Below are 57,671 nucleotides of genomic sequence, written 5' to 3' on the forward strand. Positions count from 1 at the left end.
GAGACCGCCATGGCCGGTGCTGCGGTATGGGCCTCGCCCGAAAGCTGGTTCACTGCCCCGGGAATCGCTGCCGCMGGCAGGTTGTAGATGCCGAACAGCCCCGACGGATCGGCCCCGCCCGCCACCGCCCTGTCGATTCCGGCGGCCACGGAATAGGCGTTCAGTGGAGCCGTGACGCCGAGCGTCGTCATCGCCTTGGGCGTCAGTGTCAGGAGCACGTCATTTGCGGTGTAGCTTACCGCGCTGGAAACGCCGTCGCCGAAGGACGCGGTGACATCGGTCGTGCCGAATGTGCCGCTGCGGCCGCCGGCCGCCGAAAGCAGGATATAGGCACTGTTGAAGGTGTAGGGGCCACCCAGCGGCACGATCCGCAGCGTGCCGGCAAGCGTTGCCGAGCCGGTGACGTTGACCCGGTCGGAGACCGCGCCCTGCACTTCGGCAATGTAGGTCGAGCCGACGCCGAGCGTCAGGTTGCCGTTGACCGTGATCGTGCCGGGCGAATTGCCAGGCGCGAGCGTGCCGTAAACTGTGGTGCCGGGCACTTGGCCAGAGCCGCCGAGCGTAGCGCCCGCATTGACGGTCAAGCTGGAAGATGAGGCGATGGAGCCGTTCACCACCAGCGTTCCGACAGTCACGGATGTCGGGCCCGTATAAGTGCTGGTGCCCGAAATCGTCGTCGTACCCGCGAAGTTCTGCTTGAGGCTGCCCGCGCCGGAGATCGCCCCGGCAAAGACCGCTCCGGTGTTGTCCTCGGTCGTCAGGGTCTGGCCGCTGGCGATGATGACCTGCGCGCCGGTAACACCCGACAGGAAGCCGATCGTCTCGCTCTGTGCAACATCGAGGGTCGCGCCGCTGGCGATCTCGACACGCCCGGCGTCACTGATCGCCTGGCCGCCGGTGATGGTCAGGGTGCCAGCATTGATGAAGGTCGTTCCGGTATAGGTATTGGCGCCCGAAAGTGTGAGCGTGCCGCCGCCGGCCTTGACCAGGCTCCCGGCGGAGGAGCCGTTCGAGATGACGCCCTGCAGCGTCGTCGTCGCGCCGCTGGCCACGTCGATGCCGCCGGAACCGGTGATGCTGAACGTCCGCGCCGCCGCCAGCGTGGTGGTGGCCGTGACCGCCAGCGTGCCGCCGTTCGAGAGCACCAGGTCGTTGGCGGCGTTGCCAAGATTGTTGCTGGCTCCGATCGAGAGCGTGCCGCCGCTGATGGCGATATTGCCGGTGAAGTCGTTCGCGGCGGACAATACGAGGGTGCCCGCGCCGGTCTTGTTGAGCGCCGTGGAAACGCCGCCGCTAATCAGGCCAGTGCCGCCGATAGAGCTGCCATAGGTCACCGTCCCGCTCGAGACGCCGATATTCGCCGTCACGCCGCTGAGGTAGATCGCAGCGCCGCTGACGCTGCCGGCTGCGCCGGGCGACCCGCTGAAACTGCTCGGGCCCTGTCCGACGCCCTGAGTGCCACCAGTCCCCCCGGTGACCGAGACGCCCGAAATCGAGGAATCGAGGATGGTCAGCGAGCCGCCGGTGGCGACATAGATCGCGCCCCCGCGTGCCGCGCCGCCCGCGCCGCCGGAGCCGCCATCCGAGCCTGGGCCTTGCGAGCCGTTGTTGTTGGTAACGCCATCGCCGCCCTGTGCGCCATTGCCGCCATTCGCATTGCCTGCACCGCCATTGTTGTTCGGCGTATAGGCCGTGCTGCTGGTTGTGCCGGAGCCGCCGCCGCCGCCGCCGCCATCGCCGAATGATGCCCCCGCAGTGCCCGCGGTCCMTTGCATGCTGGCATGGCCGCCGGTGCCGCCGAGGCCGCCCGCGCCGCCGCCGCCGGTGGCGCCGCCATTATTGGCTGCGCCACCGGCGCCGCCATTGCCGCCATTGACTGGATCTGCCGCCGCGTTCTGTGCCACGCCGCCATTGCCGCCCGCACCGCCGGTCGCCGCATTGCCGCTGAAGCTGACTTCGGCGATCGTGACGATGGCGCCGCTGCCGACCAGAAGGCCTCCGCCCGCACCGAGGCCGCCGCCCCCGCCGCCGCCCGAGCCATACGCGAGCCCGCCGCTGTAATAGCCGTTATACCCGTTCTCGCCTTTGCCGCCGCGCGCGGCGGTGTTGGTGATCGCGAGATTGGAGATGTTGACGGTCGGCGCATTGGCGCCATTGACCTGAATGCCTTGAAAGGCCGCCGCACCATCGATCGCCTGGTTGTTGCCGGTAATGTTCACCGTGACATTGGCGTTGCTCGCCTGCAGCTGGGCGAGCGAACTCGTCAGCGTAAAGCCATTGGTGATGTTGATCGTGGTCGTGGAGCCGGCGCCCGCCGCGGCCACGGCCGCCACGGCCGCGTTCCAGTCGCTCTGGTTCGCGACATCGATCGCCAATGCCGGCGTTGCCGCCAGGGCTCCGAGCATGGCGAGCGCCGATACGCTGGCCAACCAGGCCCGCCGTATGCCGGAATGGTGGTGTTCGCGGCCCGTAGACATGCCCGAGTTCGCGCTTACTGCAGGCGCCTGGCGCGCAGTCGATGCCCAGAAATTCATGCTGCGCCCCCCAAAGGCACCGTCCAACGCGATTCGTCCGCTGGCCCCGTCGTCACCGAGCAAAGGACCAAAAAACGAATGGTGAATAGCCATTGTTGACGAGAACTATCCGCGGGAATACGGAAGCTGAGCGCAGATACAAATCAGCAACACTTACCGTGAATGCTGACGTTTCGGCATCTTCACTGCACTTGTCTCAATGAGGCGGCGTTGCGTCGGAACCGATCCGTTTCGCTATCTTGGAGCGGCCGCCGTCTGCAACAACGACTGCTTGCTCGTCATCGCTCTGATCCACCACCCACGGGCGGACTGAAACAGCGCGCCGGGCCACCACGGCAGTGTCGATTATTCCGCGTGGGGTGACGGTCCCGCAGCTCTTCGACAAGGGAGCCAGGATGTTTCCGACACTGAAACGCTGTTCCCATCCGCCGCCGCGCGCTCGCCGCGCCGAACGGATCGCCGTTCAGGCCTTGGCTGCGTCGGTCGCGAGGTAGTCAAACACGACCTCGCCGAGGCCCAGCGTCAGGTCGGCAATGTAGTGGCTCGCCGAGACCACTTCGTGAACGGGCAACCGCGCCACGTCACACATCGCATGCTCGAAGAGCTGTAGCGCGGCCGGGCCGGACCAGGCCCCTTTCAACGTCACGTCCTCCATGTAGTAGCGCACCAGCTCGCAGATGCGCGGCGAACCGTCGACATGAGGGATGATCTTGATCATGAAGGCGGGCCTGGCCATGGCCTTGGCAAGCGGCGCCAGATCGAGTTCGCGATGCTTGTAGCCCATGGTGGCGGTCGCGCAGAGGACCGAGCCGTAATGCAGGGTGCCGACGAGCGTCTCCTGTTGATGCGTCAGCTTCGGCGTCGCGAGTTTCTTCGGGAAGCCCCAGATCTCGCGCCCGCCGGCGATGGGTGAATTGTCGTCGAGATACATGGCGTGGACATAGCCGCCTTCCTGGACCTCGCCCGACGCGGTGGTGAAGCGCACCGGGATGACCTGACCCGTCTCGGTATAGTCGCCGAAGCCGGTCGAATCCGGCATGCGGATGAACTCATAGGCCACGGTATCGCCGATGACCTCCAGCGGCTCGGGCACGAACGCGCGCAGCCGCTCGATATCCGTCCGGTAGTTGATGACGACGAATTCGCGATTGTAGAATTTGTAGGGCGGCTTCGGGTAGGCGGGATTGTTCAGTGGCATCGCGAAAGCATTGGCGCGCACATCGGCGATCTTCATGACGCTGTGTCCTCGTTGCTCGTTGCCTGAAGCCTGCTGCGACATGCTCGCAAGCCACTAACTGCGCTTTCGCATCGCCAGTTCAGCCAGATCGAAGGTGGCGACGCCATCGGGCGTCTCCGCGGGCCGAAGCACTTCGGGATAGCTCAGGGTGAAGCACGCGTCTTCGTAGCCCGATGCCCAATGCTCTTCCATGGTCGCGCGCGAAAACTCGTAGTCCTTGGAGGAGCCCTCATAGCTCTTGGAGCGGTAGATCAGGTGGACGATGTTGTGGATCTTGTCGTCGGCCTCGGCGATCAACGCGAGAACGTCAGGATCGGCGTTGGCCAATGCCGTTTTCGGAACGTATTCGATCAGATGCCGCAGCGCGCGTCGCAGGCTCTGGTTCTTCCGGAACTGGTCGGTCGCTGCACGTGTGCGGCTTGAGAAGCGGATATCCTTCAAGCGCGAATCCTGGCTGGCCAGATCCTTGGGAAACTCGCCCTTCGCGCTCCACAGGTCGACCTGAAATGCGAGCGTGTCCTGGCGAGGCCGGCTGTCCAGGACCCATTGCAGCGGAGTGTTGGAAACAAGTCCGCCATCCCAGTAGCTCTCGCCATCGATCTCCACCGCCGGGAAGCCCGGCGGCAAGGCCCCGCTGGCCATGACATGCTCGGCCGCGATGACATGGGTCGCCGTGTCGAAATAGGCGAAATTGCCCGTTCTCACATTCACGGCTCCTACGCTGAAGCGTATCGGGCCGGCATTGATGCGATCGAAATCGACGAGCCGCTCCAGCGTCGCCTTGAGCGGGCTGACATCGTAGAAGCTCTCTGCAGCAGCACCGCTATCCGAGGACAGGAAGGGCGGGATCGGGCGCGGGCTGAAGAAGTCCGGCGCGCCGCCCATCAGCGTGGCGAAGGCGCGCGTCTGGTTGAGCCAGCCGTGAGCGAGATCGCCATTCCAGGGCATCGCTCCCAGCATGGACGAGAGCAAGGCGGGGAAACCCGGCAGAGGTGCAGTGATCGCCTCCCAGAAGGCGCGCAGCGCATCCACGCGCTTCCCCGGCGGATTACCGGCGATCAGGGCGGAATTGATCGCGCCGATCGAGATGCCCGCCACCCAATCAGGGTGCAGCTCGGCTTCGGCCAGGGCCTGGTAAACTCCGGCCTGATACGACCCGAGCGCTCCTCCTCCTTGCAGAAGCAGCGCGATACGCTCGAACGGTGGGCGTTTGGGCATACGGCGTACCTTGTTCATGGGGCGCAATGGCCAGGCATCTTGCATTGAACCGCTCTGCGATTGGTTCAGATTTTCATGCGGGTTGATGCGATTCAAGAGCTGCTGATCGGGGCKAACGGGCCTCGGCAGTTCTCCCGGCTGGGGACAGCACCAGTCCGATKGGATCGGGCTTTTCGCTCGCTCAGGACAGCTCCTTCACGCCGGCTGGCGTTTCGATCAGCGCACGATAGCGCAGATCATCGCCTGGTATGATGACAGGCGGACGGTCGATCCCGAGCGTCTCACAGAGCGTCGAGAGGGTGGCCGCGTCACGGTGTGCGAGCGTGAATGAGCGCAGCCGTGCACCCAGATCCGCAATCGCAGCCATCGCGCGCGGCTTGCCCCGCCTGTCGATGAGGGAAGGGGCTGCTCCGCCAAGGGGCAGGGCGCCGCCATCCGGGATCGCGAAGTCAAAGGAGGGGGCGGACCATGGCAGCGAGACCTTTCGCCCAAAGATGTCTTCGCGGCCTTGAAGGACAAGGTCGATGGTGTCGGTTCGCGCGACCCAGCCGCGCAGGCGGCGCCCCGCATCCCAATCGCCTTTGACGGCGATGCGATCGTCGAGGCCGAACCAGCGTGCGCGGCCAGGCCCTTGCGCATCCGGGTCGAGCGCGACGATTTCCAGATAGACGGTCCCGCCGAGCTGCAGCAGGTGATTATAGGTGCCCATATAGCCATGGCGCTGCCCGAAAGGGACATCGAGATCGAGGCAGGATCGAACATGGGCGACGCCTTCGACCAGCGTCGGCGCAATCACGGTGAGATGGTCGAGCGTCAGCATGTCCTGGCCAGCGGGCAAGGGGGTAGGGTTTCGTTCACGATTGTTCGGAACGCGGTCAAGTCCGGAAACCGGGAATGCCGGCTGACGATGTATTTGGGGTGGTTCCCGCTCATGGATTCGAACCACAATTCCCTGAGCCAAAATCAGGTGTCCTGCCGTTAGACGAAGCGGGATCGTCTAACCCTGTTGTCGCCCGGCACTATGCGCGGAGAAATACACCAAGCGTCCTCGGTCCGGTCTGAATACAAAGTGTTGCATGGCTCGCGGCTGCACATCAACGGCAATTGGCGTTGCGATGCTGACCTCGGCCAGCGAAGGGATCGAGAGAGTGAGGAGACGCCATGTCTGCCGATCTGCGGATCGAGAAATTCGTCGCGCTTTGGCCGGTTTCGCCATTCCGGCAGGACGCTCAACACGCCTGGCAGATCACCCAGAGGGCCGCGGAACTGGTCGGAGCGGCGCTCAGCGCTCTTAATGACGATTACAGGCGTGAAGGCGATATCGCGGTGCACCGGACCGCGACCATCGAGAGCGGGGCTGTCCTGAAGGGGCCCGCGATCATCGGGCCGGGCTGCTTCCTGGCCGCCGGCGCCTATCTGCGTGGCGGCGTGTTCCTGGACGAGGGCTGCATCATCGGGCCCGGATGCGAGCTCAAGTCGAGCTTCCTGTTCCAGGGGGCCACGCTCGCGCATTTCAACTTCGTCGGCGACTCGATCCTGGGTGCGGACGTCAATCTCGAAGCGGGTGCGATCATCGCGAACCACCGTAACGAATGGGAGACGAAGGCTATTCGCTTCGTCTTTGGCGGAGGGGTCGTCGAGCCCGGCGTCGAGAAGTTCGGGGCGCTCGTCGGGGACCACGTGCGGGTCGGCGCGAACGCGGTCATCGCGCCCGGCGCGATCATCGGCCGGGGGACCAAAATCCCCCGGTTGACGCTTGTCGATCAGGCTCCCGGCCTCTGAGGGAGGGGCGGTCAAAGCCGGACGCTTGAGCCGCCGCCTTGTGCCTCTCGACCGAGCGGCGCTGGGCCGCGCGGCGCAAAGGTCGCTTACGCCGCCCCGCTTTCGGCTGCGGGAAGCGCGGTCGGGTGTTGCGTTCCGTTGAGCAAGGCATGCACCGGATCATCGCCTGCGAAGCCGGCCTGGGCCAGTATCGCATCGACGATCGGCTTTTGCGCGCCATAGCTGAGGAGCTGGCTGCTGAGGTCCGCGATCGGGCCGCCATGTCCGGCCGATCCTGCGCCGCCAGCGCCCATGGCGCCGAGCAGGCCGCCCGCACTGAAGATCTTGATGTCGGAGATCTTCTCGATCGGCTTCATCACCTGCGCGAGAGCTTCGGGAATGACGGCGATGCGCTGCTTCGTCAGCTCGAAATCGACCATCTGCGGCGAGAGCGAATTGCGGGCTTCGTTGAGCGCACGCTCGCGCTTCGCCTCCGCCTCGCCGAGTTCGATGATGCCGCCCGCACGAACCTTGGCGGCCTCGGCCTCGGCCTGTGCCTTGGTCAGCATGGCCGCAGCGAGATTCTCGGCGGCTTCCCGTTCGGCCTCGGCCTTCACCGTAATACCGGTCGCGGCCTGCTCGGCGTCCTTGCGCGCGTCGATGACGGCGATCTTCTTGGCGCGTTCGGCGACTTCGACGGCGCGCGCGGTCGCGACCTGCTCCTCGGCGGTGACGGCTGCGGCCTTGGCTTCCTCCGCCTTTGCCTTGGCCTGCGACTCGGCTTCGCTCTTCTGTGCGACGGCGATGGCGGCGTCGATCCTGGCTGTCTCGGTGATGCGCGTCGCTTCGGCCGCGCTTTCGGCGATGCCGCGCTCGGCCGTGATGCGGGCGGTCTCCTTGGCCTGGCGCGCCTCTGCCTCGTTCTTGGCGACGCCACGTTCGGTCTCGAGCCGGGCCGTCTCCTCGGCCAGGCGTGCGGCCTGCTCCGCACGGGCCTGTTCCGCGCGCGTCTCTGCCGTCTTGTTGACGATGTCGCGCTGCTGGTTGAGTTCGGCGTCGCGTTGCTCGCGCTCGATCGTCAGGCGCTGCAGCGTTGCCTCACGGTCCTTCGTCGCGATGGCCACCTCGTTCTCGCGCACGATCTCGTTGCGTTCGCGGCGCCGCTCCTCGGTGACGCGGGTCAGCGCGGTCAAACCCTCGGCGTCGAAAGTGTTGTTGGGGTTGAAATGCTTGATGTCGGTCTGGTCGAGCCGCGTGAGCGAGACGGATTCAAGCTCGAGGCCGTTGGATTGCAGGTCGGCCGCGACGGCATCCTGCACCGCCTTCACGAAGTCAGAGCGCTTTTCCTGCAGGTCCTTCAGGCTCATGGTCGCGGCAACCGAGCGCAGCCCGTCGACGAACTTGGCTTCCACGAGGGTCTTCAGCAGGTCGGCATTGTTGGTGCGGTCGCCCAGCGTCTGCGCCGCCAGGGAGATATTGTCCGCATCCGGTTTCACCCGCACGTAGAACTCCGCGGTGATGTCGGCGCGCATGCGATCGGCCGTGATCAGCGACTCGCCTTCGCTGCGGTGAACTTCAAGGCGCAACGTGCTGAGCTGCACCCAGGAATAGGAATGGAAGATCGGCAGGATCACGGACCCGCCGTCGAGGACGACCCGCTTGCCGCCTAGGCCGGTACGGACATAGGCCTTGTCCCGGGTCGAGCGCGTATAGAGCGCCGCCATGACCACGCCGATGCCGATGATGAGCACAATCGCCGTTCCGGCAATCGTGAGGACGGAAACATAGTCCATGAACGTATTTCCCCTTATCCAGCTTCAGGTCTGCGCGCCGAGCTCATCGGGCGCAGGAATGGCCTCGAACAACCCATTGGAACCATCGACCACCAGAACGCTCGCCCCTTGCGGGATGAGGTGGCCCGCGGCGGCTTTCGCCCGAAGGACGTGGATGTTGCCGTGCAGGTCCCTGACACGGACCCGCCCCGGCTTGCCCTGGTCGAGCGGGCCGAGCGTCACCGTGCCGGTCAGCCCGATCAGGTCGGACTGGCTGATGGCGTTGGATTCATCGCCCGGGATAATCCGCGCCGTCCAACGCGACAGCGCACGTGTCGTCGGCAGCGCCACCATCACGGCGAGCAGGCTGGCAAACAGTGTCGGCAGCGGCGAAAGGAGCGCCTGGGCCACGCCCTGAATGGCGAATCCGGCGATGGCGAACGAGGCCAGCCAGATCATGATCAGCACGAGCAGCGGCACGCCGCCCCGGTTGAGCCAGGACATCCAGGCATCGAGCGGGCCGTGCTCGCTATGGACGCCGTGATGGGAGAGCCCGTCATTCACCAGCGACGAGATCGACATCCCCACGACCATCGCGAGGATCTCGATGGCGACGATGCCGACGAGGATCAGCGCAGCGATCGTGAAGGGATAGAGGCCCGGCGCAGTCAGTGCGCTCATGAACCGCTGTGCCCTTTATAGCGGGCCAGCCGCTCCTGGATTGCCCTCTCTCGTTGCAGGCGGGCCAGTTCCTCGACCTCGGAGACGCCTATCTCCGGCCGCCCGGAGACACCGGTGACGCGCTCGATCGCGTTCAGCGATTGGGCCAGTCGGTTGTCATTGCGGACCGAGGCACTCACGCCCTGGCTCGCATCCTCCGCGCCTTTGCTCTTCTTCAGGGCGGCGAGCCGGGCAACGGCATCCTGCCGGGCGGAGTTGACAGCCTGGAGGGCCTTGCCCGCCTCCTCGATCTTGCCGGCAGCCTCGGTCAGCGCCGTCTCCAGCGCCGAGCGCTGTGCCTCCAGGTCGATCTGCAGGCCGATGACGGGTGTGACCAGATCCTCGCGCCCGCTGGCCAGGCCGACTTCGATCTTCCCTGCGAGATCCTCGATCTCGTCGTTGATCTCGGCGATCTTCGCCTTGAGGCGGTGCTCTTCGGCGCGTGCCTTGCCGGCGCCCGCCCGCGCATCCTCCGCGACCGCGTCGATCTCCCTGATCGACTGCTCGACGGTGACGATGGCGTTGGCGCCTTCAAGGGCATCGACGGTGCCGTGGGCGGCGCCTGCGATGATACGCCCGATGCGCGATAAAATTCCTTCGGTGGCCATGACGGTCTCCTTCGGTGTGATGGCAGCAGCGATGCCGACGAGGATGAGAGACTCGTCATCCCGCAGCACCAGCCGTGCTTCGGCGTGATCCGACCAACCCGGTACGTAGCCGGCAACAGAATAGGGAATGAGCCTGCGCCCCTCGATGGTGGAGAGGCTCAGATGTGTGGGGGTCTTGATGGCATAGAGCCGCCCATCCAGCGGCAGGTCGGCGACGACGGTTCCACTGGTTCGGCCGGCGTGATCCCGCAGGCCGAGCGTCACCAGCCGCGCCGGTAACCGCGTCTGTTCGCGGATGGTGGCGTAAGCCTGCTCGTGCAAGGCGACGAGATTCGCACTGGCGCCGCGATCCCGTTCGATCTCGTCGAGAATGCGCATCATCTCGGCATAATCCGCGAGCGTTGCGCGGATCGCGCGCATGTCGTCCGGCGAGGGGTCCAGGACGTAGCTCATGGTCGACTGATAGCGCGAAACCATGCCGAGGATATAAAGCACTTCCTTTGTGCTTTCAAGGGACGCCTACGTAACGTCAGCTATGACCTGCCGTTGGTGCGCCGGTCATGAATACGGCCGGGCGCCGATGCGGAACAGGTGCTCGCCCGGAAGAGGGAAAATGCGGGCGCAGATGCGCCGGGGATGCCGCCAAGAGCACCCTGATATCGCCAGCAGCGCGGGCGCGAGGCACCTCTTTCGCAATACATACAGAGAGACCTTCAGGACTCGGTGCTCAACAAGAGTATGGCGCGTCGCGCCGCAGGATACTCTGTTGGCACCGGTGTCTGGCGACGTGCGCCGATTGCTGCCCTGTGCCATGAATTGCAGGCCGCGGTGAGGGCGGCGGGGCCACGCTAACCCGGAAGCCAGGATGACCAGGATTCTTCATCGCTCCCTGAATGGGCGGCTACCGCGAGCGGTTGCGGGGCAGGGCATCACGATCACGGATGCCGAGGGGCGCAGCTATATCGACGGTTCCGGTGGGGCCGCCGTCTCCTGCCTCGGCCATGGCCACCCGGAGGTGCTTGCGGCGATGCGCGCCCAGATGGACCGCATCAGCTATGCCCACACCTCCTTCTTCACCACCGATGTCGCGGAAGAGCTTGCGGAGCGCCTGATCGACCTGGCGCCAGCAGGGCTGGACTACGTCTATCTCGTCTCGGGCGGTTCGGAGGCGGTCGAAGCGGCGCTCAAGATGGCGCGGCAATATTTCGTCGAAATCGGCCAGCCGCAGCGCCGCCATTTCATCGCCCGCCGGCAGAGCTATCACGGCAATACGCTCGGCGCGCTCGCGGCCGGCGGCAATGCCTGGCGGCGGGCGCAGTTCCAGCCGATCCTGCCACAGAGCCACCATGTCTCGCCCTGCTATGCCTATCGTGACCTCAGGCCAGGCGAGACGTCCGAAGCCTATGCCGAACGGCTCGCCGACGAACTGGAGGCGAAGATCCTCGAACTCGGCGCCGAAGAGGTGATCGCCTTCGTAGCTGAGCCGGTGGTCGGCGCAACGCTGGGAGCTGTCGGGCCGGTCGCGGACTATTTCGCGCGGGTGCGCCGCGTCTGCGACAAATACGGCGTGCTGCTGATCCTCGACGAGGTGATGTGCGGCATGGGCCGCACCGGCACGATGTTCGCCTGCGAGCAGGACGGCATCTCGCCCGACCTCGCCACCATCGCCAAGGGGCTGGGGGGTGGCTATCAGCCGATCGGCGCCGTGCTGCTGTCGCAGCGGATCTATGACGCCTTCGCCCAGGGCTCAGGGCTGTTCCAGCATGGTCATACCTATATCTGCCACCCGCTCGCGGCGGCGGCGGCGAACAAGGTCGTCGAGATCATCTCGCAGCCGGAAATGATGGGACATGTCCGCCTGATGGGCGAGCGCCTGCAGGCTGGGCTCGACGCACGGCTCGGCCAGCACGCCCATGTCGGCGACATCCGCGGGCGCGGTCTGTTCCGCGGCATCGAGATCGTTGCGGACAAGGAAACCAAGGCCCCCTTCGATCCGGCCCTGAAGCTGCATGCCCGGATCAAGAAGGAGGCGATGGCGCGCGGCCTGATGAGCTATCCGATGGGTGGCACAGTGGACGGGCGGCTCGGCGACCATGTGCTGCTTGCACCGCCCTACATCATCCAGCCTGACGAGATCGACCTTATCGTCGAGCGGATCGGCGCGGCGATCGAGGCAGCGGTGCGCAGCTGACTGGCCCGATGCTTCAGCCTTTCCGTGTTTGCATCGGTMCCAAAAACCGGAACTTTTTCGGGCCAGTGATTTTGAGAACCGGCATCCTCCGGCGCTGCCTTCAACGAGATTGACAATGACGAACTCGCCTTGCCCACCGATCACTGACGCCGGCTGGCCGGACCAGATTGCCGAGATGCGAACCGGTTTTGCCGGCGCGCTCAATGTCTACCGAACGATGGCCCATCATCCGGAGCTGCTGAAGGCCTGGGCTGCGCTACGYCAGCATGTGGTGAGGGACAGCGCGCTCGGCGCCGTGCGTTCGGAGCTGGTTATCCTGCGCGCCGCGCACCGGATGGGCTCGCCCTATGAATGGGCCCATCATGTCAGCCGGTCCCGGGTTTTGGGGATGAGCGATGCGCGTATCGCCGCGATGCGCGGGATGCCGGAGGGCGAGGACGGGCTGGTCGCCCGCGCTGTCGACGCGCTCTTCGATCAGCGCCGCCTGCCGGCCGAACTCGAGGCCGAGCTTGCGGAGGCATTCGGGCGCAAGGCGGTCTTCGACCTGATCGCGACCGTCGGATTCTATTCCGTGCTCGGCTATATCCTGATGACCTACGACACGCCGATCGACGGGCCGGTCGCAACGGAAATGGCGGAACGGCCCTTGTCCGGCGCGTAGCAGGACTAGACCGGCCTTTGCGCGCGCCTCGATCAGGCGTGAGCTTTCGTCCAATGCGCAGCCGTCGCATCGAGGGTGGCCGCGATCACGGCGCCGACGCCGCGGTCGTTCAGGCGGTAGAAGATCCGCCGGCCGACGCGGCGCGTCGACACGATCCTTTGAAGCCGCAGGCGGGTCAGCTGCTGGGAGACCATGGCCTGGCTCAGGGACAGGGCGGTTTCGAGTTCCGCGACCGAGCGTTCCTGCTCTGCAAGCAGATAGAGCAGCTGCAGCCGGTTCTTGTGAGCCAGGACCTTGAACAGCTCGCTGGCCTGCAAGGCCCTGGCTTCCAGCGTCGCGGCTGGTTCCGGGAGGGAGGTCGCTCTGTCGTCCGGCATGGCACCCAATGGTCGCGCGATCAGGAAGTTCGCTATATCCATTGGAATATAACCGACCGGGCAGGTCGTTGTCCACGCAGATCTTCCAGGCCATCGCTGGGAAGGACGATTTGCGCGCAACCGTTACTTCATGACTCTAACGAAGAAGCCAAGACATCGCATTGTATTTCCGTCTGAATAACGGGGAGGGCGGAGAGCTGTCTCCTTGGCCGGCACGCCCCAAACGGATCGAGGCCCGCGGCATGCCGCAGGCCTCGACGGTCACGTCCGAATCCTGTCGGTTACCGGAACAGCGCCAGCGACTTGGACAGGGTGATCCAGACACCCCAGGCAATCGGGATGCCGACGACGGCCCAGGCGAGCAGCGCCGTGCCGTCGAGCCCGCCCTTGCCGATGCCGAAGGAGCCGTAATGCAGGCTGGCGCTGGCATTGGCCGACTTGGCCTGGAGGGCGGCGACTTCCGCGTCCTTCATGAACCAATTCGTCGCAACGGGGCGCACGAGCAGGTTGCAGATGAAGCCCAGCACCAGCATGCCGKCCAGGATATACATCGTCCGGTCATAGACCTGCGCACGGGGCACGCCCGCATTGATCTGCGCCTCGCGGATGTAGTTCACGACCACCGGGCCGACGATGCCGGCGGTCGACCAGGCCGTCAGCAGGCGCCCGTGGATCGCGCCGACGAACTGGGTTCCGAACATGTCGGCGAGATAGGCCGGTACCGTCGCGAAGCCGCCGCCATACATCGACAGGATGATGCAGAAGAAGGCGACGAACAGCGCCAGCGAGCCGGCATGCGCCGCCCAGGGCGAGAGCCCGTAGAGCAGCATGCCGAGGCCGAAGAAGGTGGCATAGGTCAGCTTGCGCCCGAGCTTGTCCGACAGCGAGGCCCAGAAGAAGCGGCCGACGATGTTGAACAGCGAGAGCAGGCCGACAAAGGCCGCGGCGATCGTCGCGATCTGCTTCTTCTGCTCGGCATCGAGCGCGGCAAAGCCGATCTCGGGCTTGCCCATCAGCGATCCCGCGAAAATCTCCTGCAGCATGGGTGACGCCATGCCGAGCACGCCGATGCCGGCGGAGACGTTGAGGCAGAGCACCGCCCAGATCAGCCAGAACTGCCGCGTCTTGTGCGCGTCCTTGAGATGGACATGGCCGGACGTGATCATCGCGTTCTGCGTTGCCGGCGGCGTCCAGCCTTCCGGGCGCCAGCCGGCGGGCGGAATGCGGTAGCCGAAGGCACCTGCCATCATGAAGGCGAAGTAGATCACGGCCATCACGACGAAGGTTTGCCAGACACCGACGGAGGTGGGCGTCTTGAAATAGTTCATCAGGATGTCAGCCAGTGGCGAGCCGATCATCGCGCCGCCGCCGAAACCCATGATCGCCATGCCGGTCGCCATGCCGCGCCGGTCCGGGAACCACTTCACCAGCGTCGAAACCGGAGAGATGTAGCCAAGGCCAAGTCCGATGCCGCCGATCACGCCCGAGCCCAGCCACATCAGCCAGAGCTGGTGGGTGTAGACGCCAAGGGCCGAGATCAGCAGTCCGCCACACCAGCACAGCGCCGAGACGAAGGCAGCCTTGCGCGGGCCCGAGCGTTCGAGCCAGCCACCCCAGATCGCTGCCGAAGAGCCGAGCAGCACGAAGAACAGCGTGTACATCCAGCCGAGATCGGCGACCTTCCAGTCGCAGCTCGTCGTGAACAGCGAGCCGATCAGCCCGACATCCGCCGCGCAGGCGACGGGCTTGGTGATGCCGATCGCTTGGCTGAGCGGCAGCCAGAACACGCTGAAACCATAGGCCATGCCGATGCATAGATGGATGCAGAGCGCCGCAGGCGGCACCAGCCAGCGATTGAACCCCGCAGTCGCGATGATCCGCTCCCGGTCCAGCAGGCCGGGCGACAGTGCGACTTGCCCCAGATCTTGTGCGATGCTCATCCCAGTCATTCTCCCCGAGCGTTTGGCGTCCTGGCCGGTTTCCGCACCGGCTTCTTCCGACACCGGCCTTCCCTCGAAGGGCCGGTGGCATTCCGTGAACAGCAGAGATGTCAGCGTCCGGCGGGCGCGCCCTTGATCCTGGGCAGCGCCTTGCGCAGCAGCGGTGGCAATCCGGACGGGTTTGCAGCGAAGGCTGCGATGAAGTCGTCGCGCATGCGCCGGCTCCAGAACTGGTTGATATGGTCGGCGATCGCGGGCACGGCCTGCTCGTCCGGGTAGGATTGGAAGAACTCGGCGATCTGGCCGCCCATGTGCGCGAGCTTGGCGCCTTTACCTGCCAGCACCGCTTCGGCATGCGAGGAGGGCGTATTGCCTATCGTGCTCATGACGTGTGGGCCTCCCGCTCATGCGCGAGCGTGCCAGTGAAAAGCATGGCAGCATCGCTGCGCGCGATGCTGACCAGGGTGAGGCCGAGGCGCTTGGCCCGCTCGATCGCCAGGGATGTCGGGGCCGAAACCGAAACCAGCGTTCCGGCTCCGAAGATCGCGGCCTTCTCGACCATCTCGAATGAGGCGCGACTGGTGACGAGGACGAAGCCGTCATCGGTGCCATGGCCGGCACGAAGCCGGGCGCCGATCAGCTTGTCCAGCGCATTGTGACGGCCGACATCCTCGCGTGCAGCCAGGATCTTGCCCTCGCCGTCGCACCAGGCCGCGGCATGGACGGCGCGCGTCAGGCGATGCAGGGGCTGGTGGCCTTCCAATGCGGCGAGCGAAGCCCGGATGGCGGCAGGCGTCACCGCGGAGCGGCTGCGGGACAGCCGCTCCGCGACCGGCAGCTCGGCCAGGGTTTCGACGCCGCACAAGCCGCAGGATGTGCGGCCCGAGAGATTGCGACGCCGGGCCAGATGCTCGCGGAAACGGCCGGGCGCCAGATCGACCGAGACCACGATGCCGTCTTCCCGCGGCGTGACCCGGATCTCGCGGATCTCCTCAACCCCGGTGATGATGCCTTCGGTCAGGCTGAAGCCGACGACGAAATCCTCCAGGTCGGCCGGGCTCGCCATCATCACCGCATAGGGCAGGGTGCCATAGACGACGTTCACCGGCGTCTCGACCGGGACCTCGGCGATCGCGAACGGCTGCGGGCCTGAGTCGAACCGCAGCGGTTCGACCTGGACGGCGCAGGAGGCCGGGGACTGGGCGGGCGAACTATTCTGCGGCATCCGGCAACCTGCCCGCGATCAGCCTGAGCGAAACGTCTTCCTCCCGGTTCCGCTCCTGCCATTGCGAATAGTAATTGGTGCGCCGAACCTCGACGGCCGTGACCTTGTATTCCGGGCAGTTCGTCGCCCAGTCCGAATAATCGGTGGTGATGACGTTGGCGCCGGTCGAGGCATGGTGGAAGGTCGTGTAGACCACGCCCGGTTGCATGCGTTCCGAGACCTCGGCCCGCAATGCGATATCGCCCGAGCGGCTGGCAAGCGAGATCAGATCGCCCGTCTGGATGCCGCGGTTCTCCGCGTCGAATGGGTGAATTTCGAGCACATCCTCATCGTGCCAGATCGAATTCTCGGTCCGGCGCGTCTGAGCCCCGACATTGTACTGCGAGAGAATGCGGCCGGTCGTCAGGATCAGTGGGAAGCGCGGGCCGGTGCGCTCCTGCGTCGGCACGTATTCCGTGATCATGAACTTGCCCTTGCCGCGCACGAAGCGGTCGACATGCATCAGTGGCGTGCCGTTCGGGGCTTTCTCGTTGCAGGGCCATTGCACCGAGCCTTGCTTGTCGAGCTTGTCATAGCTCACCCCGGCGAAGCTTGGCGTCAGTCGCGCGATCTCGTCCATGATCTCGCTGGGATGGGCGTAGGCCATGTCATAGCCGAGCGCATTGGCGAGATCGATCGTGACCTGCCATTCCGACTTGCCCGAGAGCGGCGCCATGACCTGGCGGACGCGGTTGATCCGGCGTTCGGCATTGGTGAAGGTGCCGTCCTTCTCCAGGAAGGACGAGCCCGGCAGGAAGACATGGGCGTATTTCGCCGTCTCATTCAGGAAGAGATCCTGGATGACGACGCATTCCATCGCAGCGAGACCCGCCGTGACGTGCTGGGTGTTGGGATCGGACTGCGCAATGTCCTCGCCCTGGACATAGAGCCCCTTGAACGTGCCCCCGACCGCCTCGTCGAGCATGTTGGGAATGCGCAGGCCCGGCTCGGTCTCGAGCGGCACGCCCCACATCATCTCGAAGATCTGGCGGGTCGCATCGTCGGAGACATGGCGATAGCCGGAGAACTCATGCGGGAACGACCCCATGTCGCAGGAGCCCTGGACATTGTTCTGGCCGCGCAGCGGATTGATGCCGACGCCCTCGCGGCCGATATTGCCGGTGGCCATCGCGAGGTTCGCCATCGCCATGACGGTGGTCGAGCCCTGGCTGTGCTCGGTGACGCCGAGCCCGTAATAGATCGCACCATTGCCGCCGGTCGCGAAGAGGCGCGCGGCGGCGCGGACCTCGGTCGCCGGCACGCCGGTGAATTCCTCGCTCGCCTCGGGCGAGTTGCGCTCTTCGGCGATGAAGCGGGCCCAGATCTCGAAATCGGTGAGGTCGCAGCGCTCGCGGACATAATCCTCGTCGATCAGCCCCTCGGTGACCACGACATGGGCAATCGCATTGATCAGCGCGACATTGGTGCCGGGCCTGAGCTGGAGGTGATGCTCGGCCTTGATGTGCGGCGACTTCACGAGGTCGATCCGGCGCGGATCGGCGACGATCAGCTTGGCGCCCTCGCGCAGGCGCTTCTTCATCCGCGAGGCGAAAACCGGGTGACCGTCGGTCGGGTTTGCACCGATGACCATGATGACATCCGCCTTGGCCACCGACTTGAAGTCCTGGGTACCGGCGGAGGTGCCAAATGTCGTCTTCAGACCGTAGCCGGTCGGCGAGTGGCAGACGCGGGCGCAGGTATCGACATTGTTGTTGCGGAACGCGGCGCGCACCAGCTTCTGGACGAGGAAGACCTCTTCATTGGTGCAGCGGGACGAGGTGATCGCACCAACCGATTCCCGCCCGTAGCTGGCCTGAATCCGCTTGAACTCGGACGCCGCGTAGCCGATCGCCTCCTTCCAGGACACCTCGCGCCAGGGATCGGTGATCTTCTCGCGGATCATCGGCTGGGTGATGCGGTCCTTGTGGTTCGCATAGCCCCAGGCGAAGCGGCCCTTGACGCAGGAATGTCCCTCGTTCGCCTTGCCGTCCTTGTAGGGAACCATCCGCACGACGCGGTCGCCCTGCATCTCGGCCTTGAACGAGCAGCCGACGCCGCAATAGGCGCAGGTCGTGACCTTGGAATGCTCCGGCTGGCCCATCGCGATGACGGAGTTTTCCATCAGGGTCGCGGTCGGGCAGGCCTGGACGCAGGCGCCGCAGGAGACGCATTCGGAGCCGAGGAAGTCGGTTGGGCCGGCCGCGACGCGCGACTCGAAGCCGCGTCCGGTGATCGTCAGTGCGAATGTGCCCTGCACCTCTTCGCAGGCGCGGACGCAGCGGTTGCAGACGATGCATTTCGACGGGTCATAGGTGAAATAGGGGTTCGAAGCGTCCTTGCCGAGGAACAGCGCGTTGGCCGCGCCGTCCTGCTTCGCGAAGACGTGGTTCTCACCCTCATAGCCATAGCGCACCTCGCGCAGGCCGACGGCGCCGGCCATGTCCTGCAATTCGCAGTCGCCATTGGCCGAACAGGTCAGGCAGTCCAGCGGATGATCGGAGATGTAGAGCTCCATCACGCCCTTGCGCAGCGTCGAGAGTTGCTCGCTCTGCGTCCTGACCACCATGCCGTCCTCGGCCGGTGTGGTGCAGGAGGCCGGAGTGCCGCGCCGCCCCTCGATCTCGACGAGGCAGAGCCGGCACGAGCCGAAGGGTTCGAGCGTATCGGTGGCGCAGAGCTTCGGGATCTTGGTGCCGAGGCTCATTGCCGCCGCCATGACGGAGGTGCCGGCCGGCACCGTGACGCTCTGCCCGTCGACCGTCAGCGTGACCAGCTTCTCCGCCACGCGGATCGGCGTCCCGAAATCGATCTCCTTGATCAGGCTCATCAGATGCTCCTCATTCGGCGGCCATCGGCAGCGGTGGCCGGTCGAAATCCTCGGAAAAATGGTTCAGCGCGCTCAGCACCGGCATGGGGGTCAGGCCGCCCATCGCGCAGAGCGAGGCGTCGGTCATCAGGCGCGAAAGATCGCGCAGCACGGCGATGTTCTTCGGGCGCTCGTGGCCTGCGATGATGCGGTCCATCACCTCGACGCCGCGCGTCGCGCCAATGCGGCAGGGCGTGCACTTGCCGCAGCTTTCCTTGGCGCAGAACGCGAAGGCGAAGCGCGCCTGCTTGGCCATGTCGACCGTGTCGTCGAACACGACGATGCCGCCATGGCCAAGCATCGCCCGGCTGGCCGCCAGCGCCTCGTAATCCATCGGCGTGTCGAGTTGGCTCGCAGTCAGATAGGCGCCGAGCGGACCGCCAACCTGGACGGCGCGGATCGGCCGGCCGCTCAGTGTGCCGCCACCAAAGCCCTCGATGATCTCCCGCAGCGAGATGCCGAAGGCGAGTTCGATCAGCCCGCCACGTCTGACATTGCCGCCGAGTTGCACCGGCAGCGTGCCGCGCGAGCGACCCATGCCGAAATCAGCATAGGCCTGGGCGCCATGGGCCAGGATCCAGGGCACGGCCGCGAAGGACAGCACGTTGTTGACGATCGTCGGCTTGCCGAACAGGCCTTGCAGCGCAGGCAGGGGCGGCTTGGCCCGGACGATCGCCCGCTTTCCTTCCAGGCTTTCGAGCAGCGACGTCTCCTCGCCGCAGATATAGGCGCCGGCCCCGAGCCGGGCCTCGAGGTGGAAAGCATGTCCGGAACCGAGGACCGAGTCGCCGAGCAGGCCGGCATGCTCCGCCTTCAGAATGGCGCGGCAGAGTGTGCGATAGGCATGCGGATATTCCGAGCGCAGATAGATGTAGCCACGCGTCGCGCCGACGGCGATTGCCGCGATCACCATGCCCTCGATCAGGAGGAAGGGGTCGCCCTCGATGAGCATGCGATCGGCAAATGTGCCGGAATCGCCCTCATCGGCATTGCAGACGATATATTTCTGATCGGCCCTGGCGTCCTGGACGGTCTTCCATTTGATCCCGGTCGGGAACCCGGCGCCGCCCCGGCCGCGCAGGCCCGACGCGCGAACCGTCTCGACGATCTCGGCCGGCTGAAGCGCGAGCGCCGACTGCAATCCGGCCAGGCCGCCATGGGCGCGATATTCCGGCAGGGAGAGCGGATCGGTGACGCCGACACGCTCGAAGGTCAGGCGTTGCTGGCGCTTCATCCAGTCGAGTTCGGCGACCGGGCCAAGCCGCAGCGTATGCGCATCGCCATGCATGAAGCCTGCATCGAACAGGCCGGCTACCCCTGCCGCGGTGACCGGGCCATAGGCGACGCGGCCCTCGCTGGTTTCAACCTCGACCATCGGTTCCAGCCAGAGCAGGCCGCGCGAACCATTGCGGACGAGTTCGATCTCGATGCCGCGCTCCGCGGCTTCTCGCAGGATCGCCTGCGCGACCGCTTCGGCGCCGACCGACAGGGCGGCCGCATCGATCGGCACGAAGACGCGGATGCCGGGGGGCGGGCTGTTGGTGAACTCCTGGCTCATCGCTGCCCCCTCGAGCCGGGCTGCGTCTCGCAAAGCGCAAGCAGGCGCGCTGCGTCGACGCGCCCGATCAGTTCGCCATCCACCAGGGCCGAGGGCCCGAGTGCGCAATTGCCGAGGCAATAGACGGTCTCGACCGCGACGGGGCTGTCGGGAGACGCGTGATCGACCGCGATGCCGCCCGCCTGGGCAAGATGCGCGACGAGGTCTTCGCAGCCGAGCGCCTGGCAGGCCTCGGCCCGGCACAGCTTGACGACGCGGCGCGGCGGCGGCTCGGACCGGAAGTCGTGATAGAAGCTGATCGTGCCATGAACCTCGGCCCGCGACAGATTCAACGCTTCCGAGATCAGCGGAACGGCCTCGGCGTCGATATAGCCGAACTCCTCCTGCAGCGCGTGCAGGATGGGCAGGGTTGCGCCTTCCAAATGAACGAGCCCGCCGACGATTCGACGTGCTTCGTCCCGGTCCCATGCCGGAAACTCAGCCATATTTCCTCCAAGCGGGCCGTTGAACCGGCCGTCATGCTTGTGGTCAGGGTGGCCAAGGCTGGAACGATTTCAAATCGTTTGTTCCAACTACGTGATAGTTTCTAGCTATCAAAAAGCAGCGTTCCCGGGATGCTTGCCGCATCTCCTTGCGTGCCAATCCATAGAACGCGGCCAAACGATTATAGTTCCCTCCGGGAGGAGCTGGATCTGCCGTCTTAGATAGAACTCAGCTATCTCACGATGGGCAGGCGAGGCAGGCCGGCCTCGCTGATCGGGCGCGACATCATCAGCAGGTTTCGCGCCAAGGGCGCGAAGGGCTGGCGGTCCGCCACGATCAGCCCGATGGTGCGCTTGGCGTCCGGCTCCACGAGCGGCAGGGCCTTGGTTCCGAGCGGTACCCCGAAGAACTCGAGCAGCTGCAGCGAGACGATGCTCGAGACGCCCTGGATCCCGGCATGAGAGCACAGGTTGAAGATCGAGTTGGTTTCGATTGCCGGCCGAGGCGAATGTCCGACGGAGCGAAAGATGCCGTCGATGATCCGTCGGTTCTGCATGTCGGAGGTCAGCAGGCAAAGCTTGAGCTCCGCGGCTTCCGCCCAGGTGATGGTGTCCTGCCGCGCGATCTCGCCATCCTCGCGCGTCAGCAGCACATAGGATTCCAGGTAGATCGGCTTCGAGATCACGCGGTCGAGAGGTTCATTGTCGAGATAGGTCAGGCCGACATCGAGCTCGAAATTGTCGATTCGGCTCTGGATCTCGGCCGAGGTCAGCGACAGCACGGTCAGGGAGACCGCCGGGTAGCGCTCCGAGAACGGCGCGGTGATATGGGCGATCATCGGCAGGGCTGTCGGAATGGCGCCGAGCCGGATACGGCCGCTCACGCCCTGCCTGAGCTCGGCGATCGATTCCTTCAGCAGGTCGGCCTCCGCCAGGATGCGGCGGGCATGGGCGAGGACGACCTCGCCCTCCTTGGTCAATCCCTGAAACCGGCGCCCCCGCTCGACGATGAGCACGCCGAGTTCCTCCTCCAGCTGGCCGATGGCGGTGGACAGGGTGGGTTGGGAGACGTGGCAGGCCTCGGCTGCGCGTCGAAAATGCTTCTCGCGGGCAAGGGCGTCCAGGTAGACAAGCTGACGAATGATCATTGCAGCTAGGCTAGCGCGGCGGTCGTTCGGTTCAATCTGAAAATGTGCCGATCTGCCCGCGAAAGCGCTCAGACCTTCCGGAACTCCATGCGGTAGATCACCGCTTCGCCGGTTGCGGGATCGTGGCCGGGCGCTCCGCTGATCACGAGGCTGTCCCCGGCCAGGGTGTAGGGCCGGATCAGGTCGATCTGCCAGGTCGGGTTCCAGGCAGCGTCGACATGGTGGGTGACCTTGTCGTCCTCCAGCGTATAGGCCGCCGCATAGGCAAGCATCGAATCGAACAGACCGATCTTTTCCTCGGGCGATGGCGCAGACCCGACGGGCTTCTCCCTGTTCCGGTCAAGCACGAGCGCCATCATTCGACCGTCGGGCTGATAGGAAATGTAGCCGACCGGATCAGACCCCATGGCGTCGGTCACGACCCCGGTCGCGACAGCCTCGCGCGTCCAGGAGATCATTTTCCAGGTGCCCAGCAGAGCTTCGGCGTCGGCCATGCCAGTCTCCAACGACGCTTTCGCGAGTTGGTAGCCATCTTGCTCGGGGCATTCGATAAAGCAAATGGGGCTTAGGCGTGCTGCGCTGCGACGGGGCGCTCGATGCTTTTTCATTCCGGCGACGGAACAATGTCCACTCGCCGACGTTCCCTGTTCCGGTGTGATGCGCGGGGACGCTATGGGTAAGGCCGAACAATCTGCAATGGGCGATGAGCGTTATCGCATCCTGGTCGAGGCCGTCACGGATTATGCGATCTACATGCTCGACCCGGCAGGCGCGATCGGCAGCTGGAACCGCGGGGCCGAACGCTTCAAGGGCTACACGGCGCTGGAGGTGCTTGGCACCAATTTCTCGCGTTTCTACACCGATGCCGATCGCGCGAGGGGACTGCCCGCGTTCGCGCTGGGCACGGCGGCGCGCGAGGGCCGCTTCGAAAGCGAGGGCTGGCGCGTCCGCAAGGACGGCACGACCTTCTGGGCCAGCGTCGTCATCGATGCGATCTATGGAACGGACGGCGAACTCCTCGGCTTCGCCAAGATCACGCGCGATCTGTCCGAGCGGAGAGAAGCCGAAAATGCCCTGCGTCGAAGCGAGGAGCGCTTCCGGCTCCTGGTGCAGGGCGTCACCGACTACGCCATCTATATGCTCAATCGCGACGGCATCGTCAGCAACTGGAATCAGGGTGCCGAGCGGATCAAGGGCTATGCGCCAGACGAGATCATCGGGCAGCATTTCTCCCGTTTCTATACGGCCGAGGATCGCGAGAGGGGCGAGCCCCAGCGCGCGCTCGACACGGCCATCCGCGAGGGCAAGTTCGAGAAGGAGGGTTGGCGCCTCCGGAAGGACGGAACGCCGTTCTGGGCAAGCGTGGTCATCGATGCGATTAAGGGGGACAATGGCGAGGTCATCGGCTTCGCCAAGGTCACCCGGGACATGACCGAACGGCGACGCCATGAGCAGGCGCTGGAGGAGGCGCGGCAATCGCTGCTTCAAAGCCAGAAGACCGAGGCCATCGGCCAGCTCACCGGCGGCGTTGCGCATGACTTCAATAATCTGCTGGCCGCCATCCTCGGCAGCCTGGAGCTCATCCGCAAACAGGCCTCGAGCGAGAAGGTCGCCGCTCTCGCCGATAACGCGATCGAGGGCGCGCGCCGGGGCATTTCCCTGACACAGCGCATGCTGTCCTTCGCGCGCCGCCAGGAACTTTCTCCCACGACGGTCGACCTGCCGAAGCTGGTCTCGGGCATGTCGGAGTTGCTCCAGCGCTCGCTCGGTCCGCTCGTCAGTATTGAAACGCGGTTTCCGCTGGCGCTGGATGCGGCGCGCGTCGATCCGCATCAGCTCGAACTGGCGCTGCTGAACCTGACCATGAATGCGCGGGACGCCATGCCAGGTGGCGGGACGATCATCATTGCGGCGCGCGCTGAGGATATTGCGGCGGCCGGGCGCTCGAACCTGGCGCCAGGGCGCTATCTCTGCCTGTCGGTGAGCGATGTCGGAGAGGGAATGGACGAGCAGACGTTGGCACGCGCGACCGAGCCGTTCTTCACGACCAAGGGGGTCGGCAAGGGCACCGGGCTCGGGCTCTCCATGGTCCATGGCATGGCCGAACAGTCCGGGGGGGGATTCGTCCTCAAGAGCCGGTCCGGAGAGGGGACGACGGCCGAAATCTGGCTTCCCGTCGCAGAGCGATTGCCGACGCAGGAGGTCTCGCCCGATGCCCGATCGTATCCGGCGGATGACAAGCCCCAGCGCTCATTGCGGGTGCTCGCCGTCGATGACGACGCACTCATCCTGATGAACACGGCGGCCTTGCTCGAGGATCTTGGACACAGCGTGATCGAGGCGGCCTCGGCCAGGGAGGCGCTCGAGGTGCTCGACGGCGGCGCAAAGATCGATCTCGTCATCACCGACCACGCGATGCCCCGGATGACGGGCGCCCAGCTCGCCGAAATCATCAGGGCGAAATGGCCGGACCTGCCGATCATCCTGGCAACCGGCTATGCGGAGCTGCCAACCGAGCAGGGACAGAAACTGCCCCGGCTCTCAAAGCCGTTCTGGCAGGTCGATCTCCAGCGTGCCGTCGACGCGGCAACAAGCTGAATTCGGCACGCAGATCCGACTGCGCCGCGGCCCAATACTAGCCGGCGAGTGCTGCCGTCGTGGTTGCCACATCCTGGCAATCGGAGTTCGTGGCGGCAACTTCCAGCGCGGCGATGAAAAGCGCGCCCTTGTCCGTCACATGCGTGATCAGCACCTCGACTGATCGCCCGTCATTGCAGACCAGTCTCAGGCGGTCGGCAAAGACCAACGGATCCCAGGCATCCAGATCGCCGATCAGCTCACCGGACAGGAGGCCGTCCGGCTGGGTCACCATGCGGTATTCCAGCGGAAGCTGTGCTCCGCTCTTGAGTACGATTTTTCCTGCAACTGGCATCGCTGCTCCTGTTCCGGGACGGGCGAAACTTCGGCGCGGTCCCTGAGATAATTTTCTCAAGAGTACCGCGCCTCGCCCGTCGATACGATAAAAAACCAATTGGTGCAGTGGCTTATAGCGAGGCGTGCGCACCGCCTGCTCATTTCGAGCCGATGGCGCAATGGGAACAAATGAGTAAGTGGCGCATTCTGATGAGAGTGATGCTTTTGCGTCGATTGAGTGATCCGGGCAGCGCAGGGTCGGACAATGAGCGAGACAACGATCAAGGGAACAAGCCTCAGCCGCGGCGAKCGACTTCAGGTCATGCTCGACGAGGACGAGCTGCGGGTGATCGATGACTTCCGGTTCAATAATCGCATGCCGACGCGTGCCGCGGCCGTGCGGGAGCTGCTCAGGCGAGGGCTGGAGGCCGTCGGTTACACGCTCGTGCCGGGCGCAAAATCCAGCTCCTACGGCGTGATGAATGGCGGGGACGGCGAAGGCGAGGCCCAGGCCGGATCAGAATGAGGGCGCCTCTTCGTGCCTGCGCACGGACGGCATCGTGAGGCGCAGAATCTTTTCGGACCGATGGAACCTGACGGGGGGCATCGCAGTTGAGTGTCGCCAGTCGATTGTCGGTGTCGAAATCCTTCGTCTCCCCGGCGGACTGCCGGCGTGTCTATCTCCCCGTTTTTCCTTCCACTCTGCTCAGTCTGGCGGCCCCGCGATGATCCTCTCAGTGTCAGTTCATGCCGAATGCCGCTAGGAACGCTTGCACGCTCGAGACATCACGCAGCGCAATGAGCAGGGACCTGACTGTGACCACAGACGTGGAGCGCGACCGCCGCCTGATCCAGAGCGTGCTCGCGATATCCGACGATTGCATCAAGGTTCTCGACCTCGACGGCAAGCTGACCTTCATGAGCGAAGGCGGCATACGGGTCATGGAGGTCGCCGATTTTGGGCCGATCGAGGGGTGCGCCTGGACCGATTTCTGGGAGGGCACGGATCGGGCAGAGGCGATCGCCGCTGTTGCAGCGGCCAGGGCCGGCGGCACCGGCCAATTCGAGGGCTTCGCCAGGACGATGGCGGGCACGCCCAAATGGTGGGATGTCCGCGTCACGCCTGTCCCGGGTCCCGACGGCAAGCCGGAGCGGCTGCTGGCGATTTCCCGCGACATTACGGCGCAAAAATCGGTCGAAGAGGCGCTGGTCGCGACCGAAGAGCGCTATCGCACCCTGTTCGACAGCATAGATGAGGGGTTCTGCATCATCGAGTTCTTCGATGGGCCGCATGGCGCGCTGAGCGACTACATTCATATCGAGGCCAACCCCGCCTACGCGATTCATGCCGGCATTCCCGATGTCGTCGGAAAGAAGCTCCGCGACATGGTGCAGGACGAGGCCGATGGCTGGGTCGAGCTCTATGGCGGCGTGCTGCGCACCGGCCAGCCGATCCGCTTCGAACGTGAGCTCGTCGCCACCGGCCGCTATCTCGAGCTCTCGGCCTTTCGCATCGAGCCGGCCAGCGCGAAGCAGGTCGCGGTGCTCTTCCAGGACATCACGGGCCGCAAAAAGGCCGAGGCCGCTTTGCAGGAGAGCGAAAGCCGCTTCCGGACTCTGTCGCAATCCATGCCGAACCATGTCTGGACCGCGACGCCGGACGGAATGCTCGATTGGTTCAACGAACAGGTCTATTCCTATTCTGGAACCGAGGCAGGCGCGCTCGACGACGAGCGCTGGACAGCGATCGTTCATCCCGACGATCTCGCGAGTGCCGCCGCAGCCTGGGAAAATGCCCGGCGTGACGGGATTCGCTACGAGACCGAATTCAGGCTGAGGCGCCATGACGGGGCCTTCCGCTGGCACATCGCCCGTGCCGTCCCGATCCTCGATGAGAACGGCGCGGTGGCACGCTGGATCGGCACCAATACCGATATAGACGATCAGAAGACGGCTGAGGCGGCGCTCTCGGACCTCGCCACGACCTTGGAAGATCGCGTTGAGCTCCGCACGGCCGAGCTCGCCAGGGCGCAGGATGCCCTGCGCCACAGCCAGAAGATGGAGGCGATCGGCAACCTGACCGGCGGCGTTGCGCATGATTTCAACAACCTGCTGCAGGTCATCAGCGGGAACCTGCAGCTGCTCTCGCGCGATATCACCGGCAATGAGAGGGCCGAGAAGCGGGCCGCGAACGCCATGGCAGGCGTGGCGCGCGGCTCAAAGCTCGCCGCTCAACTGCTGGCCTTCGGCCGCCGGCAGGCGCTGGAGCCCAAGGTCGTCAGCGTAGGCCGGCTGATCCGCGGCATGGACGATCTGCTTCGCCGCACATTGGGCGAAGCCGTCGAAGTGGAAACGATGATCGCCGGCGGGCTCTGGAACACATTGGTCGATCCGACCAATGTGGAGAATGCGCTCCTCAATCTCGCGATCAATTCGCGTGATGCGATGGACGGCCAGGGCCGCCTCACCATCGAGGCCGGCAACGCCTTTCTCGACGACGCCTATGCACGCGCGCATTCCGATGTCTCGGCGGGCCAGTATGTCATGGTGGCGGTGACCGATACGGGCTCGGGCATGAGCCCTGAGGTCATGGAGCGGGTCTTCGAGCCGTTCTTCTCGACCAAACCCGAAGGCAAGGGCACAGGCCTCGGCCTCTCCATGGTCTACGGCTTCGTCAAACAGTCCGGCGGCCATGTGAAGATCTACAGCGAGGCCGGCCACGGCACGACGATCCGGCTCTATCTGCCACGCTCGACCCAGGTCGAGGATATGCCGGTCGAGAGCGAAACCGGCCCGGTCAGCGGCGGCAGCGAGACCATCCTGGTCGTCGAGGACGACGAGGCCGTTCGCGACACGGTGATCGCACTGCTGGGCGAACTCGGTTACCGCGTCCTGAAGGCACATGACGCGCAAAGCGCGCTTGCGGTCATCGAGAGCGGCATACCCATCGACCTGCTCTTCACCGATGTCGTGATGCCGGGAGTATTGAAGAGCCCGGAACTGGCGCGCAAGGCCAAGGAGAGGCTGCCGGAACTCGGCGTGCTCTTCACCTCGGGCTACACGGAAAACTCCATCGTGCATGGCGGGCGGCTCGATGAAGGCGTCAACCTGCTGTCGAAGCCCTACACGCGCGAGGCTCTGGCCAGGAAGATCAGGCAGGTCCTGTCGCATGGCGGCAGGAAACCGTCTGGCGACACGCCGGAGCCGGCAGTCAGCCCGGCACCGCTCGCTGCATCCGAGCCCGCGCGGAAACTCACGGTCCTCGTTTGCGAGGATGACGCCATCATTCGCATGGATACCGCCGATCTGGTCCGCGAGCTCGGCTATGTCGCGATCGAGGCCGATAGCGGGCGCGAGGCAATCGATATCGCGTCGCGGGAGGAGATCGACATCCTGCTGACCGATGTCGGCCTGCCCGACATTTCGGGCATCGAGCTCTCCCGGAGCTTGCGTGAACTCAAGCCGGCGATCGCCATTGTCTTCGCGACGGGGCGGGACCAGGTCGAGGGTCTTGATGCAGAGCCGCGCACCGAGTTGCTCAAGAAGCCCTATGGTCTGGACCTGCTCGGGCGGGTGTTGGGACGCGTCACAGGCTAGGCATTATCCTATGGTATGGGGCCGGAATGGCCGCTATGCCCATGGCTTTGGAGAAATGTCTGAGCCGCATATCCGGGCGTGGACGGCCAATCGTGACCGGTCTTTTGACATAGACGCGTCGTCACGATTGTGTTTCCGCTCATTTTTTCCGGGCGGGGTTTGATGCGTCAAGATTTCTCTGAAGATATCGCCGCGATCTCGTCCATTGCCGCGGTACCGAGCATTCTGGAAGTGGTGTGCCGGACGACGGGCATGGGCTTTGCCGCCGTCGCGCGGGTGACCGAGGACCGCTGGGTCGCCTGTGGCGTTCGCGACGAAATCGCGTTCGGCCTGCAGCCCGGCGGCGAGCTAAAGATCGAGACCACGATCTGCAATGAAATCCGCGACCATCGCGAGATGGTCGTCATCGACCATGTCGACGCGGACCCCGTCTATTGCCGGCATCATACGCCTGCGACCTATGGCCTGCAGAGCTATATCTCGATGCCGATCATCCTGCCTGATGGAATATTCTTCGGCACGCTCTGCGCGATCGACCCGCGGCCGCATGTCGTCAGCACGCCCGCCATTACCGGCATGTTCAAGCTCTTCGCTGAGCTGATCGCCTTCCACCTCGACGCCCACCAGAAACTCGCTGACAGCGCGGCCAGACTGGTCGGCGAATTGCAGAACACCGAGATCCGCGAGCAGTTCATCGCCGTGCTCGGCCATGACCTGCGCAATCCGCTTGCCTCCATCCATTCCGGCCTTCGCATGGTGCTGAAGAGCGATGACATGGCGAAGGTGCGCACGCTGGCGACGATGATGCAGAGCAGCGTTGGCCGGATGTCGCGCCTGATCGACGACGTTCTCGATTTCGCACGCGGGCGACTGGGCGGCGGGTTCATTCTCGAGCGCGGTGCCGAGACGAACCTGAAGCCTGCGCTAGAGCAGGTGATCGGCGAACTCCAGACCGCATATCCCGATCGCGAGATCGCGGCGGCGCTGCGGTTCGACGGCGTCATCGACTGCGACCCGGCGCGCATCGCCCAGATGGCGTCGAACCTCATCGCCAACGCATTGAGGCACGGCGCCGAGGACGGCCCCGTGATCGTGGACGCTCATCGGTCTCCCGACTATTTCGAGCTGTCGGTCTCGAATTCCGGAGAGCCAATCCCGCCTGAGATCATGGCCGAGCTCTTCAAACCCTTCGTGCGCGCCTCCGCCAGATCCCACCAGCAGGGCCTCGGTCTTGGCCTCTATATCTGCGCGCAGATCGCCAAGGCGCATGCAGGCACGCTGGATGTCATCTCGACATCCGAGGGCACGCGGTTCAGATTCAGGATGCCGCTCACCCTCTGAGCGACCCGGGTTTCGATCGGCGCCTATCGCCTCCGGGATGCCCGCCGGTGATGCGCGACAGAAATTGCCCCTTGCCCCGAAAAAGGAGTTCGCGCCCGCGATGGAGCGGCCGGCATGATCCGCCCCTCACTGGGGTGTGGACACATCGACGCCGGGCCATATTCGGATTGAGGCCGGTTTGCCGAAAGCGCACCATGGCGTGATCAGTCAAATGGTTTGAACGGGGCTACGGAATGGAAATCTCCTTCAGGGGCAAGAAGGTCGTCGTCGCAGGCGGCAGCCGCGGCATCGGGCGATCCATCGCGCTCTCTTTCGCGGCGGCAGGCGCCGATGTGGCGATCTGCGCTCGCAATCCCGAGGGGCTCAGCGCCGTCGAAGCCGAGTTGAAGCGGCATGGCGGGGCGGTTTTCAGCATGGCATGCGATCTCGGCGAGGGCTCTGCGGCCGCGAGCTTTGTGGCTGACGCTGCTCGCGCGCTCGGCGGCATCGACATCCTGATCAACAACGCGTCGGGCTTCGGCTCGAAGGATGACGAGAGCGGCTGGCTTGCCAGCATCAATGTCGACCTGATGGCGACCGTGCGCGCCACCCAGACGGCGATACCGTTCCTGGAGGAAGCGGGCGGCGGCGCCATCATCAACATCTCGTCGATTTCCGGCCTGACGGCGGTGCCGCGTTCGCTGCCCTACGCTGCCATCAAGGCGGCCGTGGTCAACTACACCATGGGGCAGGGGCGGGCGCTCGCACCGAAGCGCATCCGGGTCAACGCCATCGCGCCGGGCTCGATCGCGTTTCCGGGCGGCTCGTGGGAAAATCGCAAGACGACCGATCCGCAGCTCTACGAGCGCACGCTCGGCAGCATTCCCTGGGGGCGCTTCGGGGCGCCGGGAGAGGTCGCCAATGTCGCCCTGTTCCTGGCGAGCGACATGGCAAGCTGGGTGACCGGGCAAACGATCGTCGTCGATGGCGGGCAGTTGCTGACCTGACACAGCGGTGAAGACCTGGGCCTGACGAAGCTGCATGAGGCGCAGCCGGCAACCCGCATTGCCGCCGGATCATGTCTGCTTTCGGAAACAGAACAGGCTCGGCTCGGTGTCGTCACTCTTCCGGTCGCGAGGTCGGGATGAGACCAGGCCAGTAGAGCGCGTCGCTGGTCGGTCGCGCACCGAAAATGGCCTGGCCGACCCGAACGACGTCGGCGCCTTCCTCGATGGCGCACTCGAAGTCACCCGACATACCCATCGACAACTGCACAAGGCCGGGATCGATGCTGACGGCGCGGTCCCGCAGGGTCCGCAGCAGCCGGAAACAGGCGCGCACGCGCTCGGAATCCGCACTGAAGATTGCCAGCGTCATGAGGCCGCGCGGCTTCAGGCGAGGGTACTCGGACAGACATTCGACGAACGACACAAGATCGTCGGGATGCAGGCCGTACTTGCTGGCCTCGCCGGACGTGTTCACCTGAACGAAGACGTCGAGGTCGCGCCCCTCGGCCTCCAGCCGGCGGTTGAGCTCATCGGCCAGCCGGACGCTGTCGAGGGCATGGAACTCCGTGGCGAAGCGGGCGAGATACTTGACCTTGTTCGTCTGGAGGTGACCGATGATGCTCCAGCGGATCGGCAGGTCGCCAAGCACCGACCGCTTGTCCCGGGCCTCCTGAAGCTTGTTCTCCCCAAAGCTGGAGATGCCTGCAGCAAAGGCGAGCCGCAGGATATGGGCGGGAACCGTCTTGGTGACCGGCAGCAGATGCACATCGACTGGATTTCGCCCGCAGCCCTGGCACGCTGACGCGATGCGCTCCTGAACGGCTTTCAGGTTCATCGCAAATGCTTCGGCAGGGTCATGACCGAAGCGGGCGATATCCTCGGCCGAAAGGGCGCCCGTCGATGGTGCATTCATGTCGAAGCAAGCTCCAGATGAGACCGCCGGGCAAGTCTTGCGAAGACCTTGCCGAGGGCGGCAACCCGACGATCCCGCCTTGATGCAGGTCCGTTATACCCAGATGAAGTGTAGTCCTGGCACATGCGACTGTTGATCTGCGGCGGATCGCTTCGTCGGTATTTATCTTGAAAATGGCCTGCTGCACCCATCCACTTGCAGAGGATAAGGCCGGCCATTTGCGGTGAGCCGGACTGCCCCGGTCTACGCGCTCTTCACAGTCCGGAATGCGCTCGAGAGCTGCTTGACTGCGACCTCAAGCTCGGCCGGAGTGTAGGCCGCGAAGCCCATCAGAAAGCCAGCCTCGCCATTGCCAGAAGCATGAAGGGCCGACAGACCCAGAAGCTCGACGCCAACGCGCTGCGCGGCGTCGATGGCCGCACGCTCTGAAAGGTCGCCGGTCAGCGCGCACGGCATCTGGAGTCCACCGATCGGAACCCGAGGCTCGACGAAAGCCGAAAGCTCCGTCCGCACGAGGCTTGCCAGGATTTCGAGCCGCTCGGCGTAGACATTACGCATGGCGCGAACATGCGCTCCGAAATGTCCTCCCTCCATAAAACGGGCGAGTGTCAATTGCGCGATCGAGGCGGTGTGGCCGTCCAGGAGCGTGCGCGCAATCGTCATTGGCTTGACCAGCTGCGGGGGCAGCACGACATAGCCGACCCGCAAGCCTGGAAAGAGCGATTTCGTGAATGTGCCGATATAGACGGTCCGGTCATGCTGATCGAGACCCTGAACGCAGGCCATTGGTTTGCCGGCGTAGTGAAACTCGCTGTCGTAGTCGTCCTCGATGATCCAGGCCTGATGCTTCGCTGCCCATTCGATCAGGGAGAGACGCCGGTCGAGCGCAAGTGTCGCGCCCGTCGGAAACTGATGGGACGGCGTCAGGAAGACGGCCTTGGCCTTGCGCGGATCGTCACGCAGTTGCTCGACCAGAATTCCCTGATCGTCGACGCGGATAGGCGCAGATTCCAGACCGGCTGCATCGAAGGCCTTGCGTGCCCCGTAATAGGCTGGATCCTCGATAAAGATGCGGTCTCCAGGATCCAGCAGCATATTGGCGCAGAGCGCCACTGCCTGTTGTGAGCTTGTCAGGACCAGCACGCGGTCGGGATGAGCGCGGGCGCCTCTCTCCAGGTTGACATAGTCTGCAATAGCGCGTCGAAGCGGCTCCGCGCCCTGGGGATCTCCGTGAAGAAGCGCCCGCGTGCCGGTCTCCTTCAGCACCTGCCGCTCCAGGCGTTGCCAGAGCGCGAGCGGAAAGCTGCGCGTCTCGGGTACGCCCGGGGCAAACGGCCGGGGAGATAGCTGCTCGCGAACGCCGCCACCGCGGAAGATGGCCGCTCCGCGTTCGCTGAGGTTCGAAGCCGGGCTACGCCGCAGTGCGCCGCGATGAGAGAGCCTGAGGCCAGGAGTGAACTCGGTCATCTCAGCCACGAAACTGCCGCTGCCCACCCGCCGGTCGATGAAGCCCTCGGCATGGAGCTGGGCATAGGCGGCCTCGATCGTGTCGCGGGAGAGACCGAGCGATTTGGCGAGCGCCCGCGAGGCCGGCAGCGGCTTGCCGGGACCCAGCGCACCATCGAGGATCATCTGCCGCAAAGCCCGTTGAATACGCGCGTGAAGCGGCAGTTCCGCATGGGCGGGATGGGCAAGCCATGCCTTCACCGATTCCAACTGAGAATGCTTGAACAATTGGTCTGACTTGCTCGAAGAAAGTGGAGGGGATGAACAGACCATTGATCCGCTAGGAGTCAAGCCGCCTCGCTGGCCCGGGCCAGGCGGGTTTTCAGGATAACGACCACGATCATGCCGCCTGTCTCGTCACCACCATCGCTCACTCCAAGTGATCTCGCGCCTCCGATCGTCGCGGGACTGATCTCTGTCATCGTCAACTATGGGGGAACCTTCATTCTGGTCTTTCAGGCCGCAAAGGTTGCGGGGCTCAGCCCGGAGCTGACGGCATCCTGGGTCTGGTCTGTTTCCATCGGCGTGGGGCTGACGGGGATCTATCTGAGCTGGCACTTTCGCGAGCCGATCATCACGGCCTGGTCGACGCCGGCGGCGGCGTTCCTCGTCACGGCACTCGCCACGACCCMTTATGCCGAGGCGGTCGGTGCTTACCTGATCTCGGCGGCCGCATTCGTCGCCCTCGGGCTGTCGGGCTATTTCGAGAAGGTCGTCAGGCTGATCCCGCCGGGCATCGCATCAGGCTTGCTCGCCGGTATCCTGCTGCAGTTCGGCATCGGCGCGTTTGGCGGTGCGAGCGTCGATCCTCTGCTGGTTGGGCTTCTGATCATCGCCTATCTCGTGCTGAAGCGCTTCATCCCTCGCTATGCTATCGTTGGCATTCTGGTGCTCGGCCTCGCCTTCTTGACTGTGCAGGGACGTGTCGATCTCGCGGGGCTTCAGTTCAAGCTTGCGGCTCCGGTGTTCACTGCGCCGGACATTTCGCTCAATGCGCTCTTGAGCGTCGCGTTGCCGCTGTTCCTGATCACGTTGACCGGGCAGTACATGCCGGGGATGCTCGTCCTGCGCAATGACGGCTTCAGGACCAGCGCCAATCCGATCGTGACCGTGACAGGTCTCGGTTCGCTGATCATGGCGCCGTTCGGTTCCCACGCCTTCAACATCGCAGCGATCACCGCGGCGATCTGCACGGGCAAGGAAGCGCATGAGGATCCGTCCAAACGGTGGATCGCAGGAATCGCCGCAGGCGTTTTCTATGTGCTTGTCGGCGTCTTCGGCGTGGCTCTGGCGGCGGTCTTCATGGCATTCCCAGCGACCTTCATCACGACGCTCGCAGGGCTGGCGCTAATGGGCACGATTGGCGGCAGTCTCGCCAGCGCTATGGCCGACCAGAGGTCGCGTGAGGCGGCGTTGATCACGTTCCTTGCCTCATCGGCCAAGATCAGCCTGCTCGGCATCGGCGGGGCGTTCTGGGGGCTGGTGATCGGGCTCGTCGCCTATGTGATCCTGCATGGMCGTTTGCCGCGCCGTGAGTCTGTCGAGGGCGCTCGTCCGTCGGCAGTCGGCAGAGGCGGGGCAGAGTGAGGGCATGCGGACTTCGCCTTCGTCAATGTCGGCCGACCCGAAACGTGATCCTTCTCGTGCAATCCCACGCCTCAGCTTTCGAGCAGAAACCGAACCATCTCACGCGAATTATCGGGCCGCCGCGTCAGCTGCCCAGACGATCGCCACACCACCAAGCATGTCCACTACCATGGACAATCCKGTGTTCGGCAATCGTCTGACTTTTGCCGCTTCCGAACAGGCACCGCGTGACGGGCTTGCCGTTTACGACCGCATCGGTCGGCTTCTGACGAGCGATGCCTTACGCCAATATGCGCACCTTCGGCTCACGAGCCCATTGCCGGGTCCGGGGGGCTCCAGGAGGATTTCGGCCTTGTCGCCGAGCCTGACCATCGACTGTCCTGAGGTCCAGTCAGACACGCCAGCCACGTTCGTCGCTGCGGCGGGCGGAGACGGGAAGAGGCCCGGCAAGATCGGGCTGGAGGCGACACTCGAAACAACGGCGCTCCCCACAGATTTGCCGACGCGGAGATCAGATTTCCGCGTAGCGTCGCTGTGGTCACTCCGTGAATTCCGCGGTGCGTGTGCTCCCGGGCCCGGTCGCAAGGGCTGCGAAACGCTCCTCCGTGAACAGTTCCTCGATCGTCTGGAGCGTCTTGGTGTAGTGCGCGACGAGCAGGGCACAGGCCTCTTGCGGGGTGCCGTTGAGCACCGCCTTCATCAGCGCCTCGTGCTCGCTCTGCCCATTGCGCGGCATCCTGCCAAAGGCGTGCGAGATCGAGATATAGCGCGAGGCATGGTCGGCCAGGATCTCGCAGAACTCGAGCAGCCAGGGCGACCCGCAATTCGCCAGCAGCGCCCGGTGGAAATTGCGATGGGCGTCCTCCCAAGCGGCGCGCTCCGCAGGGAGATCCGAGCGATAGCGCGAGAGCCGGTKGAGGGCGAGCACGATGCCTTCCTCCCAGCGCTCGTCACGATGGCTGATCGCTTCCTCGAGCGCCCTGGTTTCGAGCCAGCAGCGCGTGCGGACGAGGACCCGCCAATCGTCGAGGGCAATCGTCGGCACCGAGAAGCCACGCTGCTCGTGCCGCTCGACGAGGCGCTCCGATGACAGCCGCGACAGGGCCTCGCGGACCGCATTGCTGCCGACGCCATAGGTCGAGGCAATCCCCTCGATGCGCAGCTTCTCACCCGGCCTGAATTCGCCCTGGATGATGTCGCTGCGCAGTTTCTGGTAGACCGTCGTCGACAGCGTGGTCTTCTCGGCAGCTTTTGCCATGGTCGTGTCTGTCCTGCTGCCGCTCACCGGGGTGCCCTGGAAGAGATGGTGTTACTCGAACGCTGCCAGAAGACGAACCTGTACTGCATCCAGGACACGACGCCGAACATGAAAAGCCCGAGCAGGCTGAGATAGATGATCAGCGAGAAGACGCGCGGGGTGTCGAGCTGCGATGCGGCGACCCGGATCAGCTCGCCGAAGCCCTGGCCGCCGCCGAGGAATTCGCCGGCGATCGCGCCMGAGACCACGCTGATCGCCGCGATCTTCAGGCCGGTGAAGAACTGCGGCAGGCCGGTCGGGATCTTCAGCTTGACCAGTGTCTGGAGGCGCGAGGCGCCGATGCTCTTGAACAGCATGCGCGCATTTTCGTCGGCCGCATGCAGCCCGGCCGCGGTGCCGACGATGATCGGAAACACCGAGATGAAGGCTGCGAGCGCGACCTTCGACATGATGCCGAACCCGAGCCAGGCGACGAAGAGCGGAGCGAAGGCGAGCTTGGGCATGGTGTCGACCGCGACGATGTAAGGCATCACCGCGCGCTCGCCGAAGCTCGTTTCCCCGACCACGACGCCGAGCGTGACACCGATCGCCAGCGCCACGACGAAGCCCACGAGGACCTCGCTTGCCGTGACCCAGAAGGCTGGCAGCATATAGTCCCCGGCCATCAGGTTGCGCCCGACGAAGCCGATATCGCGCAGCGTATCGCCGGGGGTAGGCAGGATCAGCGGCGAGACGATCTCGGCGGCGGTGATGCCCTGCCAGAGCCCGAGGAAGAGCACGAGCAGCCCAAGCATCGAGGCCCAGCGCGGGGCCTTGGAAATCCACGAAACCTTTTCGATCCAGACCGTGTCGGCGGGCAGGGCGGCTGCCAACGGCTTCTCCGCGACATGGCTCACAGGAATGCTCCCTTGTCGAGAAGGCCGCGGATCACACCGACATACTCGCCGAAGAGCGGCAGCGTGGTCATGTCGAGCGTCCTCGGCCGCGGCAGGGCGATGGGGATGCTGCGCACGATCCGCCCGGGGCGCGACGACATCACATGCACGATGTCGGAGAGGATGACGGCCTCGGCGATGGAATGGGTCACCAGGAAGGCCGAGGCGTTGCGCTCGCGGCAGATGCGCTGCAGCTCCATGTTCATGAAATCACGGGTGATCTCGTCGAGTGCGCTGAACGGCTCGTCGAGCAGCAGCACATTCGGCTCCGAGATCAGCATCCGGCAGATCGCGGCGCGCTGCGCCATGCCGCCCGAGAGCTGCGAGGGGTAGGTGTCCTCGAACCCTTTCAGCCCGACCAGTTCGAGCAGGACGCGAGCACGCGCCGCGGCCGTCTCGGCTGCAGCGCGCCCTTCGCGGACTTCGACCGGCAGCAGGATGTTCTGGAGCGTCGTCCGCCACGGAAACAGCGTCGCCTGCTGGAACATCATCCCGATATCGGCACGGGCGCCCAGCACCGGTGTCCCCGCGAGCATCACCCGGCCCTTCGAAGGCGGTGTCAGGCCCGCCATGATCTTGAGCAGCGTCGACTTCCCGCAGCCGCTCGAGCCGATGACCGAATGGAACTCACCTTCCCGGAGAACCAGATCGACGTTCTCCAGCGCCACCACGCGCTCGCCGTAGGATTTCGAAACCTGCGCGAGTTCGTAGACCGGCCGAGGTCGCGCCTCGGCCGATACAGTCGCCGCCACCGTCATCGCGGAGCGTTCCAGGCCGTGACGAGATCGTTGGAATAGGCCTTGGTCAGGTCGGCCAGCGGCTTCTTGAGATCGCCCGAGGCAACGAGCGTCTGTTGCCACATCTCCCAGGCGGCGGGGTGGTTGTAGCCAAAACCCTTGGCGGGATCGATCGGACTGGTCAGCTTGTAATAGACGTCGAGCAGAGCCTCGGCGAAGGGCATGTTTTCCAGCTGTTGCGGATTGCCCATGCGGGCATGTTTCAGGGTCGCGGCCCGGTTGGCCGGGTCGATCCCGAATTTGGTGCCCCTGACCAGCGCGCGGCCGAAGCGCTCCAGCATGCTGCGGTTCTCGTCGAGATATTTCCGCGTCACCACATAGCCGTTGCCGAAGAAGGACTGGAACGGCGGAGGTGTCAGCGAGCGCAGCTTGACACCGCGCAGTGTCAGCGTGGCCGCGCCCGCGGTGTCGGAGGCATAGGCGTCGATCGCCTTCTGCATGAAGCCGGCGACAGCCATGCCGCCCTCGCCAACCGTGATGAACTTGTAGTCCTGGCCTTCCTTCATGCCCTCGGCGTCGAAGATCGAGCGCACGAACGCGACCTCCGCCCCGTCTGCCGTGCCGACGCCGATGACCTTGCCCTTCAGGTCGGTGGGCTTCTGGAACGGCGAAGCCTCCGGCACGACGAGGTTGAACTGGCTGCGGGTGAAGTAATTGTAGATGTAGACCAGATCCTGGCCCCGTTCGCGCGCCGCCATCAGCGGCCCCGGACCGGGATGGGCGAGCTGCGCCTGGCCCGCAAGGAGCGCCTGGATGGCCTGGGCCGAACCATTGACGCTGCGCGGCTGGATCTTGAGCTTCTCCTCGGCGAAATAACCTTCGCCGATCGCGGCATAGAGGGCGAAATAACCCAGCCCGCCCGGGCTCGGATAGACGATCGTGAGCTCATCCTGCGCCTGCGCATGAACACGCGACGCTGCGAGCGCAAGCGGCAGGCCCGCCGCCGCTGCCATGAACTGCCTACGTTTCATCCCGCTCCCCTTGCGTTTTTCTGATACGGATTAGCGAACGATGCATTATCGATCAAACGTGTCAAATAAATTCAGATTATCTGGCGTGTGATAAAAATATGCAGATTTATCTGGACAGGATCGAGCCGGCCCATATGCTGTCCCGATCGTGACCCAGCGCATGGCTTCCCAGATGACGACACTCGCAGACTTCGCCGTTCCGGCGCCGACCCTCCAGTCACTGCCGATCGAGGGCTCCTCGGCGCGCTTCCCGATCCGGCGGATCTACTGCGTCGGTCGCAACTATGTCGCCCATGTCAGGGAGATGGGCGGCGACGAGACCCGCGATTTCCCGCTGATCTTCCAGAAGCCGGCCGATGCAATCGTCCAGAACGGCGGCGTCGTTCCCTATCCGCCGATGACGGACGATTTTCACTTCGAGCTCGAGCTCATGGTGGCGATGAAGTCCGGCGGCTACAACATCCCTCAGGACGAAGCGCTCGAGCATGTCTTCGGCTACGGCATCTGCCTCGACATGACCCGCCGCAAGCTGCTCGACACGCCAGACGGCCCGCGGATCCCGTGGGAACTTAAGAAATCATTCGATCACTCGGCGCCCTGCGGCCCGATCTACCCGGTCGAACAGGTCGGCCACCCGTCGACGGGCAAAATCCGCCTCGAGGTCGACGGTGTCGCACGCCAGGATTCCGACCTGTCCTTGATGATCTGGCGCACGCCCGAGATCATTGCGACACTCTCGAAATATTACTCGCTCGAGCCCGGCGATGTGATCATGACCGGTACGCCGCATGGCGTCGGCGCGGTCCTTCCCGGTAATGTTCTCGTCGGCAGCATCGAGCGCCTCGGCGCGCTCACCGTCACGATCGGCGCGTCGCCGCTGGCGGGCTGACAGATTGCGCCTGGGCGGAACAAGCGCTGGCCCGACCGTGTTTATCGCGAAGCTTCCTGCGGAGGTTTTGCCATGCAGCTATCGGCCAAGGACAGATTGATTGCGGCCCTCGTGGCCCAGCTTCATGCCGAACGCGAGACGAGGGATGCGCTCGCCTTTGTGATAGCGAATGGCCAGCGCGACCGGGATGTCCTCACCGCCATCCTCACGGATCCGGTGCCGGCCTTCACGCAGGCTGACTTGGCCTACGCCGAAGAACTCGTGCGCCGCCATCATAACCGCCGGGAAGCGGCTTGATGCAGGAAGCGCTGGGCAAGCAGTAACGCCATGGTCGCCGGCAAGCCATCCCGCGCCCCTGGTCGGCTGCGGATCGTCAATCCCGGAGATCTGACGATCCGCAGGGGCCGGCGCGGCAGGGGCTTTGCCTATCTCGACGCCACTGACGAGCCCGTCCGGGACGCGGCCTTGCTTGAGCGGATCCGCTCACTTGCAATTCCGCCCGCCTATCGCGAGGTGCGCATCGCGGCCGATCCACGGGCCCATCTCCAGGCGGTCGGGCGGGACGAGGCCGGGCGGCTGCAATATCTCTATCATCCCGAATGGGAGCGGGTCCGCGAACGCCGCAAGTTGAAGCGATTGCGGCTGCTGATCGACGCGCTGCCCCGTTTGCGCAAGGCGGTCGCCGATGATCTCAAGGCGCGTGCGCTCTGCCGCAGGAAAACGCTGGCTTGCGCAGTCGCCATCATCGACCGCTGCCATCTGCGCGTTGGCGGCGAGGCCTATGCGAGGAGCAATAGCAGCCATGGTGCCTCGACGCTCCTCAAGCGCCATGTCGCGTTGACGGCCTCGCGGATCGACCTGCTGTTTCGCGGCAAGGGCGGAAAGCAGATCGCATGCTCGCGGCAGGATGGCCCGCTCGCCCGAGCACTTGCCCGGATTGCGCAGTTGCCCGGCCGGCGACTGCTGCAATACCGGGACGAGGACGGCAAGGTGACGCCGGTCCATGCCGGCGACATCAACGCCTATCTCCGCGAGATCTCCGGCCTCGCCATCAGTGCCAAGGATTTGAGGATGCTGGCGGGGAACGCTGCGGCCGCCGAACTGCTGCTGGCCAGCCAAATCATGATCGGCGATGGCAGCGAGAAGCGTCAGCTCGCCGAGATCATGCGCGCCGTCTCGGAGCAACTGGCGAACACGCCTGCCGTGACGCGCAAGAGCTATGTCCACGCCATCGTGGTGAAGGCCTATGCCAACGGGAAGCTCGCGGCCTCCTTCGAGAAGGCGCGCGCCAGGGGCGGCTGTTCCCGGATCGAGCGGGCGCTCGCCTCGCTGGCTGGGTGAGGTGAATCGCCGCCTCATGATCAGGTCGAAACCGATCCTGCCATAGGGCTTCGGCCATCTGGCTCAGGACGGCTGCCCTATTCCCGATCTTTTGCGTTGCGAACAAAACGCGAAAAATGATCGAATATGAGACATGTTCGCTCTCGATTCGCTGGCGCCACCAAGCTATCTCGACAGGCTCAACCCCGCGCAACGCCGCGCGGTGGAGCACGGCGTCGGCACGCAGCCGGGTCCCTTGCTGGTGATCGCGGGGGCGGGATCCGGCAAGACCAACACGCTCGCGCATCGTGTCGCGCATCTGATCCTGAACGGTGCGGACCCGCGCCGCATGATGATGCTGACCTTCTCCCGACGCGCTGCAGCCGAGATGGCGAGGCGGGTGGAGCGCATCGCGCGCGACGTGCTGGGAGAGGGGGCTGCCGTCATGACCGACGCGCTGACCTGGGCCGGGACCTTTCACAGCGTGGGAGCAAGGCTGCTCCGGGATTACGCGCCGGAGCTTGGGCTCGATCCGCATTTCACGATCCATGACCGCGAGGACAGCGCCGACCTGATGAACCTCGCTCGTCACGAGCTTGGCTACTCGAAAACGGAAGGGCGCTTTCCCAAGAAGGGCACCTGCCTTGCGATCTATTCGCGCTGCGTCAATGCCGAAGAGCCGGTTGAGGCCGTGCTGGGTGCTTCCTTTCCCTGGTGCGCATCATGGGCAGGGGAGCTGAAGCAGCTCTTTTCAGCCTATGTCGAGGCCAAGCAGGCCCAGAACGTCCTTGATTACGACGATCTTCTGCTGTGCTGGGCCCAGGCCGCAAGCGAGCCCAGCCTTGCCGCGGAGATGGGCGGACGTTTCGACCATGTCTTCGTCGACGAGTATCAGGATACCAACAAGCTTCAGGCCTCGATCCTGCTGGCGCTCAAGCCCGATGGCCAGGGGCTCACCGTCGTCGGCGATGACGCGCAATCGATCTACTCGTTCCGCGCCGCCGAGATCCGCAATATCCTCGATTTCCCCCAGGCCTTCAGCCCACCGGCTGAGGTCGTCACGCTGGATCAGAACTATCGTTCGAACCAGCCCATTCTGGCCGCCGCGAATGGGGTGATCGAGCTCGCCCGCGAGCGCTTCACCAAGAACCTCTGGACCGACCGCCAGTCGGGCGGCAAGCCCCAACTCGTCAATGTTCGCGACGAAGCCGACCAGGCGCGCTTCGTCGCGACGCGCGTGCGGGAGAACAGGGAGGCGGGGCACACGCTCAAGCAGCAGGCGGTGCTCTTTCGCGCCTCGCATCACAGCGGCCCGCTGGAGGTCGAGCTGACACGGCGCAATATTCCTTACAAGAAGTTCGGCGGGCTGAAATTCCTCGATGCCGCCCATGTCAAAGACATGCTGGCGATGCTGCGCTTCGTCGAGAATCCGCGCGACAGGGTCGCCGGGTTCCGCTTGCTGCAGCTGCTTCCGGGCGTGGGGCCGACCTCCGCGCAACGCGTGCTCGATCAGGCCGGCACGGCAGATGATTTCGCAGCAGGCCTCGCGGAGCTGTCGGCGCCCGCGCGTACGGGCGACGCCTGGCCGGATTTCGTTGCGACATTCCGGGCGCTGCGCTCAGGGATAGGCTGGCCGGCAGACCTCGAACGGGCCCGTCTCTGGTACGACCCTCACCTGGAGCGCATTCACGAGGATTTCACCACGCGTCGAGCCGATCTGGTTCAGCTGGAGCAGATCGCCTCCGGCTATCCATCCCGCGAGCGCTTCCTCACCGAGCTCACCCTCAATCCGCCCGACGCAACGAGCGATGAAGCGGGTCCGCCATCGCTGGACGAGGATTTTCTMATCCTCTCGACCATCCACTCCGCCAAGGGACAGGAATGGAAGTCGGTCTTTGTGCTGAACACGGTGGACGGCTGTCTTCCCAGTGACCTTGCCGTCGGGGAGACCGCCGAGATCGAGGAGGAGCGCAGGCTGCTCTATGTCGCGATGACGCGCGCCAGGGACGACCTGCATCTGGTCGTGCCGCAGCGCTTCTTCACTCATGGCCAGGCCGCGCGAGGCGATCGGCATGTCTACGCGGCACGCACGCGGTTCATCCCGCATGCCCTGCTGCACCTGTTCGAGCAGGCGACCTGGCCCATCGAGCAGGCTCAGGCCGCCATGCAACACCGCAGCGGCGTGAGAATTGACGTATCGGCACGGCTCAAGGGCATGTGGCGCTGAAGCATCGGCCCGGAGGATTGCGGTTTTCGGGTAAGCCGATGCGACCGCACAGGGCGCGATCGGCCTGCGCCGGTGGCGCCGGCCCGCATCTTGCTTGTTCCCCTTAAGCTCTCGGTAACCCAGAAACCCCAGCCTTAATGGCTGGCCTGACTCGATTTCACTCGGAGTGCCTCCATGGATGCCTTCACGATGGTGATTGTCGCCTGCATTTCCGGCGAAGCGACCTGCACCGCCGCCCGGATCAGCGAACTGGGTTTCACCACGGTGCAGGCCTGCGAGGCCCGCATCGACGACATCGCGCGCGCGATGACGTTGGAGTTCGGAAAACGACCGGAATTCAAGGGCCGGCAGGTCACCTACGACGTCTCCTGCATGGACAGGGAACAGCTCTGGCACAAGCTTGGGGTGACCCAGGCCGAGACCTGATTGCGGCCGTTCGCGGCGGAGGCGGCCTCTCGCGGGACACCAACGTCCGGATGCCGATCGGTGGAACAAACCGGAATCGAGCCCGTTCCTGAACACAGAACCCTCAGCGAAGGAGATCTGTGATGATGAAGAAACTTGCTCTCGCCGCGACCCTGATTCTCGTGCCCGTCGCGTCATTCGCCCAGAATCCGCAGGGCGCGCAGGGTGGTGCAGCTGCCGGCGCGGCGACAGGCGCCGTGGGCGGGGCGATCGTCGGCGGTCCGGTCGGTGCTGTTGTCGGCGGCGTGGGTGGCGCTGTCGTAGGCGGCATCGTCGGCGACAACACCCCCCGCTTCAAGACCTATGTGGTCGAGCAGCGTGTGCCGTCCTACACCTATGCCGAGCCGCTCGCGGTCGGCACCGTGCTCCCGAATGAGGGCGTGACCTATCGCGAAGTGCCGCGCGAGTATGGCGCGACCCAGTACCGCTATACGGTCGTGAATAACCGCACTGTGCTGGTCGAGCCCGGCACCCGCAGGATCGTTCAGATCATCGAGTGATCAGCACAATCGTCCAACCGTTCGGCCCGCCAGCGGCTTCCGTTGGCGGGCCGTTTGCTGCCTGGCGAACGCGTGGCCTTGTCCGCGATGTCCGGCCCTGGCTCGGTCCTGACTCCTATGCATCATCGAACCGAAAGATCGTCGCAGCACCGGCTTCGTCGCGCAGGCCCTTGTAAGTCGCATGGCGAAGCTTGCCGTCATCGGTCCAGCCGCGGAATTCGATCTCGGCAACCAGCAGGGGCGAAACCCAGCGCGCGGCTGTCCGCTGGATGGCCAGGGGTGGTCGCGGAACGAGTCTCGCGTMGAGCCGCGCCTTCAAGGCGGCGCCGGACAGCTCGGTGAAGCCGCTGCCAACCCCGCCGACATAGACCAGGCCGTCGGCCTTTTCCGCAGCGAGCAGCAACCTGCCGATTCCTCCAAAGCCGATCGAAGGCTCATATCCGATGATGACGAAGCGCTCCGACTGGATGCACCTGATCTTGAGCCAGTCACCATCGCGGCCGGAGCGATAGGGTGCATCAAGGCGTTTTGCGATGATGCCTTCGAGGCCGAGCTTGCAGGCGAGGGTGTAGAACGCCTCTCCGTCGGCAATCACGTCCTCACTGAGCAGGATACCGGGAGACGCGCGGTCGATTGCATCGGCCAGGACCTCGCGTCGCTGCGAGAGCGGCAGATGCCGCAGATCCTGTCCATTGAGGTACAGAAGATCGAAGGCAAACAGGACCGCGAGTTCGGCGCTGCCCTTGCCGTCTCGCCCGCCGAGCGCTTGCTCCAAGGCCGCGAGATCCGATTTTCCGCTCCGGTCGAGGATGACGGCCTCGCCATCGAGGATAGCACTGTCGACGACGATCTGTTTCGCCGCCGCCACGATCGCGGGAAAGCGGGCCGTCCAATCCCGGCCGTCTCGCGTAAGCAGGCGCACCTCGCGCGAAGGCTCGATATGGACGGCAAGCCGGTAGCCGTCCCATGCCACCTCGAAAGACCAATTGGCCCCCTTGGGCGGCTTTGCCGCCTCACTGGCAAGGCATGGCTCGACATGCTGCGGCATGGGATCGTCATCTTGCGTGCTGTCGTCAGGGAGACGGGCCTCCACTGGTATGGCAACGGGCGACACGACCGTGCCCTTCAACGCCTCCGAACCGGGGCCGGACCGCGACATCTGGCGCGCGCGCATGACGGGTTCTCCTCCACCGCAGACAAACGCCGGGCAGCGGGCACTCGTTCCGGCGACGTGGAACTTCGTGCCGCCTCAGCAGTTAGGATATGGTGGTGATATGGGAGTGCTGACATGGGTTCGTTACCCCGCGCTTTTCATCCCAAGCGGAAACCCGGACGACCTTCCGATCGACGGCCGCGGAGTGGTCGCCCCCGGCCGGCTGCCATCATGCCGACCGAGCTGTCACGCGAGATCTGTGAGGACGAGGACGGCAAGCATTATGCGGTCATCGTCTGGCGGCTTTATCCCGGTCTGCGCAGCATCACCTACACGCTCGATAGCGGCGCGCTCGTGAACTTTGTCGATGAGCGCAAGTTCGAGGTCGCCAGAACCGGTCTGATCATCACGCGGCTGGAGTGAATTCGACCAAGTGTTGCCGCATCCGGCAAATGACATTGCCGGAAGCGCTCCAAGGTTTAGGTTGCTCCCTACAGGGAGGTGCTTTGCATGTCCGATACCCTTTCTAGATCAGAACCAGTGACGGTGACACTCCGCACGCACGAAGACTATCGTGATGCTTGTGAGCGCGTTGGCCAGTTGGAAGGCATCAGGCCGAGCACCGCCCGAGATCGTCAGCTCGCTGCGCTTAGAACGGCCATCCACGCCTACGAGCCGCGGCAGACGCCCTTGCGGACATCGCCATGACCACGTGAGGCCTGGTTGAGGTTCCCGCGCTTGGCAGGGCAATGCGACCAGCCCGTCAACGAAACGGAAGACGAGACAGAGCCGTTGCGACGCTCCGGCCGGGCAAGCCCTGTTCAGGTGCTCGGGTGCCTGGGGCGCATAAGGGCAGAACCATCTCACGATAACGTGTTCCCTGTAGCCGCCAGTCGACGCCGTTTCTGTCGTGAACGAATGCAGCCGCGCGCCGACGTCCATCACGGTTCCGGTGCTTCTTTGGTCGCGTGGTGCGGTGCAAACTGGAACCATCATGGACGCCCGCTCGTTGCTCGCTCGCGTCCGCTGAAATGCTATGGGGGAATGTCATGGCGCCGCGCGCTGTCTGGAAAGGCGTTCTGAAGATCGCCGAGGTGAGCTGCCCGGTTTCGCTCTACACGGCAGCCTCGACCGCCGAGCGGATCTCGTTTCACACCTTGAACCGCAAGACCGGCAACCGCGTCCATCGTCAGTACATCGACGAGGTCTCCGGCAAGCCGGTCGAGACCGAGGATCAGGTCAAGGGCTACGACAAGGGCAACGGCGATTACGTCCTGCTCGAACCGGAAGAGATCGCCGCCGCGATCCCGGAAAGCGACAAGACCCTCACGGTCGAGACGTTCCTGCGGTGCGACGAGATCGACGAGATCTTCTTCGACAAGCCCTACTATGTCGCGCCTGCCTCACCCGTGGCGTCCGAAGCCTTCGCGCTGATCCGCGAGGGAATGAAGGACCAGAAGTCGGCCGCGCTGGCCCGAACGGTCATCTTCCGCCGGATGCGATCGATCCTGATCCGTCCTCAGGACGAGGGCTTGGTGGCGACGACGTTGAACTTCGACTACGAGGTCCGCTCGGCCGAGGACGCCTTCAGCGAGATCCCGGGCATCAAGATCGACGGTGAGATGCTCGACCTGGCCGAGCACATCATCAAGACGAAGGCTGGCAGGTTCGATCCCAAGCAATTCGACGATCGCTATGAAGCCGCGCTGGCCGAACTCGTCCAGGCCAAGATCGAAGGCCGCAAGATCAAGCCACAGAAGCGGCCCGAGCCCTCGAAGGTCGTCAGCCTGATGGAGGCATTGCGTCAAAGTGCCAAGGCTGGCGGCGGCGAAAAGCCCGCCGCGGCGAAGCAAGCCCCGCGCAAGAAGGCGAGTTGATTATTTGCGCCGCGGTTCCAGGCTGCGCTTGAGCGCGTCCATGATGTTGACGACATTGCCTTCCGAGGCCGGACGCGGCGATGTCCTCGTCGGTTTGCGGCCCTTCTCCTTGGCCTTGATGACACCAAGCAGCTCCTCCTGGACCGGATCCTTGGCAAGCTCCGGCGACCAGTCCTTGGTGCGGGTCGCGATGAGCTTGTCCATCAGGGGACGCAGGTCAGAGTCCGGTGCGGCCTCGCCGATCCCGGCGAAATAATCTTTCTCGGGCCGGACCTCATCGCCATAGCGCAAGGTCCACAAGACGATGCCGTTATCGCGGGCGTCCAGCAGCACGGCCCGTTCGCGCCGATAGAGGACGAGCCGCGAGATTCCGACCGTCTTCGTACGCTTCATCGCTTCGCGGATGACGGAGAATGCCTCTTCCCCGACCTTTGCATCGGGCACGAGGTAATGAGGCGTGTCATACCAGATCCAGCCGACCGATGATCTTGGAGCGAAGGTCTGGATGTCGATGGTTCGGGTGCTCTCCAGTGCCACGGAGTCGAGTTCATCGTCTTCCAACATGACATAGTCGTCATCGCCCCTTCGATAGCCCTTGACCTCGTCCTCGTCGCTGACGGGTTTGCCGGTGACCGCATCGACGAAGCGACTTCGTATCCGGTTTCCGGTCTTGCGGTTGAGCGTATGGAAGCGGACCTTCTCGTTGTCCGATCGGGCCGGCATCATCGCGACTGGACAGGTCACGAGGGACAGCTTGAGATAGCCCTTCCAGAACGTCCGCGGCGCCATGGTCACATCTCCCGACACACGCGGTGAACGCGGTGGCGTGGCTGATCGTTCCCCGGCGCCGCTTTCGGCAACCCGTCAGGCAGCCGTGGCGCGCCTGCCCAGCTTCTTGATCGCGTCGGAGAGCGAGCCTGCCGCGTCGTCATAGCCTTCCCAAGCCTTGGTCGTCTTCAGCAGGCCCGGCACGGTCCGCACGGTAAAACGCTTGGGGTCGAGATCGGCTTTGACCTGCGGCCAAGTCAGCGGCATCGAGACCTGAGCGCCCGGCCGTGCCCGCGGCGACAGGGGGGCGACCGCCGTCGCCATGCGGTCATTTCGCAGATAGTCGAGGAAGATGCGGCCATTTCTGAGACGCTTGGCCATATTGACCACGTAGCGTGAGGGCTGTTCGGCGGCGAGTTCCGCGCAGATATGGCGAGCGAAATCTTTCGCCGCAGGCCACTCGATCTTGTTGCGCTTTCCAGCCGCCAAGGGCGTGACGACATGCAGTCCCTTGCCGCCTGTGGTCTTGCAGAAACTGGCCAGTCCAAGCGCATCCAGCCGTTCGCGCATCTGGCTTGCGGCCTCGATCACCTMACCGAATGTCACGCCGGGCCCTGGATCGAGATCGAAGACCAGGCGGCCCGGCGTCTCCGGATCTCCGGGCGCGCAGTTCCACGGGTGAAGCTCGATGCCGCCGATCTGGGCCGCCGCCGCCAACGCCTCGATCCGATCGATCTGGAGATAGGGCTTCTTGTCGCCAAAGACCCGGACGAGTTCGAACAGGTTCGAGGTTCCCATGCCGGCGTGGCGCTGGAAGAACATCTCGCCCGTAATTCCATCGGGCGCGCGCACAAGCGAACAGGGCCGGCCCTTGATATGGGGCATCATCCAGTCGCCGACCGCCGCGAAATATTCGGCCAGTTCCTGCTTGGAGACAGGCCGGTCATCCCCCGCATTCGGCCACAAGATCTTCTCGGGGTGGCTGATACCGACCCCCATGACAGTGGCCCTCTCGCCCCGACGGCGCGAGGATACCTGTTTCGGCTGCGGCGTCTCGGTGCCTTTCGGATCGGCGGGGAGGTCGGTTTCCACCTCGTCGGCGGGCTTGTCTTCGCGCAAGCCCTTGAAGGCGGCCTGACGAGCCATGCCATCCCCGGTCCAGCCGGCAAACTCGATCTCCGCGACAAGTTCGGGCTTCAACCAGGTGACCCCGGGCTCGCGCTTTGGAGAGCCGGCCCCTTTGAAGGGCGAGGCTGTCGCGGCCGCCGCCTTCAGCTTTGGCAACAGCGCCTGCACCTTGGCGGCGCTGTAGCCCGTACCCACCCGTCCGATATAGACAAGATCCGACCCTCGATTGACGCCGACCAGAAGCGACTTGAATTTGCCGGCCGTCGTGGACCATCCGCCGATCACGACCTCGTGCCCGGCGCGGCATTTGGCCTTCGTCCAGCTGTTGCTGCGCCCTGACACATAGGGCGCATCGACCGCCTTCGAGACGATGCCTTCCAGGGAGAGTTGGCAGGCCGATTTCAGGATGGCGTCGCCGCCGGTCTCGAAATGTTCGACATAGCGCAGGATGACGCCGTCGCCGTGGTCGTCGAGAGTCTCCTTCAGACGCTCCTTGCGCTGCAGGAGTGGCAGCTCGCGGAGATCGGCCCCGACGCTGAACAGCATGTCGAAGGCGAAGAAGATCAGATCCTCCGTCCTGCCCTCCGAAATGGCGGCCTGGAGGGCGGCAAAATCCGGCGTGCCATGCTTGTCGAGCGCGACGATCTCGCCATCGATGATGGCATCGGGCAGGCTCTCTCCCGCCTTGGCGATCGTTTCAAAACGGGAGGTCCAATCGAGCCCCTTCCGCGTCTTGAGCGTGACGGTCCCACCCTGGACCCGCATCTGGATGCGATAGCCATCGAACTTGATCTCATGCACCCACCCGCCACCATTGGCGGGACGCTCGACACTTCGGCATAGCTGCGGCGCGATGAACGGTGGCATGGGGGCCGGGCGAGATCTCTTGGGAGATCCGGATCGTTCCGGGCTTCGTCTGCGCTGCGCGGCCAGACCCTTCCGGCTGTCCCATTCGGCGTCAGCGGCGAGGGCGTCCTTCGCGAGGAGGAATGGCTTGGGCGAACGCCCCTTGCCGGCCGCGATCGCGTCCATGCTGCGGCCGGAGGCAACGGACGTGTCGGCCTTCAAGACCGCATCACCGTCGCCATCCACGGAATGCGCGTCCCGGTGCTTKATCAGCAGCCAGTTGGTGCGCTTGCCGCCATCCCGGTCATGACGCATCCGAACGAGGACAAAGCTGCCCTCGAGGCGCTCGCCGTCCAGAACGAACTTGAGTTCGCCCTTTTCCAGTTGGCGCTCCGGGCTGATCTTGCCCTCCGGCTGCCAGTAGCCGCGATCCCAGAGCAGAACCGTCCCCCCACCATATTGCCCCTTGGGTATGGTCCCTTCGAAATCTCCATAGGGCAGGGGGTGGTCTTCCACCTCGACTGCGAGGCGCTTGTCGCCAGGATCAAGCGAGGGGCCCTTGGTCACCGCCCAGGACTTGAAGACCCCGTCCAGTTCCAGGCGCAGATCATAATGAAGCCTGGTCGCATCATGCTTCTGGATGACGAAGCGCAGGCGGTTCGATTTCGAAACCGCAGCGTCTCCGTCAGGCTCCCTGGTCTTCTCGAAATCGCGCTTCTGACGATACGCCTTGAGCTTTTCCAAGTGACACTCCGCGTTCGCGGCTGAGCTTGCACGCAAGATGCACGTCCTGGCGGCACTCCGTGCAAAGACATCACAGGAACAGGCGCGGGAAATGATTGTTCCGAAACTTCGAGACCTGCGACGTCAGGGGGCGCGTGAGGTCCAGCTGAAGCGCTATCGTGCGCGCCCCGAACCATGAACAAGCCATCCTGATCGTCAATTAACACCGGCACCTTAGGATGATCCGGAATGGATGTGAGGATCTGGAATGCAGTCGAGTTCTGTGAAGCGTGAGCCAGGCGACCTGTCCATCGTCGTTCCCGCCCAATCCGGACGGTCAGTACGCGTATCGGGTGGCGATATCATCCGCATCGTCGATCCGAAGGGGCAGCAGGTCGCCGATCTCTGGGCCTTCGTCACCTCGCCCCGACTCGACTGGCTGAGCACGGCCCAGACCCGAGACATCAACGAGCGATTGTTTCCCAAGGTCGGAGAGAGCTTCTACAGCGACCGCGGCGTTCCGTTTCTGACATTGGTCGAGGACGGGTCCCCCGGTCCGCACGACATGCTGTTTCCTGCCTGCAACCGTGAACTCTACGAGCGGGCCGGGCTGCACGATCACCCAAACTGCAGGGACAACCTGCTCTTGGCACTTCAGGAAGAGGGCGTTGCGCTACCTTTCGTACCCGATCCGGTCGACCTGTTCCAAAACTCGCCTCCGCAACCAGACGGTCGGCTTGAGGTTCTCCCGTCGATCAACCCGCCTGGCGGGTATGTCGTCGTTCGAGCCGAGTGCGATCTTCTCCTGGTCGTTACGGCGTGTTCGGTCGATTTCCATCCGACAAACGGCGAGTGCTGTACAGAAATCGAGATCGAAGTCGTTCGCAGCTCACGCACTTCGTGATGGGGTGACCAGATCGCCATGCACTGGCCAGCGGGCTCATTTGACGCAATGATCGAGCGCGGGCTGGTGAATGATCCTGCCAGCCGCGCAATCAAACGCGCACTATGGGCCAAACATAAAGGCCCTGGCTCCATGGGAGGAGAATTCCATGCTCGTCGGCGTGCCCTGCGAAATCAAGGACAATGAAGCGCGTACCGGGCTCGTCCCGTCATCCGTCCGGGAGTTGGTCCATCATGGTCACCAGGTCATGGTCCAGTCGGGCGCAGGTCTTGGTGCCGGCATCACCGATGAGGACTACGTCGCGGTCGGCGCCAAGATAGTCGACGGGCCGGAGATAATATTCGCAGAAGCCGAGATGGTGGTGAAGGTCAAGGAACCCCTGGCCCAGGAGCGAAAGCGTCTGCGGCCCGGACAGATCCTGTTCACCTATCTGCACCTTGCTCCCGATCCTGCGCAGACCCGCGATCTCATTCAATCCAAGGCGATCTGTATCGCCTACGAGACAGTCACTTCACCCTCCGGCAGCCTGCCGCTTCTGGCGCCGATGTCCGAAGTGGCGGGCAGACTCGCACCTCAGGTCGGCGCACATGCCCTGGAGAAGGCCCAAGGGGGACGCGGCATCTTGCTGGGCGGTGTGCCGGGAGTCCCGGCAGCGTCCGTCGTGATTCTCGGCGGAGGCGTGTCGGGCACGCATGCGGCGACCATCGCCATTGGCATGGGAGCGCAGGTGACGGTCGTGGACCGGTCGGCGGAGCCGCTGAAGCGCCTGGCCACCCAGTTCGGCAATGCGATCACCACCGTCTTTTCCACGCAGGCGGCGATTGAAGAGCTCGTCAGGCAAGCGGACCTGGTGATTGGTGCGGTGCTGATCCCTGGCGCGTCGGCGCCCAAGCTGGTCAGCCACGATATGATCCGCACCATGAAGAAGGGCGCCGTCGTCGTGGACGTGGCCATCGATCAGGGCGGCTGTTTCGCGACCTCAAAGGCCACCACGCACTCCGACCCGACCTATATCGTCGATGGGGTCGTGCATTACTGCGTGGCCAACATGCCTGGCGCAGTCGCGCGCACCTCCACCTTCGCGCTCAACAATGCGACATTGCCCTTCGTGCTGGCCATCGCCAATCACGGCTGGCGCGAGGCTTTGAAGCAGGATCCGCACTTGCGCCAAGGTCTCAACATATGCGTCGGGCAGGTCACCTGCGAGCCCGTGGCAAGGGCTCAAGGCCTGCCATTCGTCGAGCCCCTCGCGGTCATTGATCGCGCATGAATGCAAGCAAGGTTCCGGTCTAAAGCATCGGCCCGAAAAGTGGATTGCGGTTTTCGGGGCAAAGCCGATGCAAAGACAAAGGGTTAGATCATCGGACTGGATACGATCTCCGGTCCGATGATCTAGCAGGGCAACGCTCGCCTCGGCGCGACAATGCTTGTCGGGAATCTTGGCCCTGGCGCGCGGATTGTCGGTTCAACGCGCCTTCGGCTTAGCCGGACACGCCAGGAACCATTTGGCGCGGTCATCCCCACATGGATGACCTCAGATCGGGAACGATCTCTGGCTGCAATCCGATCGTCGCGTAAGTCTCCGGCAGATTATTGGGAACATCGCGGCATCTCGCCACTTATGGAGGAAAGGCCGCAGGAGCCGGACGACAATGGCTGACGCGCATGGATTTCGCAGGCCTGTCGTGGAGCCCAGCAAGCCGCGGCTCCTGCATGTTCTGGGCCCCGGGCTGATCACTGGCGCATCTGATGACGATCCAAGCGGGATCGCGACCTATTCCCAGACCGGGGCGCAGTTCGGCTATATGACGACCTGGACGCTCGTCTTTTCCTATCCTTTGATGAGTGCCATTCAAATCATCAGTGCCCGGCTGGGACGCACCACAGGACATGGGATCGCAGGAAATCTGCGTCGGCATTATCCCGATTGGCTGGTCTATGGCGGCGTAACCCTGCTTCTTGTTGCAAACATCATCAATATTGGAGCGGACATCGGTGCGATGGCAGATGCCTTGCGCCTGCTCGTGGCTGGTCCGCAGCTCGTCTATGTCATTATATTTGGAATTGCTTGCATCCTTATGCAGGTTCTACTGGAATACAAACGTTATGTCAGTGTGTTGAAATGGCTGACGATCGCCCTTTTCGCTTATGTCGGAACCCTGTTTTTTGTAAAGATCGATTGGTTGGAATTGGGGCGGAGTCTTATACTTCCAAGCATATCTTTAAGGGCTGATTATTTGACTGCAATCGTCGCGATACTGGGCACGACGATCAGCCCTTATCTGTTCTTTTGGCAGGCCTCCCAGGAGGTCGAGGATATCATGGCGAATCCGAAGCGCGAACCGCTCAAGGAGGCGCCCCGGCAAGCCGATGACGCCAAGGCGCGCATACGGCTCGATACTTTTGTGGGTATGGGATTTTCGAATGTCATCGCGCTGGCAATCATGGTCACGGCCGCAGCCACGCTGCATGCCAATGGCGTGACGGACATTGAAAGCTCTTCGCAAGCTGCGGAAGCATTGAAACCCGTCGCTGGCGTCTTTGCCGAAGGACTTTTCGCGCTTGGCATTGTTGGGACCGGCCTGTTGGCCGTCCCCGTTCTCGGCGGATCAGCAGCCTATGCCGTCGGCGAAACGCTGCGCTGGCCGACGGGGCTCGATCGCAAGCCGAAGCATGCGAAGGCGTTCTACGTCACAATTGCGGTGGCAACCCTTTGCGGAGTGGCGTTGAATCTGACGCCGATCAATCCGATCAAGGCGCTCTACTGGAGCGCCGTCATCAACGGCATCGTGGCCGTTCCGATCATGGTGCTGATGATGGTGATGGCAACCCAGCCACGGGTGATGGGCGTACAAACGATCGGCCGTGGACTGACCTTCTTTGGTTGGCTTTCGACCGCTGTGATGGCCGTCACCGCCATTGGAATGGTGGCTACCAGCCTCCTGTAGCACGGCGTGCACAGGGCGAAACGCGCGGACAACACGTCTGCAATCGCGGCAGCGGCCTGGCACACTGGCGGTAAGGAGCGTTGGGCATCTCTCCAAGGCTCCCTCTGCCGGCTTCGGCATATCGCTTCAAACCGCAGCGCCGCCGGGGGGCGCCCTGTGGACGACGCAGTCATCGACATCTGGGTGGGAAACCACGGCGAGGTTTCAGTGTCGCATCGGCTCAGCCTGGACTGGTTGAACTTCCTGTTGGCGGATTTGCGTGGGGGCCTTGGGCCCTATGTCAACGTGTTCCTCCTGACGGATGTCGGGTGGGATCAAGCGACGATCGGGGCGCTCCTGACCGTAAGCGGGCTGATCGGCATTGCCTTTCACGCCCCGATCGGCGCCTTGATCGATGCCACGCGGGCCAAGCGGGCCCTCATAGTCGGCGGGGCCTGGGCCCTGGCGACGCTGGGCGCTGCCATTGCGACGGTCCCGACACTCGCCGTTGTCTTCGTCGCGGACGTCAGCATGGCGCTGCTGGGGGCCGTCTTTGCACCGACGATTGCGGCGATCACGGTGGGAATGTTCGGGCCGCGCGGCATTGCCCGGCAACTTGGGCGCAATGCCGCGTATGACCGCATCGGCAATGTGTTCATTGCTGCACTTGCTGCGCTGATCGGCACCCATTTCGGGCAACGCGGCGTCTTCTACATGCTTCCGCTGTTCGCAGGATTGGCGACGATTGCCGCGCTTTCGATTCCCGCGAGCGCGATCGACCATCAATTGGCCCGCGGTCTCGAAGGACCGAGCCGCGACCGGGGCGGTCCCTATGCATGGCGACGGCTGTTTGCCGAGCGGCCCTTTGCGGTGCTCGCGATCGGAGCTGCATTGTTCCATTTCGCCAATGCGCCGATGCTGGCCCTTGCGAGCCAGAAGCTTGCCTTGGAGGCCAAGGGCTTCGAGACGGCCGTGACGTCCGCGGCGATCATCGTTGCCCAACTGGCGACGATCCCGATGGCTTTCCTTGTCATGCGGGCCAATCTCATCGGTGGGAAGTGGCTGCTGACGCTGGCATTCGCCGCTGTGCCTCTGCGCGGCATCCTGTTCGCGCTTGTCGATGACCCCTACTGGATGATCGGCTTCCAACTTCTCGACGGAGTCGGCGCAGGGCTGTTCKACGTGTTGCTCCCGCTTATTCTTTATGGTGCCGTCCGTGGCAGCGGTCGTTACAATATGGCTCGCGGGATCATCGGCACGATTCAGGGCATTGGCGGTGCGTCGAGCTATGTGTTTGCCGGCAGTCTCGTGGTCTGGGCCGGATACAGCGTTGCCTTTGCCGTGCTGTCCGCAGTGGGGCTGGTCGCGCTTATCCTGATGGTGATGGCAATGCCGGAAACGGTCCCCCGGATCCAGGCCGGGCAGGCTGCCGGCGGTCAAGGCGTCCGAACTTTTCCGCCCGACCGGAGTTGCTAGCTCGCCGTCCCGGCAGGCGTCAGCGGCGTTTGGAGAAATCGGATGCGGATTGCGCAAGTTGCACCGCTGGCCGAGTCGGTTCCGCCGAGACTGTATGGCGGGACGGAGCGGGTCGCGTCCTGGCTCACCGAAGAGCTTGTTCGGCAAGGACATCAGGTCACTCTGTTCGCATCGGCCGATTCAACGACGTCCGCCGAGCTTGTCGCTTGCGCACCGCAGGGCTTGCGACTTGCGGGCATTCGCGATCACACCGCGAGCCATCTTGCGATGCTTGCGAAGGTCCGGGCGCGTGCGGCTTCCTTCGACATTATTCATTTCCATCTCGATCTGCTGCAGCATGCCTTGTTCACGGATCTCGCGCACAAATGCGTGACGACGCTGCATGGCCGCTTGGACCTGCCCGATTTTCTCCCGGTCTATGAGGCCTTCCCCCAGATGCCGCTGATATCGATTTCCGATTGCCAACGGAAACCGATGCCGGCAACTGCGAATTGGCTGGCGACCGTCCATCACGGATTGGGTCCGGGCCTTTGCCCGTTCGACGCGCGGGGAGGGGCGTATCTGGCCTTCCTCGGGCGCATCACGCCGGAGAAGCGACCGGATCGGGCGATCGAGATCGCCAAGCGTGCCGGCATGCCGCTCAAGATCGCGGCGAAGGTCGATCCGGTTGATGAGGAGTATTTCAGGACCCGAATCTTGCCGCTGCTCGATCATCCCTCAATCGAGTTCATCGGGGAAATCGACGAGGCGCAGAAATCTGCGTTCCTCGGCGGAGCCTGTGCCCTTCTGTTTCCGATCGATTGGCCAGAGCCGTTCGGGCTTGTGATGATCGAAGCGATGGCGGCGGGAACGCCGGTTATCGCTTGGCGCAACGGTTCCGTGCCTGAAGTCGTAAGGGATGGCGTATCCGGGATCCTCGTCGACTCCATCGCTGAAGCCGTTGCCGCTGCAAAGCATAGCGTTGCCATGGATCGCTTCCAGGTCCGGCGGTATTTCGAAGGCCATTTCACCGCCGCCCGGATGGCGACCGACTATCTCGACGCCTTCGATCACCTGCTGCGTTCGCCAGGGCACACCCGAAGGGCCGCAGAATAGACGCAGAACCATGACCCAATCCGCACGAACCTGCCTGATCTCCAGCGAAGAGGAGCAGTGGGATGAATGAGCACAGCGTCGCCGCAGGCGAGCGCCAGATCCCGCCTCTGCAGGAACAACTGGCCGAGCACGCCCTCGATGCCCACCCGTCGCTCGTAGAGCGCCCATTGCGCACACTGAAGGCGGGCGATGCGTTCGCTGTTCTCGACAGCTATGGCGACCTGGGCATCAC

General features: G+C 64.3%; 49 protein-coding genes and 1 tRNA gene (1 of these 50 running past the window's edge). 23 read left to right on the top strand and 27 right to left on the bottom strand.

Annotated elements, in window-relative coordinates:
* The 5 genes from AC1DIO_RS24775 to AC1DIO_RS24795 all read right to left on the bottom strand — a co-directional run.
* The coding region (locus AC1DIO_RS24775) for a beta strand repeat-containing protein (RefSeq protein WP_476854250.1) at positions 1-2,477 on the bottom strand (2,477 nt) is incomplete at its 3' end.
* Between the two features lie 520 nt (positions 2,478-2,997).
* A complete protein-coding gene (locus tag AC1DIO_RS24780; RefSeq protein ID WP_476776575.1) occupies positions 2,998-3,768 on the bottom strand; it encodes an acetoacetate decarboxylase in 771 nt (256 codons plus the stop codon).
* Between the two features lie 57 nt (positions 3,769-3,825).
* Positions 3,826-4,989 (bottom strand): patatin-like phospholipase family protein, encoded by a 1,164-nt coding sequence (locus tag AC1DIO_RS24785; protein ID WP_476776576.1) that lies wholly within the window; start codon positions 4,987-4,989, stop codon positions 3,826-3,828.
* Positions 4,990-5,170: 181 nt separating this feature from the next.
* The gene (locus AC1DIO_RS24790; protein ID WP_476776577.1) at positions 5,171-5,827 is read right to left on the bottom strand and encodes a VOC family protein; all 657 of its coding nucleotides are present in this window, start codon (positions 5,825-5,827) and stop codon (positions 5,171-5,173) included.
* 81 nt (positions 5,828-5,908) lie between these two features.
* A tRNA-Gln gene (locus tag AC1DIO_RS24795) sits at positions 5,909-5,982 on the bottom strand.
* Between the two features lie 168 nt (positions 5,983-6,150).
* On the opposite strand from AC1DIO_RS24795, the gene AC1DIO_RS24800 reads away from it, so the two are divergent.
* The gene (locus AC1DIO_RS24800; protein ID WP_476769893.1) at positions 6,151-6,771 is read left to right on the top strand and encodes an LbetaH domain-containing protein; all 621 of its coding nucleotides are present in this window, start codon (positions 6,151-6,153) and stop codon (positions 6,769-6,771) included.
* An 86-nt stretch (positions 6,772-6,857) separates the two neighbouring features.
* Here AC1DIO_RS24800 and AC1DIO_RS24805 read toward each other — a convergent pair whose 3' ends face one another.
* From AC1DIO_RS24805 to AC1DIO_RS24815, 3 genes are read right to left on the bottom strand one after another with little or no spacing between them, the layout of a single operon-like run.
* A complete protein-coding gene (locus AC1DIO_RS24805) occupies positions 6,858-8,543 on the bottom strand; it encodes a flotillin family protein (RefSeq protein WP_476854251.1) in 1,686 nt (561 codons plus the stop codon).
* A 24-nt stretch (positions 8,544-8,567) separates the two neighbouring features.
* Complete coding sequence (locus AC1DIO_RS24810) at positions 8,568-9,203, bottom strand: OB-fold-containig protein (protein ID WP_476776579.1); 636 nt, start codon at positions 9,201-9,203, stop codon at positions 8,568-8,570.
* On the bottom strand, positions 9,200-10,345 hold the full coding sequence (locus AC1DIO_RS24815) for a PspA/IM30 family protein (protein WP_476776580.1): 1,146 nt from the start codon (positions 10,343-10,345) through the stop codon (positions 9,200-9,202). Before AC1DIO_RS24815 ends, AC1DIO_RS24810 begins: the two co-directional genes overlap by 4 nt.
* A gap of 370 nt (positions 10,346-10,715) precedes the next feature.
* Here AC1DIO_RS24815 and AC1DIO_RS24820 point away from each other — a divergent pair, with 370 nt between their 5' ends.
* Together AC1DIO_RS24820 and AC1DIO_RS24825 are read left to right on the top strand one after the other, a co-directional pair.
* The gene (locus AC1DIO_RS24820) at positions 10,716-12,041 is read left to right on the top strand and encodes an aspartate aminotransferase family protein (RefSeq protein ID WP_476776581.1); all 1,326 of its coding nucleotides are present in this window, start codon (positions 10,716-10,718) and stop codon (positions 12,039-12,041) included.
* 115 nt (positions 12,042-12,156) lie between these two features.
* Positions 12,157-12,702, top strand: coding sequence for a carboxymuconolactone decarboxylase family protein (locus AC1DIO_RS24825; RefSeq protein WP_441491047.1), 546 nt, complete (start codon positions 12,157-12,159; stop codon positions 12,700-12,702).
* 32 nt (positions 12,703-12,734) lie between these two features.
* Here the strand turns inward: AC1DIO_RS24825 and AC1DIO_RS24830 are convergent, their stop codons facing one another.
* From AC1DIO_RS24830 to AC1DIO_RS24870, 9 genes are all read right to left on the bottom strand, one after another.
* The gene (locus tag AC1DIO_RS24830) at positions 12,735-13,121 is read right to left on the bottom strand and encodes an ArsR/SmtB family transcription factor (protein WP_476776582.1); all 387 of its coding nucleotides are present in this window, start codon (positions 13,119-13,121) and stop codon (positions 12,735-12,737) included.
* 239 nt (positions 13,122-13,360) lie between these two features.
* Positions 13,361-15,019 carry an OFA family MFS transporter gene (locus AC1DIO_RS24835; protein ID WP_476854252.1) on the bottom strand — a complete coding sequence of 553 codons (1,659 nt, stop codon included), beginning with the start codon at positions 15,017-15,019 and terminating at the stop codon, positions 13,361-13,363.
* 110 nt (positions 15,020-15,129) lie between these two features.
* On the bottom strand, positions 15,130-15,405 hold the full coding sequence (locus AC1DIO_RS24840) for a formate dehydrogenase subunit delta (RefSeq protein ID WP_476776584.1): 276 nt from the start codon (positions 15,403-15,405) through the stop codon (positions 15,130-15,132).
* Positions 15,402-16,244, bottom strand: a complete 843-nt coding sequence (gene fdhD / locus AC1DIO_RS24845) for a formate dehydrogenase accessory sulfurtransferase FdhD (protein WP_441507730.1) — start codon at positions 16,242-16,244, stop codon at positions 15,402-15,404. Before fdhD ends, AC1DIO_RS24840 begins: the two co-directional genes overlap by 4 nt.
* Positions 16,231-19,110 (bottom strand): formate dehydrogenase subunit alpha, encoded by a 2,880-nt coding sequence (fdhF, locus tag AC1DIO_RS24850; RefSeq protein ID WP_476776585.1) that lies wholly within the window; start codon positions 19,108-19,110, stop codon positions 16,231-16,233. Before fdhF ends, fdhD begins: the two co-directional genes overlap by 14 nt.
* A gap of 10 nt (positions 19,111-19,120) precedes the next feature.
* Positions 19,121-20,707 (bottom strand): formate dehydrogenase beta subunit, encoded by a 1,587-nt coding sequence (locus AC1DIO_RS24855; protein WP_476776586.1) that lies wholly within the window; start codon positions 20,705-20,707, stop codon positions 19,121-19,123.
* The gene (locus AC1DIO_RS24860) at positions 20,704-21,192 is read right to left on the bottom strand and encodes an NAD(P)H-dependent oxidoreductase subunit E (RefSeq protein ID WP_441491040.1); all 489 of its coding nucleotides are present in this window, start codon (positions 21,190-21,192) and stop codon (positions 20,704-20,706) included. Before AC1DIO_RS24860 ends, AC1DIO_RS24855 begins: the two co-directional genes overlap by 4 nt.
* Before the next feature lie 230 nt (positions 21,193-21,422).
* The gene (locus tag AC1DIO_RS24865) at positions 21,423-22,337 is read right to left on the bottom strand and encodes a LysR family transcriptional regulator (protein ID WP_441491039.1); all 915 of its coding nucleotides are present in this window, start codon (positions 22,335-22,337) and stop codon (positions 21,423-21,425) included.
* 68 nt (positions 22,338-22,405) lie between these two features.
* Complete coding sequence (locus tag AC1DIO_RS24870) at positions 22,406-22,831, bottom strand: lipocalin-like domain-containing protein (protein WP_476776587.1); 426 nt, start codon at positions 22,829-22,831, stop codon at positions 22,406-22,408.
* Positions 22,832-23,033: 202 nt separating this feature from the next.
* On the opposite strand from AC1DIO_RS24870, the gene AC1DIO_RS24875 reads away from it, so the two are divergent.
* Positions 23,034-24,935 carry a hybrid sensor histidine kinase/response regulator gene (locus AC1DIO_RS24875; RefSeq protein ID WP_476776588.1) on the top strand — a complete coding sequence of 634 codons (1,902 nt, stop codon included), beginning with the start codon at positions 23,034-23,036 and terminating at the stop codon, positions 24,933-24,935.
* 37 nt (positions 24,936-24,972) lie between these two features.
* Here the strand turns inward: AC1DIO_RS24875 and AC1DIO_RS24880 are convergent, their stop codons facing one another.
* Positions 24,973-25,401 (bottom strand): hypothetical protein, encoded by a 429-nt coding sequence (locus AC1DIO_RS24880; RefSeq protein WP_476769882.1) that lies wholly within the window; start codon positions 25,399-25,401, stop codon positions 24,973-24,975.
* 114 nt (positions 25,402-25,515) lie between these two features.
* On the opposite strand from AC1DIO_RS24880, the gene AC1DIO_RS24885 reads away from it, so the two are divergent.
* From AC1DIO_RS24885 to AC1DIO_RS24900, 4 genes are all read left to right on the top strand, one after another.
* The gene (locus AC1DIO_RS24885; protein ID WP_476854253.1) at positions 25,516-25,776 is read left to right on the top strand and encodes a hypothetical protein; all 261 of its coding nucleotides are present in this window, start codon (positions 25,516-25,518) and stop codon (positions 25,774-25,776) included.
* 290 nt (positions 25,777-26,066) lie between these two features.
* Complete coding sequence (locus AC1DIO_RS24890) at positions 26,067-28,847, top strand: hybrid sensor histidine kinase/response regulator (RefSeq protein ID WP_476771019.1); 2,781 nt, start codon at positions 26,067-26,069, stop codon at positions 28,845-28,847.
* A 162-nt stretch (positions 28,848-29,009) separates the two neighbouring features.
* On the top strand, positions 29,010-30,188 hold the full coding sequence (locus AC1DIO_RS24895) for a GAF domain-containing sensor histidine kinase (protein ID WP_476776589.1): 1,179 nt from the start codon (positions 29,010-29,012) through the stop codon (positions 30,186-30,188).
* Between the two features lie 233 nt (positions 30,189-30,421).
* Complete coding sequence (locus AC1DIO_RS24900; protein WP_441491032.1) at positions 30,422-31,174, top strand: SDR family NAD(P)-dependent oxidoreductase; 753 nt, start codon at positions 30,422-30,424, stop codon at positions 31,172-31,174.
* Between the two features lie 112 nt (positions 31,175-31,286).
* Here the strand turns inward: AC1DIO_RS24900 and AC1DIO_RS24905 are convergent, their stop codons facing one another.
* Together AC1DIO_RS24905 and pdxR are read right to left on the bottom strand one after the other, a co-directional pair.
* Complete coding sequence (locus AC1DIO_RS24905; RefSeq protein WP_476770784.1) at positions 31,287-32,087, bottom strand: YggS family pyridoxal phosphate-dependent enzyme; 801 nt, start codon at positions 32,085-32,087, stop codon at positions 31,287-31,289.
* Positions 32,088-32,330: 243 nt separating this feature from the next.
* The gene (gene pdxR, locus AC1DIO_RS24910) at positions 32,331-33,821 is read right to left on the bottom strand and encodes a MocR-like pyridoxine biosynthesis transcription factor PdxR (RefSeq protein WP_441491030.1); all 1,491 of its coding nucleotides are present in this window, start codon (positions 33,819-33,821) and stop codon (positions 32,331-32,333) included.
* 114 nt (positions 33,822-33,935) lie between these two features.
* Here pdxR and AC1DIO_RS24915 point away from each other — a divergent pair, with 114 nt between their 5' ends.
* Positions 33,936-35,180 carry a benzoate/H(+) symporter BenE family transporter gene (locus tag AC1DIO_RS24915; protein WP_476854254.1) on the top strand — a complete coding sequence of 415 codons (1,245 nt, stop codon included), beginning with the start codon at positions 33,936-33,938 and terminating at the stop codon, positions 35,178-35,180.
* A 538-nt stretch (positions 35,181-35,718) separates the two neighbouring features.
* Here the strand turns inward: AC1DIO_RS24915 and AC1DIO_RS24920 are convergent.
* Genes AC1DIO_RS24920 through AC1DIO_RS24935 form a run of 4 tightly spaced genes read right to left on the bottom strand, consistent with a single transcriptional unit; the run spans position 35,719 to position 39,141 of the window.
* Positions 35,719-36,438: a GntR family transcriptional regulator gene (locus AC1DIO_RS24920; protein WP_476854255.1), complete on the bottom strand. Its 720-nt coding sequence runs from the start codon at positions 36,436-36,438 to the stop codon at positions 35,719-35,721.
* 23 nt (positions 36,439-36,461) lie between these two features.
* Entirely contained in the window at positions 36,462-37,334 is an 873-nt protein-coding gene (locus AC1DIO_RS24925; protein WP_441491027.1) for an ABC transporter permease, read from the bottom strand.
* Positions 37,331-38,131 (bottom strand): ABC transporter ATP-binding protein, encoded by an 801-nt coding sequence (locus tag AC1DIO_RS24930; RefSeq protein WP_441491026.1) that lies wholly within the window; start codon positions 38,129-38,131, stop codon positions 37,331-37,333. Before AC1DIO_RS24930 ends, AC1DIO_RS24925 begins: the two co-directional genes overlap by 4 nt.
* On the bottom strand, positions 38,128-39,141 hold the full coding sequence (locus AC1DIO_RS24935; RefSeq protein WP_441477901.1) for an ABC transporter substrate-binding protein: 1,014 nt from the start codon (positions 39,139-39,141) through the stop codon (positions 38,128-38,130). The genes AC1DIO_RS24930 and AC1DIO_RS24935 overlap by 4 nt, the downstream gene beginning before the upstream one ends.
* 172 nt (positions 39,142-39,313) lie before the next feature.
* Here AC1DIO_RS24935 and AC1DIO_RS24940 point away from each other — a divergent pair, with 172 nt between their 5' ends.
* From AC1DIO_RS24940 to AC1DIO_RS24965, 6 genes are all read left to right on the top strand, one after another.
* Entirely contained in the window at positions 39,314-40,030 is a 717-nt protein-coding gene (locus AC1DIO_RS24940) for a fumarylacetoacetate hydrolase family protein (protein ID WP_441507743.1), read from the top strand.
* Positions 40,031-40,102: 72 nt separating this feature from the next.
* The gene (locus tag AC1DIO_RS24945; protein WP_476770562.1) at positions 40,103-40,327 is read left to right on the top strand and encodes a hypothetical protein; all 225 of its coding nucleotides are present in this window, start codon (positions 40,103-40,105) and stop codon (positions 40,325-40,327) included.
* 30 nt (positions 40,328-40,357) lie between these two features.
* Positions 40,358-41,371: a DNA topoisomerase IB gene (locus AC1DIO_RS24950; RefSeq protein ID WP_476854256.1), complete on the top strand. Its 1,014-nt coding sequence runs from the start codon at positions 40,358-40,360 to the stop codon at positions 41,369-41,371.
* A 133-nt stretch (positions 41,372-41,504) separates the two neighbouring features.
* A complete protein-coding gene (locus AC1DIO_RS24955; RefSeq protein ID WP_476854257.1) occupies positions 41,505-43,577 on the top strand; it encodes an ATP-dependent helicase in 2,073 nt (690 codons plus the stop codon).
* A 174-nt stretch (positions 43,578-43,751) separates the two neighbouring features.
* Entirely contained in the window at positions 43,752-44,003 is a 252-nt protein-coding gene (locus AC1DIO_RS24960) for a hypothetical protein (protein WP_476776592.1), read from the top strand.
* A 122-nt stretch (positions 44,004-44,125) separates the two neighbouring features.
* Positions 44,126-44,542 carry a DUF1236 domain-containing protein gene (locus tag AC1DIO_RS24965; RefSeq protein WP_069881129.1) on the top strand — a complete coding sequence of 139 codons (417 nt, stop codon included), beginning with the start codon at positions 44,126-44,128 and terminating at the stop codon, positions 44,540-44,542.
* Positions 44,543-44,657: 115 nt separating this feature from the next.
* Here AC1DIO_RS24965 and ligD (AC1DIO_RS24970) read toward each other — a convergent pair whose 3' ends face one another.
* The gene (ligD, locus tag AC1DIO_RS24970) at positions 44,658-45,716 is read right to left on the bottom strand and encodes a non-homologous end-joining DNA ligase (protein WP_476854258.1); all 1,059 of its coding nucleotides are present in this window, start codon (positions 45,714-45,716) and stop codon (positions 44,658-44,660) included.
* Between the two features lie 210 nt (positions 45,717-45,926).
* On the opposite strand from ligD (AC1DIO_RS24970), the gene AC1DIO_RS24975 reads away from it, so the two are divergent.
* A complete protein-coding gene (locus AC1DIO_RS24975; protein ID WP_441491019.1) occupies positions 45,927-46,118 on the top strand; it encodes a hypothetical protein in 192 nt (63 codons plus the stop codon).
* A 626-nt stretch (positions 46,119-46,744) separates the two neighbouring features.
* Positions 46,745-47,572: a non-homologous end joining protein Ku gene (gene ku / locus AC1DIO_RS24980; RefSeq protein WP_476776594.1), complete on the top strand. Its 828-nt coding sequence runs from the start codon at positions 46,745-46,747 to the stop codon at positions 47,570-47,572.
* On the opposite strand, the gene ku (AC1DIO_RS24985) is transcribed toward ku (AC1DIO_RS24980), so the two are convergent.
* Positions 47,573-48,361, bottom strand: a complete 789-nt coding sequence (gene ku / locus AC1DIO_RS24985; RefSeq protein ID WP_476854259.1) for a non-homologous end joining protein Ku — start codon at positions 48,359-48,361, stop codon at positions 47,573-47,575.
* A 75-nt stretch (positions 48,362-48,436) separates the two neighbouring features.
* Positions 48,437-51,058 (bottom strand): DNA ligase D, encoded by a 2,622-nt coding sequence (gene ligD / locus AC1DIO_RS24990; protein WP_476854260.1) that lies wholly within the window; start codon positions 51,056-51,058, stop codon positions 48,437-48,439.
* A 247-nt stretch (positions 51,059-51,305) separates the two neighbouring features.
* Here ligD (AC1DIO_RS24990) and AC1DIO_RS24995 point away from each other — a divergent pair, with 247 nt between their 5' ends.
* The 6 genes from AC1DIO_RS24995 to AC1DIO_RS25020 all read left to right on the top strand — a co-directional run.
* The gene (locus AC1DIO_RS24995; protein WP_441491015.1) at positions 51,306-51,941 is read left to right on the top strand and encodes a DUF1989 domain-containing protein; all 636 of its coding nucleotides are present in this window, start codon (positions 51,306-51,308) and stop codon (positions 51,939-51,941) included.
* Positions 51,942-52,089: 148 nt separating this feature from the next.
* Positions 52,090-53,211 carry an alanine dehydrogenase gene (gene ald / locus AC1DIO_RS25000; RefSeq protein ID WP_441507753.1) on the top strand — a complete coding sequence of 374 codons (1,122 nt, stop codon included), beginning with the start codon at positions 52,090-52,092 and terminating at the stop codon, positions 53,209-53,211.
* A gap of 382 nt (positions 53,212-53,593) precedes the next feature.
* A complete protein-coding gene (locus AC1DIO_RS25005) occupies positions 53,594-54,889 on the top strand; it encodes an NRAMP family divalent metal transporter (protein WP_441491013.1) in 1,296 nt (431 codons plus the stop codon).
* A gap of 156 nt (positions 54,890-55,045) precedes the next feature.
* On the top strand, positions 55,046-56,344 hold the full coding sequence (locus AC1DIO_RS25010) for an MFS transporter (protein ID WP_476854261.1): 1,299 nt from the start codon (positions 55,046-55,048) through the stop codon (positions 56,342-56,344).
* Positions 56,345-56,386: 42 nt separating this feature from the next.
* Positions 56,387-57,439 (top strand): glycosyltransferase family 4 protein, encoded by a 1,053-nt coding sequence (locus AC1DIO_RS25015; protein WP_441507755.1) that lies wholly within the window; start codon positions 56,387-56,389, stop codon positions 57,437-57,439.
* A gap of 62 nt (positions 57,440-57,501) precedes the next feature.
* Positions 57,502-57,671, top strand: the beginning of a protein-coding gene (locus tag AC1DIO_RS25020; RefSeq protein WP_476776596.1) for an amylo-alpha-1,6-glucosidase. It continues 2,080 nt past the right edge of the window; only the first 170 of its 2,250 coding nucleotides appear in the window; it begins with the start codon at positions 57,502-57,504; its stop codon lies off the right edge, out of view.

This window comes from Allobosea sp. 05T439 (assembly GCF_056396005.1).

Excerpts from the sequence above, each read along its gene's own strand:
- AC1DIO_RS24780 (WP_476776575.1), bottom strand. The coding sequence starts at position 3,768 with ATGAAGATCGCCGATGTGCGCGCCAATGCTTTCGCGATGCCACTGAAC.
- AC1DIO_RS24785 (WP_476776576.1), bottom strand. The coding sequence starts at position 4,989 with ATGCCCAAACGCCCACCGTTCGAGCGTATCGCGCTGCTTCTGCAAGGA.
- AC1DIO_RS24800 (WP_476769893.1), top strand. The coding sequence starts at position 6,151 with ATGTCTGCCGATCTGCGGATCGAGAAATTCGTCGCGCTTTGGCCGGTT.
- AC1DIO_RS24805 (WP_476854251.1), bottom strand. The coding sequence starts at position 8,543 with ATGGACTATGTTTCCGTCCTCACGATTGCCGGAACGGCGATTGTGCTC.
- AC1DIO_RS24810 (WP_476776579.1), bottom strand. The coding sequence starts at position 9,203 with ATGAGCGCACTGACTGCGCCGGGCCTCTATCCCTTCACGATCGCTGCG.
- AC1DIO_RS24820 (WP_476776581.1), top strand. The coding sequence starts at position 10,716 with ATGACCAGGATTCTTCATCGCTCCCTGAATGGGCGGCTACCGCGAGCG.
- AC1DIO_RS24830 (WP_476776582.1), bottom strand. The coding sequence starts at position 13,121 with ATGGATATAGCGAACTTCCTGATCGCGCGACCATTGGGTGCCATGCCG.
- AC1DIO_RS24840 (WP_476776584.1), bottom strand. The coding sequence starts at position 15,405 with ATGAGCACGATAGGCAATACGCCCTCCTCGCATGCCGAAGCGGTGCTG.
- fdhD (WP_441507730.1), bottom strand. The coding sequence starts at position 16,244 with ATGCCGCAGAATAGTTCGCCCGCCCAGTCCCCGGCCTCCTGCGCCGTC.
- fdhF (WP_476776585.1), bottom strand. The coding sequence starts at position 19,110 with ATGAGCCTGATCAAGGAGATCGATTTCGGGACGCCGATCCGCGTGGCG.
- AC1DIO_RS24855 (WP_476776586.1), bottom strand. The coding sequence starts at position 20,707 with ATGAGCCAGGAGTTCACCAACAGCCCGCCCCCCGGCATCCGCGTCTTC.
- AC1DIO_RS24860 (WP_441491040.1), bottom strand. The coding sequence starts at position 21,192 with ATGGCTGAGTTTCCGGCATGGGACCGGGACGAAGCACGTCGAATCGTC.
- AC1DIO_RS24865 (WP_441491039.1), bottom strand. The coding sequence starts at position 22,337 with ATGATCATTCGTCAGCTTGTCTACCTGGACGCCCTTGCCCGCGAGAAG.
- AC1DIO_RS24870 (WP_476776587.1), bottom strand. The coding sequence starts at position 22,831 with ATGGCCGACGCCGAAGCTCTGCTGGGCACCTGGAAAATGATCTCCTGG.
- AC1DIO_RS24875 (WP_476776588.1), top strand. The coding sequence starts at position 23,034 with ATGGGCGATGAGCGTTATCGCATCCTGGTCGAGGCCGTCACGGATTAT.
- AC1DIO_RS24895 (WP_476776589.1), top strand. The coding sequence starts at position 29,010 with ATGCGTCAAGATTTCTCTGAAGATATCGCCGCGATCTCGTCCATTGCC.
- AC1DIO_RS24900 (WP_441491032.1), top strand. The coding sequence starts at position 30,422 with ATGGAAATCTCCTTCAGGGGCAAGAAGGTCGTCGTCGCAGGCGGCAGC.
- AC1DIO_RS24905 (WP_476770784.1), bottom strand. The coding sequence starts at position 32,087 with ATGAATGCACCATCGACGGGCGCCCTTTCGGCCGAGGATATCGCCCGC.
- AC1DIO_RS24930 (WP_441491026.1), bottom strand. The coding sequence starts at position 38,131 with ATGACGGTGGCGGCGACTGTATCGGCCGAGGCGCGACCTCGGCCGGTC.
- AC1DIO_RS24935 (WP_441477901.1), bottom strand. The coding sequence starts at position 39,141 with ATGAAACGTAGGCAGTTCATGGCAGCGGCGGCGGGCCTGCCGCTTGCG.
- AC1DIO_RS24940 (WP_441507743.1), top strand. The coding sequence starts at position 39,314 with ATGACGACACTCGCAGACTTCGCCGTTCCGGCGCCGACCCTCCAGTCA.
- AC1DIO_RS24945 (WP_476770562.1), top strand. The coding sequence starts at position 40,103 with ATGCAGCTATCGGCCAAGGACAGATTGATTGCGGCCCTCGTGGCCCAG.
- AC1DIO_RS24950 (WP_476854256.1), top strand. The coding sequence starts at position 40,358 with ATGGTCGCCGGCAAGCCATCCCGCGCCCCTGGTCGGCTGCGGATCGTC.
- AC1DIO_RS24960 (WP_476776592.1), top strand. The coding sequence starts at position 43,752 with ATGGATGCCTTCACGATGGTGATTGTCGCCTGCATTTCCGGCGAAGCG.
- AC1DIO_RS24965 (WP_069881129.1), top strand. The coding sequence starts at position 44,126 with ATGATGAAGAAACTTGCTCTCGCCGCGACCCTGATTCTCGTGCCCGTC.
- AC1DIO_RS24975 (WP_441491019.1), top strand. The coding sequence starts at position 45,927 with ATGCCGACCGAGCTGTCACGCGAGATCTGTGAGGACGAGGACGGCAAG.
- ku (WP_476776594.1), top strand. The coding sequence starts at position 46,745 with ATGGCGCCGCGCGCTGTCTGGAAAGGCGTTCTGAAGATCGCCGAGGTG.
- ku (WP_476854259.1), bottom strand. The coding sequence starts at position 48,361 with ATGGCGCCGCGGACGTTCTGGAAGGGCTATCTCAAGCTGTCCCTCGTG.
- AC1DIO_RS24995 (WP_441491015.1), top strand. The coding sequence starts at position 51,306 with ATGCAGTCGAGTTCTGTGAAGCGTGAGCCAGGCGACCTGTCCATCGTC.
- ald (WP_441507753.1), top strand. The coding sequence starts at position 52,090 with ATGCTCGTCGGCGTGCCCTGCGAAATCAAGGACAATGAAGCGCGTACC.
- AC1DIO_RS25005 (WP_441491013.1), top strand. The coding sequence starts at position 53,594 with ATGGCTGACGCGCATGGATTTCGCAGGCCTGTCGTGGAGCCCAGCAAG.
- AC1DIO_RS25015 (WP_441507755.1), top strand. The coding sequence starts at position 56,387 with ATGCGGATTGCGCAAGTTGCACCGCTGGCCGAGTCGGTTCCGCCGAGA.